Source organism: Acetobacterium bakii, assembly GCF_001263355.1.
Lineage (GTDB): Bacteria > Bacillota > Clostridia > Eubacteriales > Eubacteriaceae > Acetobacterium > Acetobacterium bakii.
Window position 1 is genome coordinate 1 of record NZ_LGYO01000042.1, and the last position, 57,671, is coordinate 57,671.

Sequence of the window (57,671 nt, forward strand, 5' to 3'; positions counted from 1 at the left end):
GCTTTGCCTGCTTGGACATCGAAATCAGACCGTAACTTTTCGCCCGGCCTAGTCCATGGAATCGTTTGAGCTCCGCATTTTTCCCTTCAGAGCTGGCTCTTTTTTTATGCTTCTCTTTAAATTCATTGGTTTTCTGACTTTGGGAGATTTCATAGAATTCTATTGTATTGATCCCGGTATAGAGTGTTTTTCGCACTGCTTTTTTGGCACAATCATCGTGTTTCGGACAGTTCCTATTGGATGCGCTGATCCGAAGAATTACCTGAACGGTGTAAGGTTCAAAATCATTAGCCTGCTTTTTTGTGGGCTTTTTTTATTTCTTATTTAATGCTTACATTCGCAAAAACGGCGAGTGACATCAATATCGACAAAAGATAGATCATTTTTTTCTGTTGACAAACGGGATGAATCCATATATCATAAGTATTGAACAATGTTCAATACTACGTTCAATTATTCACTGAGAGGAAAACTATGGCTAAAAATGTAAAAGAAAAAATTATAGATGCCACAACTGAATTGATTGGAGAATGTCACTCCATTGAAAGCGTAACAGTAAGAGATATAGCCACAAAAGCTGGTGTTGGTGTTGGACTTATAAACTACCACTTTCAAACAAAAGAAAATTTGATTAATCAGTGTGTTCAAAAAATGATCGGAAACACCATTAATAATTTTGATAAATTGTATCAAGCCCTTACTATGGAACCAGTGGACAAACTCCGTTTTCTAACTAAAAAAATGTGCTTGTTTTTAGATAGCAACCGGGGCGTTTCCAGAATATCGATTTTATCTGACTTATCTGCCGGGAATTTCTCAGATAACACGTCGCAAACGATTAATGCCTATCTTCCTGTAATGAGAGAAATATATGGTCAAAAAAAATCTGACCAGGACCTTTATCTACTTATTCACATGCTGATGTCCGCTCTTCAGTCAGCTTTTTTGAGAAGAGATGTTTTTATAGAGAGTGCCGAAATTGATTTTTACGATGTGAAACAGCGGGAATGTTTAATCGACAGACTAATCGATCTCCTTATTAAATAAGAAACAATCACATGCCACTGCCATAAAACTACATTGATCGTTAAATTACAATAGAAGTATTTAGTGAAAGGAGGTAATGAAAATGAAAATACTTGTTATCCTAGGAAGTCTTAGGAAGGCCAATACTTATAACACATTGAAAAAAATCGAAGCGATCCATAAACAAATAGCGGATTGCGAGTATGAGTATCTTTTTTTAAAAGATATGAATTTAGGGTTGTGTAAGGGTTGTTTTACCTGTATTGCTAAAGGGGAGGAACAATGCCCCCTACGAGATGACAGAGACTGGATTGTTCAAAAAATCGAAGCCTCTGATGGTGTGATATTGGCAAGCCCCAATTATGCTGCGAATGTGTCATGGCTGATGAAAAATTATATTGACCGATTTGCATACACCTGTCATAGACCGAGATATTTCAATCAGAAATTCATGATTTTAATAACCAGCGGCAGTTATATGGGGGTTAAAAATGCCATGAAAGCACTGTCAATTATGGCTTCAGGAGGAAATATCATTAGTCGCCTGAGTGTTTTAAATTCACCTGGTATGAATGACAAAAAGAAAAAAAATCAGGAAGTACAAATAAAGAAATCGACTTTAAAGTTTGCAAAATTAATGAATAAAAATAATCAGGGAAGACCGCGGTTTTCTTATCTTATCTGGTTTAGTGCGTTTAAGGCAGCATCTTCAAAAAATCAAAAAGTTTATCCGGCTGATTTTGAATACTATAAAAACAAAGAATATTTTACAGATTATGATCTAAATACTTTTCAAAAGTTATCAATTAAGGTCTTTAGACAATTCTTTGGTATTATGATTAATAAAGGAATTATGTAATCGAATGGATAATTATCCTTGCTGTTGGGACTTAGTCCATTTCCAATGTTATTTTTACCAAATATAAGGGGGAGAGAATGACTTATGACGCGGGGACGTTTTGTTTGTCATATGACCTGGTTGATATTTGGTGATATGATAGTCAAAACGTCCCCATATCACAGGAAATACATTGAGATTATAAAAAAACGACCAAATTGCTAACAGCAATTTGGTCGTTTAAATTTTACAGCTTAAATAAATCCGTACTGAGATATTTTTCGCCACGGTCAGGGAAGATCACCACAATGACACCGGAATCAATTTTTTTTGCCACCTCGGCAGCAGCATACATGGCAGCTCCACTGCTCATGCCCACAAAGATGCCTTCTTTTTTTACAATTTGACGGGCAAAATCAAAGGCGATTTCAGATTCAACCATGATATGTTCATCTATGGCATCGGGTTGATACAGTGCCGGAACGATGGCTTCTTCCATGTTTTTAAGGCCCTGGATATAATGACCAAGCACCGGCTGGGCTTCCACAATTTTCACTTCCGGATTGTGATGGCGAAGGCCCATGCCAACACCCATAATGGTGCCGGAGGTACCTAAAGAAGAAACAACGTGGGTAATTCTCCCCTGGGTTTGCTCCCAGATTTCCTCGGCAGTGGTGGAATAGTGGGCGAGTTTATTATATTTATTACTGAATTGATCAGGATTAAAATAACGTTCCGGATATTCGGCAATTAATTCCCGTACCTTTCGAATTGCACCGTCGGTTCCTTCGGTAGGAGAGGTCAGGGTGACGGTCGCACCATAGGCTTGAATCATTTTACGGCGTTCGATGGAGACGGCTTCGCTCATGACGATTTCCAGCTGATATCCCTTTACGGCAGCGATCATGGCCAAACCAATCCCGGTATTGCCGCTGGTCGGTTCGATGATGATCTTATCTTTGGTTAAAGAACCGTCGGCCTCAGCCTGTTCCACCATTTTAAGGGCAATACGATCCTTAATGCTTCCGGTAGGGTTAAAGCCTTCGAACTTCGCGAGGATTTCAACATTAGGGTTGGGATTTAAATGATTAATCCGAACCATTGGGGTTTGGCCGATGGTTTCTAAAATATTGTTATGGATGTATGTCTTCAATTGAGTAATCCTTTCTGTAATAGTAATAGTGAATACCTATATTATAATACAAAAATATAGTGAAGAACAATCATTTATAAAAAATGGCAGCGCAGAAGGTAACCTTCCCGATATTCCGCTATTTTATATAGAGACCTATGCCTTAAGTGCAGCCAGGCACACTTAACTCAATAGAAAAGGTGTGATGCGTGTCGATATCCCGATTATTAGGATTTTCCTAGACACACATAATCACTTCACTAATGGATTACGATTCGATTTTCTATTATCCCCTGGTTGTTAGAATTTTGAAAATAAGCAAAAAGCGATGTCTCAATATCTTGTATAACCTCCAGGGAATAATCTCCTAATCCATAATCAGCCATGGAACTTTGAATTTCTGCGATTTTAGATGGGTCATACTTTTCTCCAATTAAATCCAATCGCATTCGTTGTTCTTCTTCAAAAACAGAGGCTTTCATTACGATAGTTGAATCTGTATCGACTTCATTGTTAATGAAATTCTCAACATTACTCGTTAAAGCAGTCTGGTTATATGTTGCCGTTCCAACATATCCGGCTGAAACCAATAAAGGTAGACTAATGAGAATGACCCCAATGATAATTCCCCGTTTAACGATTTTGTTGAACCGTTCTTTGACCACCTCCGCTTGTTTGAGTTGGAGCAATTTACAAAACGCAAAGGTTGCAACCAAAATAAAAAATGCGTTAATGGCAAATAGATATGCTGCCGGAAAAATATAATTTGGATTTCCGTTGGCGATACCGTAACCCACGGTGCAGATTGGCGGCATTAACGCTGTTGCAATGGCTACTCCAGGGATTACATTGGTTTTCGTCTTCCTTGAAATTCCAATGATTCCTGCCGCGCCACCAAAAAAAGCAATCAGCATATCGAAAAAAGATGGTCCCGTTCTGGCCAGCAATTCACTGGTTGGAGAAGTGATCGGGCTCAGAGAAAAAAACAGTGTTGCTCCAACTAATGCAATCATAATTTGAATGCTAAAGTTTAAAGCTCCCTTTTTTAGAAGTTTACCGTCATAGGTAGCAATACTGTAACCCATGGCAACAATGGGACTCATTAAGGGTGATATCAACATGGCTCCTATAATAACAGCAGTTGAATTGGTGATTAAACCGATAGAGGCAATAATAATCGCACAAAAAAGTATAATCAGCGGCGCACCTTTTAACCGAACCCCGGATATGATTTCTGCATGAAGGGCATTGGCATCTTCCTGATCTGTCTTAATGTTGAAAATATTGTCTCTGATATAGCCGCTCATAAATGCCTCCACTATTTTAATAGTAAGTTGTTTCTCAATTTATACCCCAGGATCAACAAAAAAAACTTTTATGGATCGATTAATAATATTAAGTTGAACCTGGCACCGTTGGAGAGTATTGTTAATAATCTGAAATTTTTCTTTTAAAAAACATAAAATGCTTGACTGTAGAGGTATGGTATCGTTTATGATAAAGATAGCGACTCTGAAATTAAACAACAAGTCAGGAGGGATGATCAATGACGTATCTAATCCAATTTTTAAAAGAAAAAAAAGTCATGCTGTTTTTAATTATTCTGGCAACGGTGATCCAGTCCTTCAGTATGCTGGCGGTGCCTTATTTTGCGGCAAAAATTATTGACGATGGGATTCTCAAAAAAGATTTGATGGCCATTGTGATATTGGGTTTGCAGATGCTGGCTGCGGTGGGATTGTCCGCCCTGATTTCTTTATGGGCCAGCTACCTGAGCGCCGATTTAGCCGCACTTTCTGGAAAATACCTGCGCGATCGGATTTTTGACAAAACCCAAATCCTGTCAATCCGGGATTTTAATCGCTTTGGTACGGCATCGATGATTACCCGGGCAACCAGTGATATTACGGTAGTCCAGCAGACGGTGATTATGTTTGCCCAAATGATTTTGCCGGCACCGATTATTGCGGTGACAGCCATTATTATGACCATTGCCGTGAGTCCCTCCCTGGTAATGATTCCTATCAGTGCTATGATCGTTTTTATGCTGGCTATTTATGTGATCTTTATAAAAGCCAGCCCCATTTCCAAAACCATCCAAAAACGGCTGGACATCATTAATCGAATCATGGGAGAAGCCATTACCGGGGTTCGGGTGATCCGGGCCTTTGATAATTCGGACTTCGAAAGAAAACGGACCAATGAGGCCTTTGTAAATTATGCCGATAACGTAATTCGTCTGAATAAGCTCTTTGCAGTGTTCAGTCCGCTGATCTGGTCGGTTGTGGGGATTAGTATGGCAGCGGTGTTATGGTTTGGCAGTTTTCTCGTGCTCAATGGCGAAATTCAGGTTGGCGGCATTACCGCCGTTTCAGAATATACAATTTTATTATTGATCTCACTAATCATGTCTTCTATGGTGATGGTGATGTTACCGAAAATGAAGGCCTGTCTGGATCGAACCCAGGAGGTACTGGATACAGTTCCGGAAATCGAGGATCAAAAACAGCCACAGGCCCTGCGAAACCCGGCTAATCCGAAAAAGCTGGTATTTAATCAGGTCAGCTTCTCCTATCGGGGTGCTGAGGAATCGGTCTTGCAGGGCATTAACTTTTCCTGTGAGCAGGGTAAAACCACCGCGATCATCGGTGGAACCGGATCGGGCAAGAGTACCATTGCCAGTCTGATGCTACGTCTCTATGACGTGGACAGCGGAATGATCACCCTGGAGGGGGCGGATATCCGCCAGATGACTCAGCATGAGCTCCGAGAAGGGATCAGCTATGTGCCCCAGAAGGCAGTTCTTTTCAGTGGCACCATTGCCGACAACCTGCGGATGGGAAACAGTGAAGCAACCCCTGCGGAATTGGAACATGCAGCCCAAATAGCCCAGGCCCATGACTTTGTTGCTGAGATGAAAGAAGGCTATCAAAGTCCGGTGGCCCAGGGCGGCACCAATTTTTCCGGTGGCCAGAAGCAACGGCTGTGCATTGCCCGGGCACTGGTAAAAAAAGCACCGGTTTATATTTTTGACGACAGCTTTTCAGCACTGGATTTTAAAACCGATGCATTGCTGCGAAAAGCATTAAAAAAAGAGATGGCAGCTGCGGCGATGGTGATTGTGGCCCAACGAGTCAGCACCATTATGGATGCGGATCAGATCATCGTGTTGGACGCCGGCCGGATGGCAGGCATCGGCAGGCATGGCGAACTGATTAAAACCTGTCCGGTTTATCAGGAAATCGTCGCGTCTCAGCTCAGTGAAACGGAGGCTGACAGTTTATGAAAAAGCAGCGAAAAAAACTGCAGAAAGAAAAGCAACCAGCTTTTAATACCGAAGACCTGACTGAAATGGAAGATATACCCAAAAATTCAAAGGCTTCTGCTAAGCGATTAATGGGGCTGTTGCTAAAACAAAAAGGGGCCTTGCTGATCATTCTGCTGGCGGCAATAGTAAGCAACGGGCTTTATGCCTTTACCCCCATCATCATGGGGAAAGCTCTGGATCAACTGATTCAGGCCATCAGCACCAATGGCGTTAGTGGCAGTTTTGAAAATTTGATCGGCATCCTGGGATTGCCGGTGCTATTGTTAGCGATGGCGTATCTGATTGGGGCGCTAATCTCCTTTCTCCAGGAATATACCATGGCCAGTGTGGGTGAAAAACTGGCATTATCGTTGCGGGAGAAAATAAGCGAAAAAATCACCAGGCTGCCCCTGCATTATTACGATGCCAATGAGACCGGAGAGGTTTTAAGCCGAACCACCAATGATCCGGATAAGATTGCCGAAGTTCTAAAAACCGGGGCGTTGCAATTTACTAATGCCCTCTGTAACCTTGTGTTCAGTATTGTCATTATGTTTGTCCTAAGCCCTGTTATGGCAACAATCATCATTGCAACCATGTCGCTGAGCGTTTTTGCCACAAAATGGATTTCCGGAAAAACCCTGGCGGTTTTCTATGAAAATCAGAAGGTTTTAGGGGAACTCAATGGAAAAATCGAAGAGTATTATACCGGAAACCTGATTATCAAAAGCTTTAACCAACAGGATCAGGTCATTCAAACCGAACGGGAGCTGAGCGATCGGCAGTATCAAGCCAACAAAAAATCACAATTTGTGATCTATGCCATCTATCCGGCAATTCGCTTTCTGACCCAGCTGAGTTTTGTGGTGACGGCCATTGTGGGGGGGATCTTTGCCATTAATGGCACCATGACCATTGGGACAGTGCAAGCCTTTTTGCAGTATGTTAATCAGATTGCCGATCCCATTACCCAGTCCTCTTATTTTATTAATTCCATGCAGGCCGCCTTGGCTTCGGCGGAACGAGTTTTTGAATTTTTGGATGAACCCGAAGAGGTACCGGAAACCAGCACGCCAAAGCAGATTACTCAGCCGGAAGGGGCTGTGGCATTTGAACATGTTCGTTTCGGCTATCATCCCGATAAACTGTTAATGGAGGATGTCAGTTTTACCGTAAGACCCAACGAGATGGTGGCCATTGTCGGGCCGACCGGTGCCGGCAAGACCACCCTGGTTAATCTGCTGATGCGATTCTACGAGCTTGATGGCGGCACCATAAAGGTCGATGGGGTTGATATTAAAGATTTGTCCAAAAGCGGACTGAGGCGGATGGTGGGAATGGTGCTTCAGGATACCTGGCTTTTTAAAGGCACCATTGCCGAGAATATTGCTTACGGAAAGATGGATGCCACCCAGACCGAAATCATCCAGGTAGCCAAAGCCGCTCGATGCGACCATTTTATAAGAACCTTGTCAGAGGGCTATGATACGGTGATCTCCAATGAAGAAGGAAATATTTCCCAGGGGCAGATGCAGCTATTAACCATTGCCCGAGCGATGCTGGCCAATCCGGCGCTGATGATTCTGGATGAAGCGACCTCCAGCGTTGACACCAAAACCGAATTGCAAGTGCAGAAAGCCATGCTTTCGAGTATGAAGGGAAAAACAAGCTTTGTCATTGCCCACCGGCTTTCCACCATCAAGTCGGCGGACCTGATTCTGGTGATGAAAAACGGTACCATCGTTGAAAAGGGAACCCATGAAGAATTGCTGGCAGCTGATACGTTTTATGCCGATTTGTATAACAGCCAATTTAATAATCTGGCGGGGTAAAAGAACACCCAGCGGAAGGCGAAACAGGAGGTTGATTTTTGATCAAATAAGGCGTAAGATGAAACTAAGAGAGTGAAATAGAAAGGAAAACAGGGTGAAGCGATTATGCGGGTATGTGTACTAAATGGGTTTGATTCAGAAGAAATGACAGTGGCCCAGGAAAGAAAATTGGAACAGGAATTAGAAGTTTTAAATCAAAAAGGCGACACGGTTGATTATTTTAAACTGCGGGATCGAAAAATAGCCTATTGTCTCGGGTGCTGGGATTGTTGGCTGAAAACGCCGGGGGAATGCCGTATCAAAGATGAGCAAGAGGACATTTTAAAAAGTTTTGTCAAGACCGATCATCTTGTTTTTGTATCCAATGTGCGCCTCGGATTTGTAACTGCAACCCTGAAAAAAACCATGGATCGGCTCATTCCCAATTTTTTACCCTATATCAGAGTCTACCAGAATGAATTTCATCATTACCCGCGGTATGAAAAGACCCCAATTCTTCACACCCGACTGATTGTTGACCATACGGTGGAAAGGGATGAGATCGACTTGATTGAAGATTATTTTAAACGGGTAGCCCTGAACTTTGGAAGTGATCTGAAAAGTTTCAAAATAATTGATGGGAAAGGTGAAGAGGATTATGAATTTGCTGATATGTAATGGATCGCCCAGAGGGGAAATGAGTAATTCCGCAACCATTGCCAAATGGTTTTTGAAGGATCAGGATAAAGTAATTCTGCTGATGAAGGGACCCAAACATCAAGAATATCTGGACATCCTGGCCGCCTATGATCACATTGTTTTTATCTATCCCCTCTATGTGGATGCCATGCCAGGGATTGTGAAGGCTTTTTTTGAACGAGTGGCCATAGCGGATGGATTGATGGCTGGAAAGAAGGTCTCCTTCATTATTCATTCCGGTTTTCCTGAATCGGTGCATCTTGAGGTGCTGGAGCGCTATCATCGGATTCTTTCCAAAAAGCTGGGGTTTGTTCTGGCAGATACCATTGTTATTCCCGGGAGTGAAGGGTTTCGCTTGATGCCGCCGAAGCAGAATCGAAAAAAACAGCAGGATGTGATGAAGCTAATGGATCAGTTCAGGATTGATCAGCCTTTTGATGATCACTTGGTAAGACGGCTTGCCGGGAAGCGTCAGAGCAATAAAATGCGAAATTTTATCTTTTCATTATTGGAGAAAACGGGTATCACCAATCTTTATTGGAACAGTAATTTGAAGCGGAATAATGCCTATAACAAACGGTTCGATAAGCCTTATACGGAGTTATAACGCTTTTACAGCAGCTGACAAGGCTTGGTGACCCAAAAACGACCAAAATTGAAAACAACAATTTTGGTCGTTTTTTTAGATTTTTAATCTTTCATTCGTGGTAATAAAATGATACAATATTTCCAATGAAGTCGATTGCACTGTCTATCTAGACTGTTCTCAATTAATCACTCGTCATTGATCCATCTTGTCATATCATGGTTTATGAATGGAGGTAAATATGGAAAATCGCATCACTGGTTCAGTCATTACTGAGGGTGATACATTATATTTTAAAATCACAGGTACAGGCGAACCTTTTGTATACATTGCAGGTGGTGGAGGAGACGGTGATCTTTTTTTGCCATTAGCAGATAAAATTTCTAATAAATATAAAGTCATCACATATGATCGACGTGCCAATGGGCGAAGCACGATGAACTTCCCGGATGAATTTGATATTGCTCAACAAGCTCGCGATGTTGTAGCTGTTCTAAACGCATGTGGTGAAACTTCTGCTTACTTTTTTGGTAACAGCAGTGGAGCTGTCATTGCGTTAGAGCTTGTTGCCACGTTCCCGGAAGTTGTAAAAACAGCAATTATTCATGAAGCTCCTTTAGCCAGACTCGCTCCCGAAACTGAAAAATGGCAAGCTTTCTTTCAATCCTGTTATGCACGAAGCAAAAAGCTGGGTGGTTCTTCGATGGCGGCTGTAAAATTTATGTTTGGAATTGAGATTCCTCCATTTGATATGATCAAAGCCGAATTAAAGGCTCGAAAATATCTTAAAAACGAACCGAAACAGCCTCATGAAATACGAATTCCATCAAAGCAAGCGACCGATTATCTTATCAAACATGAACTTCTTCCAGTCACCAATTACCAACCACAGCTGGAAAAACTCAAAGAAAACAAAACAAAAATAGTGATAGCCATCGGAACTTATGCGATAGAACACCATACCTGGCTTTCAAAAATAGGCGAAAGACTACAATCCCAAATCGGATGTAAGCTAGCTGTCTTTCCCGGCCATCATGCCTCATTCATGAGCGAACTGGAGGCGTGGTCTGTAGCCATTATTAAAGTGATATAATAAATGTGACCGGTAACCTGCCCCTAACTTATTCCTGGAACGCTATCATCGTATTCTTGCCAGAAAGCTAGTGAAAAATTGTATGAACGTTATATTCTATATTCCGATAAAGTAGAAAGAGCAATCCAGGCGATTGTTAAAAATCATAAAAAAGCCGCTGAAACGTCTGTCATTTCAGCGGCTTTTTGATAGGCAGTATTAAATTAGATCTTCACCTTTCATGGCATTCAAAAATTCAAGATTTTTAAAAATCAACAATTATTGTCGCGACATCTGTTTTATCCGGACCGGAGAATTTAACAGTTAACATGGATACTCCATTTTTCATCCAGACTCTGTCAATTTGCGGTTTGCCTTCGATGCTCTGAGTCGAGGACAATTCGTATCCATTACCCCCAAGTTTAGCTTTGATTTCCTCATAGGTCATCCCTTCAGAAATGCTTTGTGCCTGTTCGTCGGTAATTCGTTTATCATCCGGCAGTGTGATGAGGTAAGCTTCCAAACCCTCAACGCTCTTATTAAAAACAATTTTTGAGGTTCCATCTTGTGAAAAAACAGAGCTCAGACCAATCATGACGCCATTTCCGTTTGTGTCGGTATACTGGAATACATCGGTCATGGGTTCCTTGGCCGTTACACCCAAGGCTGTATCCACCTCCGCTTTTGTCTGGCCGAGTTGAACTTTGTCATAGAAAGCATAAATTTCTTTCAAGGCAGCAGTGCTATCAGCCGCTTTGGTACCACCACCCGTGTCTTTTGTGCCTTGTTGACTACAGCCAGCCATAAAGACTGACGCGGAAACCAGTACAGCCATCAGAAAAATGAGTAGTTTGATTTTTGACTTTGTCATAAAGAAACACCTTCTATTTCTTTCATTTCATTTATACCCACTGAGGCTGTTGAAAAACAATGTCGATTAGATTACCTTATTTTGCTTTATCTATCATGGGAAGATCATCATAATAATTATGATTGTATCTTATTTTTAATTCCTGAATATTATTATTGATTAATTTTTCTTCGATGGCTTTCTTTTTTTTATTATTATCCATAATATTGATGGTTTCCACCACACCATTGGTAATGGTTTCAAAACGATTATAAGGAAATGCCACCGCCAGCTCATCATCCTTCCAGCCCGCGTTATGGCGGGTACCGATGCACATCATCGATACGTTGATATCATTAGTCAGGTAGGGAGTAGCTGTCGCTTCTGAACAAATAGCCTGATTTCCGGTCATTTTAAAACTCGACTGCAAACCATAGTAATAAGAATACCCCTGAATGACACGCATAATATTATAGGGATTCGTCACCATCATCACCACATCAGGCTTCTGATTATAGTCTTCAAGCGGTTTAACCATAATGCCGTAAGCATGGTGATCACAAATACAGATCCCATCCTGCACACTTTTAGCAGTGCTCATATCGCGATATAATCCCAATTTCTGAGCATGCTGTCCGCTCTTATTAAAATCATCAGCTGCTTTCAGTCCGGTGGCACGAGCCCCACCCATACAGGTCAGATCATCACCGGTTGCTTTAAAACCGGTTCCCGCCATGGCCGCTTTTACCATGACACAATAATGCATTCTTTTTTTTACCGGTTCAACATCAGCCGCCTCATAGTCAGATTTAGTAAAGAGAAACTTAATTCCCACGATTCTTTTATTTAGAGTCAATGCACAGTTCATTTTTATAACCGATTGTTTTAAATTTTGTGTATTCATCTGGTTGCCATCCTTTATTATAATTTTTTATATATGAAATTCCCGATTCCTTGAATAATTTGCGCCATAATACAGAGAATAATTACGGCTGTATACAAGATCACATTATTGAAGCTCTGGTAACCATAATTCAAAGCCACTGCACCTAGGCCACCGGCACCAACTGCTCCGGCGATGGTGGTGGCGGCGAGATAGGAAATAGTTGTGAGTGTCATACCCGCCACGAGAGACGGAATCGCTTCTTTAACCATGACTCTGAACACGATTTGCATATTGGAAGCGCCAAAGGAACGGGCGGCTTCAATCAGCTGTTTATCCACCTGGGCGAAGGCATTTTCAAAAATTCGGGCGATAAAAGGGGTTGCTGCAATGGTTAGAGGTAATATGGCAGCTTTTTCACCGATGGTTGTGCCGACCACAGCACGGGTAAGCGGAGATATCGCTACAATTAATATGATAATCGGAAAGGAACGGACCATGTTTACAAAAAAGTCCAACACCTTATAAAGACGTTTGTGCGGGTCCAGGCCATCCGGTCTGACTATGATTAAGATAATCGACAAAGCAAAGCCAAATATAAATGCCAAAACCATGGTGGCGGTAAGCATCCGCAGTGTGGAAAATATGGAAGGGCCGATAATTCCGTTAAAGTATTTCCACCATTCGGCACAGAATTCTCCATTAAACACGTTTGTCCTCCTCTAACTCATTTGAAGTATTGATTTCGTCTTCAATATTTTTCCAAACAACATGGTGACAATCCATATAGTTTGTTATTTTAGCAAAAGATTCGACCGGGATATTAATGATCAGCGAACCCAAAACACTGTTCCGATAGCGCTCCGTTTCGCCTCCCAAAATCATAAAGTCAGCATCCAATTCTCGGGACATTTGTGTCACGATGGTTTTTTCAGCGGTTTCGCGAGACAATAGCACTTTGAGGTTGACGCCACTCTTTGGAAAGATTAAATCTTTGTTGCCAATGAGGTTACTTAACGCTCTGGATTGATTGAGGAAAACAGTTTCCACCGGCCCGCTTTCGACAATCAGTCCATTTTCCATAATCGATATCTCTTCACAGGCACTCCGAAGTACCGACATCTGGTGGGTGACGACTACGATGGTTATCCCAAGCTGGTTATTGATTTCGTTAAGAAGGGTAATAATGGATTTGGCCGTATTCGGATCAAGTGCAGATGTGGCTTCATCACAAAGTAAAATCTTGGGATCCATCGACAGCGCTCGGGCAATGGCCACCCGTTGCTTTTGCCCACCTGAGAGTTCATTGGGTCGGGCATATAGTTTATCTGGAATTCCCACCATTTCCACCAGTTCTTTTATTCTTTTATCAATATGCTTTTTTTTATAGTTCCAACATTTCATGGGGAGTGCAATATTTTCATAAACCGATAATCGGTTTAATAAAGAAAATTGCTGAAAAATCATCCCGATTTCCCGTTTAAATTCCCGTGCTTCTTTATCAGATAAGGAATTAACTTCAATTCCGTCCACCGTTAATGATCCGCTATCATAGCTTTCCAGCCCATTGATGCACCTTAACAGGGTGGATTTTCCAGCGCCGCTTCGTCCGATTAGGCCATATACCTGTCCCGCTTGGATTGTTAGATTGATATCACTGAGCACATTAAGGGAATCATAGCTTTTTTTGAGATTCGTTGCTTTTATCATTGTCATAACCTTTCACTTCTGACAAAAATATGCAAAAGGCCGCCAAAAATGGCTTCCTTTCGCATACTGAGATCAGGTCTTACTTATTCATTTGTTTTCGGGTATTGTGTCAATGAGCCGGCAAATATTTCTTCGAATTTGGCTCTCATTTCGTCGGAAGTAATAATTGTCATTGCATCTTTTATCCAGGGCTCATCTACCGATTTGGAATCGATGGTTAATCCAACCGGACAATCCTTGGATGTTTTGTCTTCAGCGATGTATGATTTGGGGTCAATTCCGACAGCTCTGATTCTGGTTGCTGATGTTACAACGGCATCCGCATCATTAATACTTCTGGCTGTTGTCGTGATTTCTGCAGGCAGAAGTTGAATACTTTTAGGATTTTCTGCAATGTCCAACGTCGAATAAAATTCACCTGTTTTGGGATTCAGAGTGATCAAACCAGATTCCTCCAGCATAATTAGACTGCATTCCATATTGCTGGGATCATTTGGGATGACAATGGTTGCCTCATCCGGAAGATCCGCAACACTCTTGTACTTGGCTGAATACATGGCCATTGGGTAATAGAAAATATAGGGTTTGACCATAACCAGATCGGTGTTGTTTTCTTTATTGAAAGTATCGATCCAATGAATGTGATTATGGATAAAGCCATCAATAGAACCATCAGAAGTCGCGGTAGCCGGCATATTGTTGGCGTCAAACATCACCACTTCGACTTGGTACCCCTTTTTTATCAACTCATCTTTTAATGCAGTGGTATAAGGCTCGATGGTTGACATGGTTCCAAGTTTAATAACTTTATCTTCTTTGGTCGCACTGGCTTGCTGGGTACATCCCGTCACCGATAGCATTGCTATTAAGGTGAGGGACACACATAAAAGTCTAAATATTTTTGTTTTCAAATTAAGTCCTCCTCTTTCATTCGTGTAAATTTTAACATAAAATAAGTAATATTTTGCTGGAAATAACAAAGAGGAATATCAAAACTTCTGATATTCCTCTTTGTTATTTTAGAGAAGAAGGGCTTTTATCAAAGAAATTATCGATGAATCATTTAATCGATGCCATTTAAAACTCGATCAAGCTCTTCGGCAATCACCTGATAACCGATGCTGCTGGGGTGAAACTGATCGGCTGCCAGATAGGTTTCAAGATGATCCTTAAATTGGTCATAGGTGGGGATATAGGCCGTTTTCAAACCGGCAGCGGCGATCAGCCCCGTTTTATAATTCCATTCCAAAAGATTTTGAGAATTTTGCACATCGAGTTCGGAATAAGGATTATTTAAACCGATCAGAGCGATTTGGGCCTCGGGATTAAGATTGCGAATGCGGTTAAGGGTCGCGTCAAGATTTTTCTGATAGGTGTTAAAGGTTTCCTGAAAGGCCATATCCAAAGACAGGACATCCTCACTTTGGATGCCTGTTAAATCATTACCGCCAATGGAGATAATAATTAAGTCGGCAGCGGCAATAAAGGCTTCATTTTCAGGGGCTTCCACCAGTGCTGCCAGGTCGGCACTGGTGGCGCCGGAGACCGACAGATTAGTGACTTCGATGGTTTCTTCGGAATCGATCAGCGCCGCATAGCGTTTGCCGATGCCCATATCCGGTTCATCACCGACGCCGTAGCCGATGGAATCCCCCAGCACCAATATATTTTTAGCAGCGCTGGACGGTTCAGTTTGAATATTCTCCGGGGGGGCAGGAATTTCTTCCTGACTTTTTTCGCCGCCATTGGTGATGGCAATCGCGGTGATCAGGCCCGTCACAAAAACAAGAATGAGGGCGCTGGATAACAGCAAAATGAGGGGCCATATTTTTTTTATCATTGTTGCCTCCTTTTATACCAGAACATCTTTGCGATTAAAAACCATAAACCCGATCATCAGTGACAGCAACCCCCATAAGCCAAGGGTGATGATTGAAAAATTCAAGCTCATCCCGCCGATGGGCTGATAGGAACCGGTTAAATAACGGGTGAGATCCAGATTAGTGACAAAGAAAAACTTGACGATGGCCCAATCCGACAGAAAAAACTGCAGAAATTGGCCGCCAATCAGGGCTGCCATTAAGACCCCAATGGCCGTGGCGGTATTTTCAACGAGAATGGAAATAAGTAAGGTAATCGCGGCAATCACAATCGACACGTACCAGGTCAACGAATAAATTAATAAGCTGTACTGAAAGCGCGTGACCAGAATCACGGAATCGGCGTTTAATTGTCCATCGATTAAGCTAAAACCGGTGGCGACGGGTTCATTAAAGCCCCATTGCCGAAAGAACAGATAGGATATCAGAACGGATAGAATACCGATAATTAAGACCACCAGGGTGGTCATCAGAATCAGTGCAATCAGCTTGCTCAGCAGAATTTTCCACCGCGGGACCGCCCGGGTTAACAGGACCTTAATGGTCCCGGTTGAAAATTCGCCGGAGACCAGATCGGCAGCGAGGATCACAATGATCAGGGGAATCAGCAGCGAAATGCCCTGTTCCACAAAATCGACGCTGAACTTGACCGCGCTGGGGGTAATCGGATTAATATCGTTTTCGATAAAATAACGCAATTGCCTGATTTCAATTTCCGTGGAGGCAATGCCGCTGTCAGGAATATAGGGGCTATCGAGGCGATTTTCCAAATCGTTCAGGCGTTGGGTGGCCAGGCTTTTCCAATCGTAGGTCCCAGCCCCGGAAAAATTTTCAAAGCGGTCAATATTTTTTTCATAGGTATATTGTTGTCCATAGGAAAGCAGGGTGATAAAAATGATCAGTAAGCCGATAATCAAAATTAATTTTTTCTTTAACAGAAGTTTCGTGACTTCATTGCGAATGAGTATTAGCATCATCTTATCCTTTCTACTGGATAGTTCGCTGGTTGGTTACGCTGAGGAAGAGATCTTCCAGGGTTTTGTTTTTGGCATAGACGGTGTGGAGTTCAAGGCCTGCTGTGATAAAAGTTGCATTGATTTGGGGTAGGACTTTCAGGTCGATGGCGGCAATCAGTTCGTTGTGCTCATTGAGCAGGGATGCCAGGTTAAAATTCTCACTGAGGATCTTTTGCCCCTTGATGGGATCATTTAAAACCCAAACGATTTCGCCGGTTGACAACATGTCAGTAACCGTGCCGTCTTGAACAATCATGCCATTATTGATAATACAGACCCGATCACACATCAACTGGACTTCACTGATTAAGTGCGATGAAATGAGGACCGAAATACCCGTGTCTTTCGCCAGGGATTTGACAATTTCCCGAAACTCATGAATGCCCTGGGGATCGAGGCCGTTGGTGGGTTCATCAAGTATCAGTAAATCGGGTTTGTGAATCAGGGCTTGGGCTAAACCGATGCGCTGCTTCATGCCCATGGAATAAATGCGTACCTTATCATGAATGCGATTTTCCATGCCGACCAGAGTGACTGCCTGATCTATCGCTGCCTGGGTGACATGCTTTGACATCGAACCTAATAGTTCCAGGTTTTTATAACCGCTCATATAATCGTATAAATCAGGGCCTTCAATGATGCAGCCGACATGAGCCATAGCCTTGACGTAATCATCACGAATCGAATGTCCGCAGATTGAAATGGTGCCGGCGCTGGGCCGTGATAAACCCACCAGCATTCTCAAAGTCGTCGATTTGCCGGCGCCATTAGGTCCTAAAAAACCTAAAACTTCACCTTTTCTAAGCTGAAAGCTGATATCTTTGATAATTTCTTTTTTCTTAATGCTTTTGGAGATGTGTGAGACGTTTAAAACCAGAGTATCCATAAAACCCTCTCTTTATAGATGATGGGAATGTTTCTACTAACCTATATGCCCTGAAGAAGGAGTGTCAAACAAGAATTTTTTGGAGGGGGTCGTGGGGACGTTTCGTTTGTCATATGACCGGTTGATATTTGGTGATGAGACAGCCGAAACGTCCCCATGTCATAGTGATGAGACAGCCGAAACGTCCCCATGTCATACCATGTCATAATAGGTGGATGGAATAAACAGTTTGAAAAAGAACTTTTCAGTTTAATTGCATTTAGAACTATAATTCCCATTAAACGTGGTATATAATAAGATATATTTAAGGAAGAGGTGAATGTAATGAATCGACTGGCAAAATCCTGGATCGGGTTGATCCTGTTAATGAGCACCCTGGTAATAAACGGTTTGGGCGCTTTCGGTTTTTTCAATGGGCTGTCCCAAAGGGAATTATCTGACCGGTATATGACCTTAATCACACCGGCACCATCCACATTCAGCATCTGGAGTTTAATTTATATCCTGTTAATCAGTGCTGCTGTGATGATGATCGTTAAAAACAAAGATCCCTACTATGGTGAGGCCATCGATGGAATCAGTTATCTTTTCTGGCTATCAAGTATTCTCAATATGCTCTGGATTATCTGCTTTTCCTATACCTGGATCGGTGTATCCGCACTTGTGATCCTGGCTTTCGCGATTACTCTGAGTTTATTGATCTTACAACTGGGAAAAATCCAAACCGGGAAGCAGTGGCTTTTACCGGCAGCGTTTGGAATGTATACCGGGTGGCTATTGATTGCCACGGTGGTGAATATCGCCTCCTGGCTGGTTAGTATCAACTGGCAGGGCTTTGGCGTTCCGGCTGAGTATTGGGGGATTATTATCTTAATCGTTGCCGTGGTGGTGTCGGCGGTGATCACCCTGATCACTAAAAATGCTATCCTTCCGGTTCCCGTGGCCTGGGGATATTTTGGGATTTATCAATCGCTAATGGCAACCGAAGGCTTTCAGGGCGCCTATCCATCTCTGTCCATTGCCGCCCTGGCGGGGATTGTATTGCTGGTCGTGATGGCTGGGATACAGTTCTATTTCAATGGTTATAAACTGATGCCCGTGGTAAAAGCGGAGGAGGCGTGACCCCGACAACGAGTTATTAACTGTTAGAGCAGATAAGGTCGGATTTCCAGAGCGAAAAAATCGTTGCGGAATTCGGCCTTTTTAGAATAAATACAAAGGAGATGAAATGAAAAACAACAAGGGGATTCAAAGCACAGTTCTAGTCATGGTTTTCTTATTGGTAATCGGCAGTTTAACCGGCTGCGTGAATTCAAAGGACAGTACCACCGCTAAACCGACTGTGTCAGAGGACTATTTTGGCGCCATTAATTATGAGCTGCTCCAGGAAAAAACCATTCCGGCAACAGAAGGTGAATGGACCTATTTCTATGAATTGGACGAAAAAACATCAAGTCAGCTCCAGGAGATTGTCACCGATTTGTCAAACAGCGGGGAAACCTATGCCAAGGGCAGCAGCGAGCAGAAGATAAGCGATTTATACGCCTGTGCCACCGATCTCGACAATCGCAACGCCCAGGGTTTGACCGCCGTTAAACCCTATCTTGAGCAGATTGAATCGGCCCGGAATCTGGATGAATATCTGGATGGATTGATCACCTTATCATCCATCGGACAGTCCAGCCTGATTTACTACGGTTATTATCAGGATGATATGAATTCGGACAAGATGATGATTGGCTTTGCGTCCATGGACGATTTGATTGGCAAAGAATACATGGAAAACGAATCGATGCAGGAATACTGTGATGCCTATAAGATATACATCCAGGATATGCTGGTTCTCAGCGGCGAGGAAAAAGGAGCTGCCGGGACAAATGCCGAAGCAATTTATGCTTTTGCCAGTGAGGTGGCCTCACTGGCATTGGCGCCCGACGAATTATATAACCCGGACAGCTACTATAATGCTTATAGTTATGATGAACTGCTGGCCCTTTACTCGAATATCGACATGAAGAAATATTTGGAGGCCCAGGGACTGTCCGGCGAGGATCACTATATTGTTGAGGAAGTGGATGCGGCCAAACAGATCAATGCGATGTTTACCGAAGAAAACCTGCCAGTGCTTAAAGAGTATACAAAATTTGTGCTCTTAAATGATCTGGCCGCGTATGCACCGGTTGATTATCGGGATCTTAAACTCGAAATGGCCATGAAACTGGATGGTTCTACCGAGAAAAAAACCGATGAACGGCTAGCCTTTGATGATGTTCAAACGTTTCTGGAATGGGATTTCGGAAAGATCTATGTGGAAAAATACTTTGATGAAAAAACCAAGCAGGATGTTAAAACCATGGTGGCAACGATCGTTGACCAATACAAAGAAATCATCGCCGCCCAGGAGTGGATGAGCTCGGAAACCAAACAGCAAGCCATTCTGAAGCTGGACACTATGGATTTAAAAATTGGCTATCCGGACCAGTGGAGTACCATCGGCGATTATCTCCAGGTACAGCCGCTGAAAGAAAGTGGCAGCTATTTGTCCAATGTGATTGGACTTCAGCAGGCGGCCAGTCAATTTGAATATGATGAGTATAAAAAAGGCGTTAACCGGGAGCAATGGTATATGACACCTCAGGCCATCAATGCCTATTACAATCCCGCCAATAATGAAATCGTCTTTCCGGCGGCCATCTTACAGGCCCCTTATTTTGATCAGAATCAAAGCAATGCCAAAAACCTTGGCGGCATTGGCGCCGTCATTGCCCATGAAATCAGTCATGCCTTTGATAAAAACGGATCGTTATATGATGAGAAGGGCAATTACAATATCTGGTGGACGGCCTCAGAATATGAAAAATATGATGCACTGTCACAGAAAATCATTGATTATTACGGGAACTATACCATTTCCACTGGCGATCCGGTTAATGGCACCCTGACCTTGTCAGAGAACATTGCCGATCTGGGGGCGTTAACCGCGGTCACGGCGGTGGCCGAAAAACAGGGCGAATCTCTGGCCGATGTTTATTCGAACTGGGCCACGATCTGGGCCGAACTCTCGACCCCGGATCTGGAAAAGAGTTATTTGGTGAACGATGTCCATGCCCCGTCGCCGGTGCGGGTCAATGCCGTACTCAGTTCCATGGATGCATTTTATGACATCTATGAGATTAAAGAAGGCAATAAAATGTATGTCGCTCCGGATGACCGGGTGGCGATCTGGCAGACTAAACCCATCCAGTAACCAACCACAGATCACACTGTTTATAGCATCAACTCAGAAATTGCGGAGGTAAATTATTTAAAAAAATTAATAATAAGTTTAAAAGCCATCCAGCGGCGTCAATGTGAACCGCTGGATGGCTTTTACTATTAGGTGATTATTTCACGCAAACGGTAACGCCATGAATGGTGACGTCTGTTTTTTCAAAACGATGATTTACTATAGGGTAGGGGCACGTCGACCGACCAGCAGTCCCACGACCCGGCCATTGTTTTTAATGGGTGCCACGTCAAATATAACAGGTTCATTCGTGACTTTACTGATAGTCACTTCAGAAATGGAAGATTCTCCCTTGAAGCCAGCTTCATACCAGAATTCGCCCCAGGCATCAAACTCACCGTCGCCTTTGACGTACCTTGCATGACCTTCAAGGCTCATTACCGCAATATCCTGATAACCCATCCGGTCCACATCTCCGGCAACCGTATCCACCTGGGTTTGCCAGTCCATGGTGGCAACTGGGGATCGTGAAGCCATCTCATTGAGTAAGATAGAAGCTTCGTTATCAGTTTCTTCAGTGGCTTGTTTGATGGGCTTTAGTTTGAAGGCACTGATCATCTGTTTAAGCATTTCGGCCTGGCTGGAAAGTTCTTCGCCGGATGCGGCGCTTTCTTCGGCGGTGGCGGCATTGGTTTGAACAACAATTGAGACCTGCTCGATACCCTTGGTAATCTGAGCGATCTCTGAAGCCTGATCATTGGATGCCCGGGCAATGTGGCCGACCAGACCAGTAACTTTTTCAATTTCATTCAAAATTTCAACCAGGCTTTCGGCGGTTTCATCGGCAATCCTGGTGCCAATGGCAGCCTTTTCGATGGATCCTTCAATCAGACCGGTGGTTTCCTTAGCCGCTTCAGCACTGCGGGCCGCCAGGTTTCGTACTTCTTCGGCAACAACGGCAAAACCTTTGCCATGCTGTCCGGCTCGGGCAGCCTCCACGGCGGCGTTTAGGGCCAGAATATTGGTCTGGAAGGCAATGTCATCGATAACTTTGATAATCTTAGAAATGTTTTGGGATGCTTCGTTGATTTCAACCATGGCCGATACCATTTTTGACATTTGCGAATTACCCACTTCGGCATTGGTCCGCACCTCAAGAGCCCGTTCGTTGGCTTCGTTGGCATTTTTAGCATTTCGTTTGGTTTCCGCGGCCACCTCTTCAATGGAAGCGGTGAGTTCCTGGATGGAACTGGCCTGTTCAGTGGTCCCCTGGGCTAAGGCCTGGCCGCCGTCAGAGATTTGGATGGCGCCTGCATTAACCTGTTCGGCGGCACCATTAATGTCTTTCATAACCTCGCTTAAATTGGTGGTAATACTATTAAGGACCAGCTTGGCCGCATTATAATCCCCATGATAATAGGTGTCGATTTCCTTAGTCAGATCCCCTTCACCAATGAGTTTAAGTAAGGTGGTAATGTCAGCCACATAATTTTTCAGGAAGTTGAAGGTGCGGTTCATATTTTCTTTGATTTGGCCATGATGTCCTTTAAAATCGCCTTCCATAATAAAGGAAAGATTACCTTTTGACAGTTCATCCAAAGCTGCAGATGTGGCCTGAATCGGCGCGATAGTGGCATCCAGTGTCTGGTTGAACCCGGAAATAACACGAGCATATTCGCCCCTGAACTTGGATGGGTTACCCCGATGTTCCAGATCGCCTTCAACAGCCAACCGGGTCATTTCATCGGCTTCACTGACCAGTGAATGAATGTTTTCAATCATTTGAATCATACTGGGAACAAATTCATCCTCATCACTACGTTTTCCGCTCGTCATCAGCTCGTCATAGTCACTCATAACACCATTGGAAACATTATTGACAATGGCATGAATATAATTGAGCTTCTCTTGGATTTCATTAACCGATGTGGCCAGATCTCCAAAAATACCTAAATAGGTACCTTCCATTTTGGTTGAAAAATCATTGATATAAAGCCGATGGAGTACTTCACCGGTTTCTGTTAATGCTCCCAGACCGTCAATGCATGCGTTGATATTACTTTTAAGATCGTTGAAATCACCTTTATATTCAGTTGTGATTTTTGGTGGAAGTACACCGTTACCGATACGTTCAATGGCCTTATTGGCTACTTTGAGAGGTTTAACAAAGGTATTAATGACGGTATTTAACGATATAATCAGATCTTTGTAAGCTCCGGTATACTCGTTGGTGTTACCACGATAGTTAAGTTGACCTTCTAAAGCGGCATTGCCAATTTTTATGATGGCATCATGAACTCTGTTCATTTCCTTCATTACTGCAATCATAGAATAGCTGATCACATCATCTTCGGATCGGGGTGTGATTTCAACTTTAAAATCACCCTGGGCCATCCGCTGAGCAGCCTCATTCATGCCCATATTGTTTTGAATCATAGTTTCAAATGACAGCATTAAATCGCCAATTTCGTCATTGGTGGTTATTTCAATGTCCACATCAACTTTTCCTACAGCGACCTGATCGGCCACTTCTTTGAGCTTGATGATGGGTTTGACAAACTTTTGTGCCATAACATAAGCAGCGACACCTCCAATTAAGATAATAAACAATGAAATCAATAGGATCTGATTTCTCAGATTGGTAATTCGAGCCAGAACATCGTTTTCAGAAATGGCGCCAACATGGGTAGCTCCTGCGGCGGAGTATGCTTGTGCATCGGCATTGGCCTGGTCTGTTACCGCTGATGCGCCGAGATTGAAGGCAATAATCCCCAGCGATAACACCGCCAATACAATCAGAGCAACAGTAAACAGCAGCAGTTTTGTGGATATTCTGGATTTGTGGTGAGTTTTAGTCTGAATAAGTCCAGCCGGATGGGCAGTTATTTTTTGTGCTGCATCTGTAACAAGACCGGTTTCCGGAGCCAACATTGGTTTTCGATTATCATTCATAATAACCCCTTTCAAATATAATCCTTTGGTTTTCCCTGATAACAAATTTCTATGTAATTTGAACCTGCTATTCAGGCTAACTTAATAAAGTATAAATGCTTGCATGCGTCAAAAGTAGATGCATGTTGTATCATTATATTCCTTTTTACTGAAAATATCTACTACATACTGCAATATTATACTGTTAAAGAACTATATTTTACTATGACATGTCAAATTTTATTAATTTCAGATATAAACATTCTGCAAAACTTTATCAGTTTTCAAAAGATCCGCTGAAATATGTTTTAAAACAGTATGAAGTAAAGATGACATTGGCTGGATTTTTAGAAATGCAAGGCTTGAAAGAGGATGAAAGCTGATACGTTTCCAGCGGCGTTCATTAACGACACTGGAAAGCTTTTGGCTACTAAAGGAAAGGTGCTTAACTGTCAAGAGCTACTTTGCCAAGAAGGGGAAAGGGGTCGACTTTCGTGATGGATGTACTGATCACGGTATCGTGACCGGCGCCGTCATGGGCATAAACCTGGACATTATAGTCGCCAAGTTCGGTATTGTGATCACTGTAAGGAATAAAACAGCTGGCCACATTGCCTTCAACCGTTCCTTCATGCCAGATTAAATCATCCTGTCCGCCATTTTCGGTCCAGACTGGAAAGCTAACCTGATCGATGCCGCTTAGGTTGTCTGAAACCAGAGCAGTGACCTTAATTCCTTTACCTTGATCGTCGGTCGCCAATACATCAGATACTGCCGGAGGCGTTGTATCCGATGTGGCATCAACGTAATCGCCTATGTAGATATAACCCTGGAAACCGCCCACCGAGGTAGCATCTTCAGCACCAATGGTATAGGTGTAATTTTGGAAGAAGATGCCGCTATAGGTTGACTCGGAAAGGGTGACCGTATCACCGTTGATCGCTTCAACAATCGCCACATGTCCGTTTGAACCGCCGCCCCAACAGATAACTGCACCAAGTTTTGGCGTGGATCCTGAGGGATAATAACCGCTGTTTTGATTATAGGCCCACCAGGAGTTAGCATTGCCCATGCATAAATTTGGTGTAGTTCCCAGAATTTCATAAGCTCGCCCAAAGGCATAGGCGGTACAGTTTGGCAAACCATAGCCACCCTGGGAATAGGGGTTTTGGGCAAAGAAATTGGGATTATCCGGACTTGGGGCAGTGGTTCGAGCCGAAAATAAATTGGGTGCGGGAACTGCGGACTTGGCTTGTGCCGTCTCAACCGCCTGGGCGATTTGGGCGATATCAACCTCTGCTTCTGCTGCCATAGCAGCGCCCGGTATCGTACTCAGGCATAAAAAAAAGGCAAGACTCGCACATGCGCTTTGTATTAATTTTTTCTTCATTTGACCTCCGATGTCAATAGATGATGGTGTCACTGGGTTCACTGTGACCTAAATGCATCATAGATTGTTGCAATTTGTTTACAAATTGGCAATAGGTATAATACAATACGTTAGGCGAATTTGCAAGTTTGGTATTTAACCCACTTAAGAAATAGATCCATGACATTGCAGCCGAGTGTTGTCGAAGAGTGAAAAAACCGCATCAATAAAAGGAAAAGAACAGCTAAAATCATGGTGACTGTAAAATAAAGGTGGAATTGATCAGACATAATCATTAATTTGTGTTTAAGTTAATATGAATCAGCTTGTCAATAAGTAAAACTCAGAGCGGTTAACTGGTTATGTTTGCGTTTTCATTTTTCAATCCAAACAATGCCCTCACAAAACATTGTTTGAAAATAAAATATTGTTTCAGGAAAGTTGCTTTTTACAATATTTGATAGAAGTTAAAGTGTGTCGGCTTCAATAAAAACCTTCCTGTTGATTGCTCGTTCTTATTACTGATCTGTGCTTAAGATTGAGAAATGTTTGCATGTTTTGATTATAATTGTTAAAAAATGCAATCATATGTATAATATTGCGAATAAAGAAACATTTGATTACTAGTTTCGCTAGGCATTTTGGGCGGAACCGGGGCAAATGAGCCACATGAGAAAAGCACCACGAAACTGCCAGAAGTGATCTTGACTAAAAATAATAAACGAAAAACGTAAAATGACAAAAATTATATGAGGAAGAATTTAAGATGTAATAAAATGAGCTCCTATCAAAATTAAATCAGTTTAATATTTCATTGACAGAAAAAATTGTATATAATATAATATTTACAATTTAACCGGTAAAGTTTGTGATGCATCTCAGGAATTTATCGGGTGAAAAACGTTATTGTTAGGAGAAAATTTTGGATAAGAAAAAAATTAAAATTGCGATTCTGTCGATATCATCACTATTGATGATATCGATGACAGCTTCAGCCGTTCTGGCGGATATTCAACGCTATTTTGTGGGTGTTGATTCGTCGCTGATTCAGATGGTATTGACCATTCCCTCATTAATGGCGTTGGTATTTGCCTTTGCATCCGGGCCGCTGTCCCTGCGAATGCCAAAAAAAAGCTTGGTAATTTTTGGCCTGGTCTGCGGATTAGCCGGCGGGATGGTTGCCCTGCTTTTCGGCTCCATCAGTATTTATGTGCTATTGGGCTCCAGTCTGTTGTTGGGGGTTGCCCAGGGCATTAATTCGACCATGTCCATGGCCTTGATTGCCGATTATTTTGTAGCCAATGAAAGCGGCGCCCTAATGGGCCTGCAGTCGGCTTTTGTCAATGGGGGAAGCATGGTGCTCCTCTTTACTTCGGGAATGCTGGCCGGGATTCAATGGCAGATGTCCTATCTGGTTTACCTGGTTTTTATTCCGGTGATCGTGATTGTTATGAAAAATCTGCCCAATGATCATCCCCAGGCCCATGTTGATGAAAAACACACCGAAAAAAGTGCGAAATTAAATGCCCGGGTCTATTTCACAGCGCTGACGATGTTCCTGTTTGGCGTCTTCCTTTTCGTCTATCAGACCAATGTCGCCATGTATGTTGCTTCGAGAGGATTTGGCGATGCGTCAACCAGTGGGCTGATCAACACCTCCATGTCGGCAGCCGGGATGCTCACCGGGATTCTGTTCGGACGGATGCAGCGCGTGCTAAAGAAGCTGGTTATTCCCGTTTCGTTACTGGTAGGCAGTCTGGGGATGCTGTCGATCTTTGTGATCGGCTCGCTGCCATCGCTGTTTGTCGGAGCCATGTGTTGCGGCTTCTGTCTGGCGACCATTAACCCGGCGGGAACATTTGTGGCCGCCAATGCTGTCCATTCATCCATTAGTTCCCTGGCGATTGCCGTTGTCACAGCATCCACCAGTGTGGGAATCTTTGTATCACCGATCCTTTCCAATGCGGTGGCTAACGCTGCCGGGGGCAATATTTCAGTCAAGTTTCTGCTCGCTTCCATAGGATTATTGGGAACTGGCGCCCTGTCCTGGATTGGCAACATGGTTCTGGATAAAAAGCAGGAAATGCTCAATCGCAATACAGAAATCGAAACCTCTCAAATTAATTATTAATTCAGTTCAATTTTACTTGATTTGCAAATTTATCCGAGATCCCAAAATTTACGACGATGAATTCATCACTTTCAAAAATAGAGCCCTTTTTCGGCCACTGAGGCGCATCTTTTGCCAACACATATGCTTTTTCCCGCATATCATAATTATCAGCCTTGAAGTCGTAGCCCAGATCTTTAAAAAACTTGTGAGCTTCGGAAACGTTGTTTTCAAAATTCCAGCCGACCGCCCAGTCTAAAAAGCTATCCCCATTGGTTTCAACAAATTTGTAGGCATATTTGCCTTCGGGGACAATGCCGGTCAGGTTTTCATAAAGAATGCCCGCCAGACTGGTTTTTTCGGCCGAGGTATACTGGTTAATATTATCCGACAGCTTATAATCACCCAAGAAAACAACCGGTTTTACCAAATCGTAGTTTGACCGTATTTCCATGGCAACCTGGTTAACCACATTGACTTCTTCCTGGTACCGCATATAATCAACATAGAACCACTTGTTGATATCATTTAACTGCCAGATAAGTATTATGCACAGCACAACAATCGCTGCTTTTTTTACGGCTGCTCTGAATTTGCCTTCTTCAACAAACTGCAGCAAAAGCATAAAAACAAAAGCGGTAAAAACACTAAAAACCGTACAAGCCCGGTATGGCGTTTCAATTCCCTGGATGATGGTCAATGAAAACACGCTCAAAACGCTTCCAAAATATAAAGCCGCAATTGTCATCGACCGATGCTTGAAACCCTGCCAAAACATCAAAATAAATGTTGCGACCACGGCGAACACGAAAAGGGTAATTGGCAGATAGACCAGCGCATTGTAAAAAAAACTCAAGGTCACACCATCAATCAGCTTGGGCAGGTTTGCCATGATGCCATGATCCCAATGAATTTCCTTAGACGCATTGGTACTTGTACCAAGATGAAGGATAATCTTTAAGGTCATATCGATAAGAAAACGAAAAACGATGCCGAAGATTAACGGGATCACATAGTATAGACCCCGTAAAAATACATCTTTAAAGTTCTGGCTATCATCACTGTATAAAAACCGCAATATCAATATGGCAAAAATTCCATACAAATAGACAACTGCCAAGGATTCATACAACGATAACGTCAAGGCTATTAAAAAGGCGGTAGCCAGAAAAGCACCCGGCTGGTGCCGCCTTTTGGTATCGCTTGACAAAATAAATAATATGAAGGATATCAGCGCATAGCCTAGACAGACTTCGAAATTGGAACCCATATAAATAAATATTTCGGTAATCAACGGATATGAAACAAAAAAGCATGCGAAAAACAGATACACTATTAATTTTAATTTATTGTCGGAAACCTTCTTGAATAATGAACACCACAATACCGCTGCCAAAACCAGGCACAGTACGGCAAGGTAGTCAAGTACGAAGGGCCTGAAGTTATAAATGCCCGTTATTTTATCGAGCAATACCTGAAAAAACCGTCCCTCTGTCAGCAGCTCGTTCTGCCGGTAATAATAATTCATCGCCGTGTCATCGACACTGATACTGGGATGTGTTAAGGTAAAGCCGAAACTCATGATGGTTACAATCAATAATGGAATCATAAACCATCTTTTGTTCAGAAAATATTTTACGTTTTCTTTTAATTCTTTTATGCTAATCATTGAGGTCTCCATTATATTTATTTTTGCATATTACTATCAAAACTTTGTCAGCCGAAAAATTCAGCTGAACCATTAACCCAACACAATCAGCGGCTCTCAAAAATAGAAGTTGACAGAAAAATCCACCCAACATCTAATACCGACTAACTAAAATTAGATAAGAAAGGTTCCTTTCACTATAATATACCAAAAAAGTTTCTCTGAAAAGACCCAGATTACATTTTACAAGCTTTTAACACACTTAAACAGGAATGCGAGGAACCTACGGTGTACGCCTGCTCAGTTGTGCTTTGGTAGCCCAGGCTGATAATACCGCGAAGGAATATTTTGATTGTCATAATCTAGGGAGATCATGAGGACGTTTCGTTTGTCATATGACCGGCTGCTATTTGGTGATATGACAGTCAAAAAACGTCCCCCTGTCATTAATTATGATCATTGAATAAAGCCCCCGACGGATTTTACTGTCGAGGGCTTTGTGTTGTCGTTTTATAAGAGTGAATTTAAAGTGAGTGATATAAATTATTTACTCAAAAGCATTAAATGCCGCCAAGCGGACATCTGGAATAAGTTAGAAAAATATGATTATAAATAGCGAGCAAAATCGGAATAGGATTCCTTGATTTTGGTGTCGCCAAAGTCATTCATGGCTAAACTATAGTTGGATAAAAACAGCTCTTCAAATGCGGAAAGCTTATGCATACTTTCATCCAGGCTGCCGAAACCCTGGGTATCAATGGTTTCTGGAATCTCTTTATCCTTTGTTTTCGTAATCGGATTAAAATCCATATTAGTCGCGTAAACGTGGTTTTTAATGTTAATGTCGGACCACAGTTTTTTAAAAAAATTCAGGGAGGTTTTTTGAGATTGTTCGAAGATTGCTTTGAACTGTAAGCAAGTGAGTTTTTGACTAAGCATTATTATTTTTTTGCCGATGGCCAACATTGGGTAACAGTCATTTATTGTATATTGATTCATTTTTTTCTCCTAAATTTTATTATTTTCTGCCATACTTCTTTGGCAAGAAGGGTTGATTTCTGTTTTTATGGTGTCTGAATCGATTTGTTGAACTAATAATAACAGATGAATGTGAACATTAGGTTAACAAAAGATTAAGATTTTCTGAACTTTCAAAGCGACCCGCATTTAAAATGAATTAATCAATAAAGCGATTCAATTAGCTTTACTGATATTTATTTGTTATAATATAAAAGCTGCTTAAGAGGCAGTGATGAACATAACGGCTTTTATAATTCTAAAATAAGAATAAGCAAGGAATAACATAAAAAAATGAAAACAGCAGACAGTAAAAAAAAGATTACCATCGCTTTGATGGTGGCGATGTTTCTGGCGGCAGTGGAAGGGACAGTCATCACCACGGCGGCCTCCACCATTGCAAAAGATTTAAATGGGTTTGAAAATATCAGTCTGGTTTTTTCAGCCTATTTATTAACCTCGGCAATTTCGACGCCAATCTACGGCAAACTGGCTGATCTCTATGGCCGGAAAAATATGATTTCCATTGGGATCATCATCTTTCTGGTTGGGAGCACCCTCTGCGGATTTTCCCGGAGCATGGATATGCTGATCGGCTTTCGAGCCATTCAGGGTTTGGGTGCCGGAGCGATTTTTACGCTGACCTATACCATTGTGGGCGATATCTTCAGCTTGGCAGAACGCCCCAAAATACAGGGCAGTTTGGGGACAGTCTGGGGGATTGCCGGTTTGTTGGGACCGCTGCTGGGTGGTGCCTTCATTGATCTGCTTTCCTGGCATTGGATATTCTTTATCAATATTCCCTTTGGTATCTTATCCATTTTCCTCATTCAGCGTAATCTCAAAGAATCCTTTGAGAAGAAAAAAAACATCATCGATTATGCCGGTATTGTAACCTTATCGGGAGCCATGCTGGTATTTTTCAATATTTTTCTATCAGCCGAAAGCATGAATTACAGCCGCATTTTCATCGGTGCATCGGTTGCCGGAACCCTATTATTGCTGGTGGCCTTTTATTTCATTGAAAAAAAGGCCGTAGAGCCCATTGTGCCACTGGAAATTCTGACGAAATTCAATCAAATGGTGAATGGCATCAGCTTTTTACTGGCCGCTGTTTTAATCGGCATCGATGTCTATATGCCCATTTACATCCAGAACGTATTGGGCTACAGTCCCACTGTTTCCGGTTTGGCCCTAGTATCCCTGACCATCACCTGGTTGATTTCCGCCGTGGTATTGGGCAAGATGATCATCACACGCGGGGGGAAAACGGTGACCATCATCGCCAATGCCATTCTACTCCTGGGGATTCTGCTGCTTCCCACCCTGGGAATGCAAACCCCATTACTTTTAGTAATCCTCTTTGTCGGGGTGATCGGTTTTGGAATGGGGGGAGCTATGACTGTTCTGACCATCCTCATCCAGGAATCGGTGGGCTACAGTCAGCGGGGCGCCGCAACCGCGACCAACTCACTGCTTAAGACTTTGGGTCAAACCATTGGGATCAGCATCTTCGGATCGGTATTTAATCTGTTCATTGTTCGGTATTTTAATAATAATGGCTTATCAGGTGTCAATCCCAATGATTTGTATGGATCTTCCGCCCAGGCCATGGTCTTCACCGGGGAACAGGTCAGCCAGTCTTTGAATGCCTCATTGCATGTGCTGTTTATCATCCTTGCAGTACTGGTTTTTATAGCGCTTTCGCTTTCGGTCATGATGCCCAAAACCAGTCAACCGGTGAAGAAAGAATCTGAAACTGAGGATGAAGCAATCGATAAAATGATCAAAGAAGTGGTTTGATTCATCTTTTGACGTCAGAAACTATGGCTATACCAAACTCAATGTCTTTATTCGCGAAGGATTTCTCAAAATTCACATCGAAGAACGGGACGGATCATTCTTTGTAAAAAAAGCTAAGCTTAGTGCAGGCGACTACGCGGTATTTGAGCTTGAGCATACGGCGAAAGCCATTGCGACGGCATGGGGTGAAATCTTTATGGAACTCGGCAGACAGGGCTATAAGATGGATGCTTCGCGGCCAATTTTGGAAAGATATGCAAATAAAATGGTTAAAAACCGTAAGTGTGAAATCTGTGTGCCGGTAGGCTGATCAAAATATTTTAGAGAAAGAGGAAAAAGCTAATGATGAAAGTTGTTGAATTCCATCGAAGAGGCATAAAATGAAAAGCATACTATTGGTCATCGACTATCAGAAGGATTTCGTGGATGGGGCTCTGGGATTTCAGCAGGCGGCGGTTCTGGAAGCAGCCATTGCCCGAAAAATCGGAGCGTATCGAAAAAGAGGGGATGAGGTCGCGTTTACCTTTGACACCCATAAAGAGGATTATCTGACTACCCGGGAGGGCAGCAACCTTCCCATACCTCACTGCATCAAAGGCACTGAAGGCTGGGATCTGTATGGTAAAATTGCCGACCTGTGCCTTGAAACCGATAAACGCTTTGAAAAGGTCACCTTCGGGTCCATGGAACTGGCAGATTATCTGCGCATGAATCAGTATGACCGCATCGAGCTGGTGGGTGTTGTCTCTAACATCTGCGTCCTTTCCAATGCCGTGCTGGCAAAGGCTGCCTTGCCGGAAGCCGATATCGTTGTTGACGCTTCAGGTGTGGCCAGCAACGATGATCGGCTAAACCGGGCAGCTTTGGATGTCATGGAAAGCCTTCACATTAAAATCACAAACAGGTAACAATTTTTATAAATAAATTGGTATGACAAGGGGACGTTTTTGTTTGTCATGCCATCAAAAGTGTAGTATATTGAAAAAATAACAGGAGGTAAACTCAGTTGTGGCAAGAAAGTGCAACCGGAATTTACCATGTGATGCTAAAAGGTCTGGATGGACGCAATATATTTTTGGATGATTCGGATCGATCAATTTTTATGGAAAAGCTGAATAAAGCCAGAGAAACTGGCGGGTTTCAATTGTTCGCCTATTGTCTCATGGATAACCATGTTCATTTGCTGCTCAAAGAAGGGGAAGAGCTGGGTACCAGCATCAAGCGGATTAAGATCGGATATGTTCAGTTGCACAACCATAAATACGGACGAAACGGCCATCTTTTTCAGAATCGTTTCAACAGTGAATCAGTAGAGGATGAGCAGTATCTGATGACGGTAATTCGCTACATTCACCGAAATCCCTTAAAAGCCGGAATGGTTACCCGATTAAATAAATACAATCTGAGAAAGAAAACCAGGATGAATGTCTGGAGATCCCATTAAAAACCAGAATGTGAAAAGATACAGCCGAAATTTGCGCAGGGGACTTCTCATCACACGCTTCTCAAGAACAGAAATAAAGGCAATGTATATTTCAAAGGCACTACTGACAGAGCACTGTGAGATTATGCGATATTCTAAAGAAGAAATGATCGATGCGCTTAAACCGGTATTATCGGTGATAAGCAAGTGTGAGACCGGACAACGAAAACACCAAATGGATGCGCCACAATACAAGCGCTTTCGGAAGATAATTGATGCAATGACTATTGCTAAATCGTTAATTATAGATGAAATTAGTAAAAGGGATGGTTTATATGGCAACAATGGTTAAAATCAAAATAAAAGATAATGTTGAATTGCGGGAAAAACTTGACCGGATTTATGAAGATACGTCACAGCTTGAATTGGCTCATTGGGCGTTGAATCTGACAAAGCATATTTTCTCACTTATTGACTACGATTATGAAAGTGAATCAATTATTGTTGATGGCTTTACTGCTAACGAAATGTGGCAACAGGGTAAAGCAAGGATGCATGATGTCAGGCAGGCAGGATTTAAGGTTCACCAGTTAGCGAAAGCATCTAGTGATGTCATTTTTCAAGCGGCCCTTCGGGTTGCAGGTCAAGCAATAGGAACCGGTCATATGCGAGAACATGCAATGGTTGCTTCCGATTATGCGATTAAAGTGGTTAATCTAAAATTCCCAGATAATATCTCCGCTGTTAAAACTGAGCGCGAGTGGCAGATCAGAACAATGTTATCAGCTGATTTGAGGAAAGCGAAGATTTGACAGGGTACAAGTATTAAGCATATGATTGTGGGGATAAGTCGGGGGAACGTTTCGTTGGTCAGTACCTACGGTGCGCGGTTTAACTTAACATGCTCAGGTGCGCTTTGGTAGCCCAGGCTAATGATGCCGCAAATGACCAGCATAAAAGAAGACAACATAAACACCGGAATCAACGAGAGTTGTTCGATTAAAACACCGGACAATGCGGTACCGATTAGAATTCCACCAATCAGCAGCGGTGTGATCATGCCGTTGATTCTTCCGATATAATCTTCCTGAACATTTTTAATCAATGGCACACTGATCGCGACTTGAACAAAAGCGATAATTAAACCGGATAAAAAATATAGGGCCGCTGTAACAACCACAACTGTGGATAGGGCTTCAGCTGCTGTGACAGCTGCAAATGCGATCATGCCAAAAAACAATATGATGCTGGTTCTGTATTTGCTGACAATTGACATGGATATAATTGCACCCGTAAGAAGCCCGACACCAGACAGCGAATAAAACCATTGGAGACTTTCACTTTCGATACCCAATCTATCCGTCAGGATAAAAATGGTCAGCGGTTGAATCAGACCTTGGGCAAAGCCGAACAAGCCTAACACTGAACAGAGTACCGTCAATCCTTTATCATTACTGATATAGACCAGGCCCTCTTTCATTTGGCATAATAGGCTTGGCTTTATATAATCAGCGTTTCTGGAGCTTGCCGGCAATAGAAATTGTATCAGCGAGGCACATAAAAACAGAATGGCGATGATTGTAAGCGAGAATGTAATACCGATGCCTTTATAAAGCAATGTGCCAATTATAGGTCCAATTATAAGGTAGAGTGATTGCAGCCCTTGAGACAGTGAAATCGCAGGTGTTATAAGCTTTTCATCAATGTTTCGTTTGAACATAATGACCGAAGAAGGGACTGAAAACTGGCTTACCATTGAAGAGACCAGCGTTGCGGCAAATACTGTTTGCCATAAACCCTGATTGATTAACAAAAGAATAACGACTACCGAGAGACTGCTTAAGAAGTCCCCGGCAATCATGGTTCTCTTTGGATTCCACTTATCTGCGAGGGTACCGCCCACATAGGAAAACACAAATATTGGCAGATATTCAAAAATTGTAATCAATGATATGGCAATGGGATTGGCATTTGTTTTTTCAATGACAAAGAATAGCACCGCCATATTTCGGATCCAGATGCATAGCTGTTGTATCGCGTCGGTAGTCATAATAATTCTAAATACTTTGTTTTGAAATAATTCTTTCATTTAGAACTTCCTTTCTTTATTGAGTGTATATTATTGGGGTTTCTGTTATAATTGTTTTTTAGGGAGTTGAAAATCATGAAGAGAAAGGACCCACAAAGAGGGTCTTTACGGAGGGCATTGTGTCAAGAAACCGACTACCAGCCAATGAAGCTAAAGCATTAATTTTATCCCATGCTCGCTCGTTATTCATAGACAAGGGCTATGACAGAGCCACAATGGACGACCTTTGTGAATTAACATCCATGAGCAAAGGTAATATCTATCATCACTTTAAAAACAAAGAGGATATTTACCTTCAGCTTCTCACCCTACACATTGAACAACTGACCCACAGCTGGCATAGTCCAGAAGTACAATCGATGTCTCCAACGGAGCAGTTGATAGCACTTGCTGATCACTACGGACGAGATTGTGAAAACCCCTTACTCAGTTCAGCCATAGAATTCGCCAATACCCTCACAAATGACTCCGATGTTTTACCGGTGATAATGGAGCTGTTTGAGGTAATATCGAATGCTGTTAAAGAGATCGTGAAGAGCGGAGTTGATCAACAAAGCTTTAAAGGCACAGATGTTGAATCAATGAGTTTTGCCGTCATGTCGATGTTATCAGGCGCCACCCAGCTTTGCTTAACCATGCCTCATTTAAGCGGTGACGAATATGCTGCCTTGCATGTCAATGCGATCAAACTGCTTTTATCCGGGATCGCCACCGAATGAGCGATGCTATGCATCATACTATAAAGTAATAGTGATCCGTAAAAGCCTTCAAATATTTGAGGGCTTTTATTTATCAACCGAGCATGCATGCTGGATCACAGACATGCTTTTCCATGGAAACCTCCTTTCATCGGGAAAGATAATAGCCTTACCGACTAAGTAGTCGGTAAGGCTATTATATATCAACTCAACCATAAGTCAAGAAAAAACTGATAGTATGATCAACAACAAAAAACAACTAAATGTCTCTATGACATGTCATTTTTATAATATCAGCGATTCAATTAGCGTTACTGAAATTTGTTTGTTATAATATGAAAAGTTGATTTAAAACGCCGTGATGAATAAAACATCATAGCTTTTTATAATTTTAAAATCAGGTTTTATAAATTTTACATTAAAAAACTGGAGGTTTTATCATGATTGTAGGTATTCCCAAGGAAATTAAAAATAATGAGTATCGTGTATCTGTAACACCAGCAGGTGTTCATGCCCTGGTTAAGAATGGCCATCAGGTTCTAGTAGAAACAAATGCTGGTCTTGAAAGTGGTATTGAAGATAGTGAATATATCGCTGAAGGAGCCTTAATCCTTCAACAGGCTAAAGCAGTATTTGCTCAATCAGACATCATTGTAAAGGTCAAAGAACCCATCGAGTCAGAATATGCACTGATGAAAGAAGGACAGACCTTATTTACGTATCTGCATCTTGCTCCAAACCTGCCTTTAACCGATATATTAGTTAAGAAAAAAATTACCGGTATTGCCTATGAAACTGTCCAGTTAGCGGACCGGTCGCTGCCGTTGCTGATACCAATGAGTGAAGTAGCTGGTAGAATGTCTGTCCAGGTGGGTGCCACCATGCTGCAGCGCGATCATGGCGGTGTGGGTATGTTATTAGGCGGTGTTACTGGTGTATTACCAGCAGAGGTAATGATAATCGGAGCCGGTACTGTTGGTATGAACGCTGCGAAAATGGCAGTGGGTCTGGGTGCCCATGTTACCGTTATTGATATCAGCAAGCCACGATTAACCTATGTGGATGACGTCTTTAATGGTCGGGTTTCCACCTTGGTCAGTAATCCGTACAATATGGCTGAACTGACTAAGAAATCAGATCTTCTTATCAGCGGGGTGTTGGTTGTCGGAGAAAAAGCACCTAAACTTGTCACTGAAGACATGGTAAAAGCCATGAAAAAAGGATCGGTTATTGTTGATGTCGCCATTGACCAGGGCGGATCGGTAGAAACCATTGATCACTCCACAACCCATGATAATCCCTGTTTTGAAAAGCATGGCGTGATCCACTATTCTGTTGCCAACATGCCGGGTGCTGTGCCGCGAACATCCACCTATGCTCTGACAGGATCCACCTTGCCATATTTACTTGACATTGTTAACAAAGGAGCAGAAGCTGCAATGAAAGAAAATCCCGCATTATTATTAGGATTAAATACTTACCAGGGACATGTTACCTGTAAGGGCGTGGCTGAAGGCCTAAATAAAGAATATATACCCGCAGAAGACTTGCTGTAGGTTTAAAATATATTTTAAACGCAACCCGACAAGACCCAAAGAAAAGTTAAAAACGAGGAGAAATAGATGACTGGAAGCGTTTTAAGCCTCCAGTCCATCAGTTCCACTTGAAGTCAATTTTAAGTATCCTGGACCGGATTATGCACCAAAATTATTTTGACTTTTTAACCCGTGTTTTCAAGAAATTTTCATAAGTTTTCAAGTAATCTTCAGGAGTAATCTTTTGACAGAGTTCTCCAACCAGATCATATGGAATTTTTTTAACATTCTTGAAGCGAATACAGCTTTTTCCCATATCCAGTTTAGTGTTGACATGTTTGGGATATTCTTCCTGAAACCATTTCAGAATCTCGGGAAATGCTTCAATTCCCATGTGGTAGAATGCGATATAATTTTTTTGCGAAGCAAGACCCATAAACGGAACCGGTTCTTTCGGATTCACATGATATCCTGGCGGATACAGTGAAAATGGAATCACAAAAACAATCATACCGTCCATAACTTCTTCAAAACCCGGTGGCAGATTATCCCGAATCGTTTTTAGCAGGCGCTCAATGGCCTGCGCTCTGTCTTCCGGTAACTTGCTGATATACTCCTCTGGTGTCGCTGCATTAATTAGCATTTTAGATCATCACCTTTCCATCAATTAACTATATTTAGTATTGCTTAAACCAAACATGGATGACAATGGCAATGACTAATACAAAGGGTATGATTCGATGTATTTTCAGCCACGGGCCTTTTTTGTTTTTACTTATAAATGCACCATAAGTTCCTAAGCTGACAGTGGCAGTCAGTAAGAGGGCTGCTATTATTCCAGTGAGTCTGATCCGATTCACTGAATACACAACAAAAAAGTGAATCAGCATCGCAATAAAAGTGATTGCGGCTATCAATTTGTGATTTTTGACAATGCTCCGCATTATCTTTTTGTAAAAATCAGCAAATTTCTTCTGATCGGCCCCCAGCTTACTGATATAATTTTTATTGATCCGTTTTAGAAAATAGTTTAAAAAAGCCAAACAAAAACCTGCCACTGTGATCCAACCTAAAATCTTTATTAAATAGTAAATCTCCATTATAATCCCTTCTTTATTCCACGATGATTGTGCCTTCCATATACGGATGTGGACCACAAATGTAAGGATAGGTGCCCGGGGTATCAAAAGAGGTTGTGTATATCGCTCCTTCACCCATATCAGGACTCTCAAAAGTGTCGAATTTTACGGTATGAATGACAGCATCATTGTTTTGCCATTCAACAGTGTCACCTGCTTTGACCGTCAGAACAGCAGGAACAAATTCAAAATTTTCAATTATGATTAAGTTCGCTGTTTGGGGTTGTGTATCGGTTGGTGTATCGGTCGTTGTCCCATTGGAGTCGGTTGGTGTATCGGTCGTCGTACCGTTAGAAGATGTTCCGCACGCACTGAATACTACCACAAGAAAAACCAGAATAAAAACCAGCAAAAATTTTTTTTTCATAAAAATACGCTCCTTTTAAACTCCTTTTAACAATTCGCCATTATTCCACTATATAACCTGTTCGATAATGTACCCCAAAAAATTTGATTTACTCAGATATTACTGATTTCATAGCTGCCCTAGTAGCGGTTGTCAATCATTGATAGTGCCCGGCTGAGTTTCAAATTAAATTTATATGACTTTTAAAATCATTTTGGTTTATAATTAAATCCAGAAATGATGGTTCAAGTCAATTAGAAGATTAAATGGTTAGTCAATACCGCCTATTCAATAAGTTGATTATACGAGGAGGAAAGAGCATGTCTTTAATGACCAAATTAGTTTCGAAAATATTGAATCTCCCCCCGGCTGGGAACAAAAGAGCCGATTGTGACAGGTACCAGAATGCAGGTTGCCGATCAAGAGGTGTTTCACAATAAATCGCATCTTTCAACCATCAGGCTTTCTGTTGCCCCATAACTTATGGTGCTGTATATATAATCGATCAGCGAAAAATTGGCCTATTCCAGTCCATGTTCAGCCAGAATGGCCTTTATTTCTGCAAATGGAAAATGATTGGCTGCTCGCCTGGATTCAACGGGATCTGTCCGGATATCGATGTGGGGGCTAGCATTGTCACCTTGTGCAGGCCCACCATCAACGTAAAGATCGACGGTGTGCCCAAAATAGGCAATAGACTCTTCAATGGTTTTAGCCGCAGACAGGGCTTTCGTATTGGACGAACTGATGGCCAAAATGGTGCCACAGCATTCATAGAGATCCCGGATCGGGCTGTCCTGAAAATAAACAACAATGGCATTGGATGAAGCAGTCGCTGCGTCAAGAGGTGTTATCGCTTTCTTTTGAACATACATGCTAACCGGTGATGGTGAAAAAATATCGATAATCTGCCGTTGCCGTTCATCAATCACTGCATATTCCGGTATTTTCGACTTATCCATCACAATGGTAATGGGTTTATCGGCGGGGCTGTGACGGATGGCTCTTAAACGCGCCAAGGCGGCGGGGTTAAATGCATCGCATACCAGCACATAAATGGTCAGGGTTGGCATCACCACAATTTTACCATCCAGGATGGCCTGAGCGGCTTTTTTATAGGCCTCCGGACTGGTTTTTATGATTTGATAGTGCGGTTCTTGTTTGCTGGTTTCAATAACCATTTCTTTCTTGTTTGACATGAAAATTCCTCCTATAGTTAATCGGTAGCATCAATGATCAGTTGCAATCATTATATAATGATTAAAAAGGATTCACAACTCATTTCTTGAAACATCCGGGCCTGATACCAACTAATTCAAGGTCATGCTTTGCAATTAATCCTGTTATTGATGGCAATAAAATGTTACAATATTTCCATAAAACCCGGCGAATACAAAGCGAAATTAGGAAATCGAAAGATTGGTCAATACCTACCCAAACTAATAATTTACAATACAAATAATGGATGGAGGAACTTTTTTGAGCGAAAATAATATCGCGTTGTTGATCGATGTCGACAATGTTAGTGCAAAATATGTAAAAAGCATCTTTGATGAGCTGAATGCTTTCGGAACTGTGTCAATCAGAAGAATTTACGGTAACTGGAAAAGAACTTATGGGTGGAATGAAGATATGCTGCTGGAATACTCAATCCAGCCAATTCAGCAATTTGATTATACCAAAGGAAAAAATGCGACGGATATGGCCATGGTCATTGATGCCATGGACATTCTCTATACCCATAAAATCGACGTCTTTTGCATCGTAACCAGCGATAGTGATTTTACCAAACTGGCGATGCGATTAAGAGAATCACAGGCGTATGTGATTGGAATGGGGGAATCAAAAACACCGCTCGCACTTACCAAAGCCTGCAATAAATTCTTCCATCTCGATTTGATCGCCTCTGATGAGCCCAAGATCGTCGAAATTGCAGAGCCTGTGCCGAATGAAAAAAATCCGGAAATAAAAGACACCATCGAATCAAATGTCACCCCGATCAGTCAGATTCAGGAATCAATCCTCAATATGATTGCTGAATCTGATTGTCTGACGCTGGGTGAAGTCGGTTCCTCTCTGGGTAAACTATTTACTGATTTTGATGTCAGAAATTATGGTTATACGAAGCTCAGTGTTTTTATCCGGGAAGAATTTCCGAAAATCCGTCTCGAAGAAAAGGACGGGTCTTTCTTTGTCAAGATGAAAAATGATGTTGATATCACTACGGTTAAAAACGAAATAATTGAGATTATAAAAAGCAACCGTGGTGCTATTGGAAACCTGTCAATCATATATAACGCTTTAAAAGCCAAGCATAGTCATTTCAATTTGAAAGATTATGGATACAGTCGGTTTTCAAGCCTATTAAGAAGCATTGACGAAATATCCGTGGATGGCAACAAAGTCAAATTGAAAAGAAAAACCAAACAGAAAATTTAGCGATTGGCGGGACCTGACCCTTAACTTATGCTGTTGAAAATGTTTAAAGGAAGGAAAAATCAATGCACAATATTCTTTTGGCGGAAGATGATTTGAGTCTTATTGAAGGTCTTGAGTTCTCACTGAATAAAAATGGATTTCAGATTGATGTTGCCAGAACTGTACAGGAAGCGCTTTCCCAATTGCTAAAACAAAATTATGACCTGTTACTGCTGGATCTTACTCTGCCGGATGGAACAGGGTTTGATATCTGCAGGAAGGCAAGACAGCATTCAACGGTTCCTATTATATTTTTAACGGCATCTGATGAGGAGGTCAACATTGTGATGGCCCTAGATATGGGCGGCGATGACTACATCACCAAGCCGTTTAAGCTCAACGAACTCATTTCCAGAATCAATGCGCTTTTGCGACGGGCTGGAATCACGCATGATTCACACAATGAGCTAAAATCCAATAGTATAGTTATTAAGCTGGATGAAAACCGGGTGATTAAGGAAAATAGCTCTGTTGAACTCACCGGAGCCGAATATCGGCTTCTGTGTTTATTGATGCAGAACCCGAACATGACGTTAACAAGATCGCTTATATTGGACAGACTTTGGGACGAACACGGGAATTTCGTTGATGATAATACCTTGTCGGTCTATGTCGGCCGATTACGGAGCAAAATCGAAGATGATCCGCAAAAACCATTGAACATTGTAACGGTGAGAGGTGTGGGTTATAAATGGAACGACCAAAAGTGAGGTCAGACAATGTTGATGCTAAGTGATAAAAATGTGAGATTTCAGGCAGCAGTAATGGCTTTAATTCTTTTGCTGCTTATTATTGTCAGTCAGATTTCGGTGCTGTGGATGACAGCAGACTACAAAAGCAATATGATTGCACACGATGCTGCAATAGCAGGGAACCTTCTTGCCAACGGAGTGGATGAACAGCAGATAAAGATGGCCATCACCACTCAAAAAACAGATGTAGAGCTGAGGCTGGGAACAGCCTTGTTAAAGAATTCCGGTTATGAGGAAAATACGAATAATTTCCTGTTGCCTGAGATTGAGGCATTCCAACAGAAATATGTCTCCATCGCATTGGCTCTTTCGTTCTGTTTTTCCATGGTTTTATTAGCGTCATTTTCTTTTTTCCTATGGAAACAGGATCAGCAGCTTAATCTTGCCGCCAAAAAAATTCAATGTTTCATTGATGGGGACGTAACCATCCGTCTGGACGACAGCAGTGAAGACCGCCTCTCCCAGTTTTTTGCAAAGGTCAATACCATGGCAACGGCCCTGACTGCCCATATGGAAAAGGAAAAAAGCAATCGGCTTTTTCTGAAAGAAACGATTTCCGATATATCGCATCAGTTGAAAACACCTCTGGCGGCCTTGCAAATGTACATTGAAATTATTCTGGATGAAAAACCTGGCAATGAGGTTGTCGAAGATTTTACGCAAAAAAGTCAGCGAGAGCTGTTACGGATGAAAAACCTGATTCAGAATCTGTTGAAACTTGCAAAGCTTGATGCCGGAACCATTGACCTAGAAAAAAAACTGCATGGCTTAAACGAATTTCTTGAAAAATGCCGGTCCACTTTTACGACCCGTGCAGAGCTTGAAAATAAAAAGATCAGTCTGGTCTGCGATCGGTCCATCAGATTGTGTATTGATGAAATTTGGTTCAGTGAGGCCCTGGTAAATATCATTAAGAATGCCCTTGATCACACAAAAGCGACGGATTCCATTACAATATCCGGTGAGGAAAATAGATTGTCCATTGAAATCACCATCAAAGACAACGGTTCTGGCATACATCCGGAGGATATTTATCATATTTTTGAGCGGTTTTATCGAAGCCGTTACTCGAAAGATCGTCAGGGGATTGGTATTGGTCTGGCACTTTCAAAATCCATTATTGAAAAACACGGTGGCTCGATCACGGTTCACAGTGAATTGGGCGAAGGAACCGTATTTCATTTGATTTTTCCAAAGCTTACAGTTTTGTAAGAAAAGATTCACTTATCAGTCATGTGAGCATGCTATCATTCCAATATAGAAAGATGAGGTGTGAACATTGAGTATTTTATCAACGCATAATTTATGCAAAACCTATGGTCTGGGAGAGACCAAGGTAGAAGCATTGAAACAGGTGTCTATTTTGGTATCAAAAGGTGAGTTTGTATCAGTCATCGGCCCATCCGGCTCAGGGAAAAGCACCCTGCTCAATATGATCGGAGCGCTGGATCAGCCAACATCGGGAACGGTAACGATCGATGGCCGGGAGGTCCGCAGTATGAAAGAAGAAGAACTATCGGTATTTCGCCGGCGCAATATTGGTTTTATTTTTCAGTCATTTAATCTAATTCCTGAATTAAATGTTGAAGAAAATATGGTGCTTCCTATATTGCTGGACTATCAAAAGCCCGATCAGCATTACATTAACGAATTACTGGGAATCTTGGGTCTGACGGAAAGAAAACATCATCTGCCTAGCCAGCTTTCAGGGGGGCAGCAACAACGTGTGGCTATCGGCAGAGCACTTGCTACAAAACCAGCGATTATCCTTGCCGATGAGCCCACTGGAAACCTTGACAGCAAAAATAGTCAGGATGTGATGAATCTGTTAAAGCTGTCGGTAGACCAGTATCACCAGACGGTCATTATGATTACCCATAATCACAGTTATGCGTCCTTTGCGGATCGCGTCTTTCAGGTAAACGATGGCATGGTCAGAGAACTTGGAGCGAGCAAACGATGAAAAACTATCTTGATTTAGCACCGAAATATTTGTCCGGACATAAAAATAAAACCCGATTGACGGTGCTCAGTGTGGTAATGGCAGTGGCACTTGTGGTTGGAATATTCTCCATGTTGGATGCCCTTGTGACATTCGAGAAAGCCCAGGTACTTAAAAGCGAAGGCAATTATCATGTTCTCATCCGAAATCCGACTCAGAATGAGATCGATACCATTGCCAGCAGGATCGACGTTGAGAATTCTGGCATACTGAAAGACCTGGGTGGGGGTACAATAAACGAAGTGACTTGCGCCCTGGGATATATGGATGGGGCTTTTGCCGGCAATTTGAATATTGTGCTTGCCGAAGGCGAGGCGCCCAAAAACGATCATGAAATTATGCTTGAAAAATGGTATCTGGACCAGCTTGCCTTGCATATTGGAGACACGGTAAACATCGCTTTGTCTGACGGGATCGCCGCTGATTATGTGATTAGCGGCGTCATTAACGATTGGGGTGCCACTAAGGCTGCTTCCATACCATTTGTATTTATGTCAAAGGAGACGGCTGAAGGCCTGTCAGCAGTAACAAGTCAGTATTTTGTATTGTTTAAAGAGGGGGTTAATATTCAACATACTGAAAGCGTAATTGCAGCCGGTTTAAATATTACCGAGGACCGGGTTGGCTACAATGAAGGTCTTCTGGCACTGATGCTTCAAACAAAAAACAACCGTGTATTAACGTTTTATCTCATTGGCGCGGTACTTTTCGGTCTGGTCCTGGTTACCGGGATTGTGATGATCTACAATACCTTTAATATTTCTGTGCTGGACCGGGTTCGACAATTTGGGTTATTAAGGTGTATTGGTGCTTCAAAAAAACAAATCAAACGGATTGTGAGAAGAGAAAGCCTGATCCTTTCGCTTAAGGCCATCCCTTTTGGGGTATTGGCGGGAATGCTCATCGCCTTTGTCTGTTCCGGGATCCTTAAAATTTACAACCCTCATCTTTTTGGTGATATTTCAATTTTCAGTTTCAGTGCAATTGGTATTGGCGCAGGGGTGCTGATTGGGTTACTGACTGTTTTTATTGCCTCCATGCTGCCTGCTAAGAAGGCGTCAAAGGTGTCGCCGGTCAATGCGGTTACCGGAAGTGAATCAGTAAAAATATCAGGAAGGCAGAAACAAGGGATTCTCACCAGACTGTTTTCGGTTGAAATTGCCATGGGAATAAACAATGCCGTTAGTAAAAAGCGGACCCTAATCCTTATGACCAGCTCGATCGCCATCAGTATTATCCTGTTTTTAGGATTCAGCGTTCTGGTCAATCCCACTTTTATGGGGATGAAAACCGACAAACCATATACCCCAGATCTGACACTGACCTCTGATCTGGGAATGACTTCTGAATTATCGGAAAAATTATCACAGCTTGAAGGGGTTGAAGTTCTGGGGCATCCAACTGAGTATTTGATTGATCTTCAACTGAGTGACAAAAATGACGAACAGACAGTCAGTAAAGTCGGTGCAGTGATTGATGAGACCATCACGCTTCACGATAAACGTCAGATGAATGCTGAGGCCGACAACGCTTTTATGACCATCGCCGTTTTTATATATGGGTTTGTGGCAGTGATTGCATTAATCAGTATTTTAAATATGCTTAATACCATGAATACAAGTATTGCAGCCCGGTCCAAATATCTGGCGATGCTGCGGGCCGTAGGGATGTCGGATAAACAGCTTAATAAAATGGTATTGGCTCAATCGATTACTTATAGTCTAACCGGGTGTATCCTTGGGTGTGTATTAGGAGTATTGCTGCAAAAAATACTGCTTGATTTTCTTTTAGCTGACTGGTCTTTTCCTTTATATCAGGTAGTAGGGATCACCGTAATTTGTATTATGACGGGGACTTTAGCAGTGATGCGGCCTTTGAAAAAAATCAGAAAAACAATTATTTCAGAAATGATTACCTCTTTGTAAAAACAAAAACTCATTATACTTATGGTCCTCGTTATGTCATGGAAAGCCTTCACATTAACTTCGCAAACCGGTAATGAGGGAGCCAACTTTTAATAGTAATAAAGGAGCTCGCAAACATGAAAAAAATATTTCCACGAAGCCGGGATACCGAAACCGTCTATCTTAAGAATGTGATCAGTGCCTGAAACTAATATAAAAAGTCGATTAATAATTACACGAATCGATTCATTGTTGCCCTCACAACATTCTTACCATTTCGGGTTTCATGCGACCATTTGGAAAAAAAGTAACCGAATGAACATCTCGGTTCATTATAAAGACCTGGCAATAGCTTAGCCCTTCTTAATTTGTAATAATCTTGGAGTTCTAAATTAAAAGTGAAAAGAAAGTGGGCTAAAGATGGAATCTAACGTTTTTTATCAATTTAATACAAAGGTCTATGATGTACTGGATAAGACTTACTTTAGAAAGGCCGCTTCCAGTCCGCGAAATGCGGTCATTTCTCTATTAGGGGATGAACCGCTGAACGTTTTGGATATGTGTACCGGAACCGGGTCGAGTGCGATTGCCATCGCCAGAAAAAAGATCAATTCCAGCGTTACCGGCATTGATCTTTCCCCGGCCATGTTGCAGATGGCCACCGCTAAACTGGAAAAAGAGGGTCTGTCCAATGTCACGTTCATTGAGATGGATGCGGCTAGGCTTTACTTTGCCAATGAGGAATTTGATGTGGTGCTGATTTCACTGGTATTGCATGAGATCAGCCCTGAACTGGCGGGGCAACTGATGTCCGAAGCCAGAAGAGTGCTGAAAGCCAACGGAAAACTGATTGTCCTGGAATGGGAGGAACCGGTTAGCCGGTTTAAAAAAATCGCTTTTTATCCTATAAAAAAAATGGAAGCCAAAGGATTTGAAGATTTTCTGAAAGAGGTTAAGAATGATTAGAGAAATCGAACAAAAAGATTTAAAAGAAGCTGTCAAATTGGTTAATACCGTTTTTAATGAGTTTGTAGCCGGCGATTATTCGCCGGAAGGGCAAAAGACCTTCAGTGATTATTTAGAAATTAAATTAGGAGAACTATCCCAGGATCTGGATAGCGGTCATAAAAAGATGTGGGGATTTTATGAAAATGAAAAGATTATTGGCGTGATCGGGACCCGGGATCGTTTTCACATTTCACTTATGTTTGTCGCTAAGGACCATCAAAAGAGAAAGATTGCAACAAAACTTTTTACAGCAGTTGTGGATTCCCTAAAAGTAGCCGAAAACGGCAAGAGCTTTACGATGAGCGTCAATTCTTCGCCCTATGCTGTAAAGATTTACGAGCGTCTTGGTTTCAGCGTAACTGACAACGAACAGATTAAAAATGGGATCCGCTTTACGCCGATGGAAATGATTGCAAAATAGTAATGCGCACGGTGGCTGAAGGTTGACCGAGCCTGGCATCGTTTTTTAAAGGAGGGCATATGGAAGAGGTCATTATTTCGCTTAACATGGTATCCAAACATTTTGGCCGGCGGGTCATTTTAGATCATATCAGTCTGAATATAAAAAGAGGAGCGTCCATTGCTCTGCTGGGACCAAATGGCAGCGGAAAAAGCACCTTGCTGCGAATGATCGGCGGCTTAACAACGGTTACTTCGGGCAAGATTGAGTATGCATCACCGCTAACATTCAATTATGTTCCGGAGCACTTCCCAAAGATCGATCTGACTGCCCGTGAATTCATTGACTCTATGGGATTGATCGAGGGGCTGACCGCCGAAGCCGTCGCGGCAAGAAGCCGGGAATTATTTCATGGCTTTTGTATGGAAGATATGATTGATGTGCCGATTAAACATTTATCAAAGGGGACGATTCAAAAAGTTGCGGTCATTCAGGCTTTGCTGCAATCGCCCGATGTGTTACTGTTGGACGAGCCCTTATCAGGCCAGGACCGTCAATCGCAAAAGGCCTTCATCAAGCTGAGCCAAACATTAAACCATCAGGGGGTTACAGTGATCATGTCTTGTCATGAACAGCATCTAGTCAATCAGTTATCCCATTCAGCCTATGAAATAATCGATAAAGCTTTATTTCCCGTAACCCTCGCCAAGGTGCCGGAAATTGCCTATGATGTCATGGTTTTCGATGCCGCCCCCGGCATCAACGTTGATTTAAGTATCATCGACGAGATTGAACAATGGAATGATTTTGAAAATCGTTTCGAACTAATTGTCAGCAGAGAAAACAGTGACGCGGTTTTAAAGCAACTGTTAACGGATGGTTTTAAGCTCCGGTCGATGGGAGCAAAAGAAGCATGAAAAATTTATTGCGTTATCATTTTAAAGTATTTTTAAAATCAAACAAGCTGCTGGTGCCATTTTTAATTTACCTGTTTTACCTGTTCACGGCCTATGGTATTATACCGTATTCAATCGTCTCAAGTTTTTCGGAATCAGCCTGGGTGGTATTCTTTATTATGACCTATGTCGGATTTAGCTATACTGAGGTGGAGAATCCGGTTACTGAACAATTGGTGTTGTTGAAAGTCAAGAATGACAATTTGTATTATCTGAGTCGCATCGTCGTTCTTCTGATCGTCGGGATAATCATGAGTGTCATTGGTATGTTGTATCCGGTGATCAGTAATATTTATAACAGTTCGCAATTATTCACCAGAGAATTACTGCTTTCAGATATTATGTTTGGTTTGGCTTTGCATTGCATGATGGGTTTCTTAGGGGCGATGACCGGTGCGCTTTTTCATCCGCGGATTATCAAAAACAGAAAAATAGCCATCCTGATGGTCTTCTTTGCCGCCGTATTAGCCGTCGCAAAAGGAGCCTTAATTGAGGAGGTCCCCTTCATCGGCTTCATAACCTGGATCTTCCCACCGGTTTATGATATTCTTGTGACCTTTACAAACAATGAATATTTCAGTCTACAGACGATAGCCATTCCGTTTTTATGGGGGCTGCTTTATGGTACCGCATTAATGTTTGTTCAAATATATGTTTTAAAGAAGAACAAATTCTGAAGTTATTCAATGGCATTAATGGGAATCATGTGGGGAGCATTATTGAGTACTACCGGAACCACTAGCCCAATGTATTTTAAGTACCGATCTAAAGCATTTCGTCTTATGATAAAAATATTCCAAAGATAATTATATCGATATAATCGTACAAACGGAGGAAATTTATGAAAACGCCCATTCTGGAAACACAGAGATTAATACTCAGACCCTTTTCACCTGATGATGCAGAAGACGTGTTCCACGGCTGGGAAAATGATCCCGATGTGGCACGGTACATGTTCTGGACCAGCCATAATGATATCAATATAACAAAAGCTTGGCTGTCCTTTGAAACAGAGAAAATCCTTGCTGATGACTGGTTCAGATGGGGTTTGGCGGAAAAAGAAACAGAACGTCTAATCGGCACCGGTCTGATATATTATGAGGAAGAATTTAAAATGTTTGAAGTTGGCTATAATTTAGGCAAGTCGTTTTGGGGAAAAGGATTTGCCACTGAAGCCACGAGCGAAATTTTAAGATTTGCAAGAGAGACCCTAAAGTTAAAAGAAATTGTGGGGAGATATGCAACAGAAAATCCGAGGTCGGAGCATGTCCTGAAGAAGCTGGGATTTGAATATTTTAAAGACTGCAACTATCCCTGCAATAACGGAGCGATTATGCTAAAGGGAAAAGTCCTTCGGTTAATATTCTAAAGGGGGGAGACTTTAGGAGACATTTTGCTTGCCTACCGAGATCATTGAGACAGGTTCAGCATCAGTATTTGGTGAGACCGCCTAGGGGAGTCGTGAAAACGTTTCGTTTATTATGTTCTAGGAAGAAAAGCAAAGGAGTGTATGACAGACAAAACTTTCATTTGTCACACCATATTAAATGAAGCATCTCCGAAATTGAAAGATTACGGAGGTTTTTTTATGCTTTTAATCTTTTATTAGCAGCAATAAAATGATACAATGACTCCATTCAATGCGACTGTGCTGTATATGGGCAAAAATAGCGCATTGTGAGGTGAGTTATGCTAAAATATGAAGAAAAGCTTCATTTCGATGAGCACTACAGCAAGTTACAGTCAAATCGTTTTTTATTGGTAAGCCTGGGACTTGCGCGGGGAATCCTGGGGTATGTTTTTTTATATTTACTGATTAAACATATTTTTTTGTATCTTCCGGATTTACAGCCTTGGGACAGTGCAAACGCATGGTTTACTCTCTGTGGCATAAGGTTTGTAAAAGCCGATTCAGCCTACTTCCTGTGCGGGCTTATCGTAAGCTGTTACGGAACCCTGAGACTGTCAAAAATAACAGCGCAGAATCACAGTGCCAGAAGTAAAAACGGTATTAGGCCTCAAAAATTGCTAAGCGATGGATGCTACGCCAAAGTGCGCCATCCCATGTACGGCACATTTATTATCCTGCAGGCAGGTTTTATGTTATCCCTCCGTTCTTTTGTAGGAATGATCCTGGCACTGCTGATTATCGTTTTTCAATACATGAATGCCATAATCGAAGAGCAAAAGCAGCTTAAACCACTTTTCGGTAAAGAATATGATTGGTATAGCAAAAACGTCACCAACATAATTTTAACCAAAACAGAGTTCTTTGTTTTGGTATCAACAGCAATATTAAGTGCTATTGGGTTCGCATTTTAAGCGAATAGCTGAAGTTACCGATCAGTAACTAATGATGCTAGACCTCACTTAACTAAGGCGGTCATCCAATTCCTATTTTGGACTGAAAATATTCACAGAGCGGTCGATTCGAGGAATCACTGGCTTATCAGATTGACGCCTCGGCTTTGGCAGCTTTTGACAGGTCCTTTGAAAAGAAGGAAAAATGCGAAACGGACTTTCAGAAAGAATTCCAGATTCTGCTGAGTTTAATCTATAAGGCAGATTGAGGCAGGGTTTAACAGCCGGAAATTGGCCGGCATTCCGATCAAATAATGGGGAGGTAAAGGATGGATTCTCTCAATAATTACATTCAGGAATACACACAGCAGCTGGAAAAAGGTCGTATTCAAAAAGCTTACAAAGGCATAATTGCCTTTATGTCTGAACTCCGGACCGAGCTGGGGAATAAGTATCCCGATTTCACCTCCAGTGCCTTGTACGTCGGATACATGGATATGACCTACTTTGGATTCACGCCGCCGGCTTTCAATGACAAAAAACTCAAGCTGGCCATTGTCTTTGTGCATGAAACATGCCGCTTTGAATTATGGCTGGCCGGAAAGAATCGGCAGATCCAGGCCGAATATCATGAACTATTGGGGCAAAAAGAGCTGGGGGCCTATGTGCTTTCACCGATTCAGCCCGGGGTTGATGCAATCATCGCTGAATCGATTGTTGAACAACCTGATTTTGATCATTTTAAAGAACTGAAGCAGCAGATCGAAGCTCATATCATCCGGTTTAGTGAGGATCTGAATGAAATACTGGCTGATTAATTCAGGTAGTTAGCGATGACGGGAAAAATTTCAGCTTAGCAATAATTGAAAGAAACTTAAAAAAATGGTAATGGTTTGCAATTATTAACTTGAATATAACAAATATTTTCTGTGTTATACTATAATAAGAATTTGAATAGCAAGAGGATAATAATATGGGAAACGTAGTATTAATACAACTGGCAACTGAGTGCTGTCTTTGAACGTAGTGGTACAATTGATTGGTGGAATCAAATCCATCCTAAGATGAGGAAACAGGCACTTTTAACAAGCGGGCCTTTCATCTGATGCTGAATGAAAAAAAAGAAGCCGAGAAGCCGTTAATCCTGGTAAGTGTGGTCGTAGATGATTTAAAAAGAATCCAAACCATGGTGGGTCATGACACTACCAATCGATTCCTTGAAATGATTGGGATGTTGATGAAAGACAGCTTCCAGGCTAACCCCTTCGGCGATAGAAAAATGAATCGAAAGAGCCGGCGTGCGGCACAATTCAGCTTTTATCACACCCGGAGCAATGTGATGACGTTTTTAACAGAAGCTCCTCTTGACATCATCCAGGATCAATTGGACCATCTCGCCCGGCAGCTTAAAACCCCCATCCAGTTTTCAAAATATACCATTGCCACTAAAGCTCATATTGATGTGATTTTCACAGATTATTACAAAGATCAGGAGACCTGCGATGAGGTATATGATATGATAAATTATATGGCCTCACACAATGAGGCCACCACAGATACAGCGATTTATGTATTAAATGAGGATATCATTAATCGCAAGCTCCGGTATTCAACCATTGAAAACATGCTGCGGAATGCCATTGAGCAGGACGGTTTTGAAATGGTATACCAGCCCATTTTTCATGCGAAAAACAAGCTGTTTCTTTCATCAGAAGCCCTGGTCCGTTTAACGGATACCGCCACGGTTGGCTTTGTTTCCCCGGAAGAGTTTATTCCTATTGCCGAAAAAAAAGGGCTGATTATGGAATTGGGGGAAATTGTCTTCGAGAAAGTCTGTGCTTTTACCCGAGAAAAAAAACTCCAGGACATGGGCATTGAGTATATCGAAGTAAATTTATCCGGGATTCAGTGTGTGCATCCAGATCTCCCCAGTCAATTGCAGAATATTATGAAGAAATATCAGATAAATCCGGGTTTTATCAATCTGGAAATAACCGAAACCGCATTTATGGAATCCGGTGAAATGCTCCAGGTGAACATGCTTCAGCTGAGACAGATGGGCTGCAGTTTTTCAATGGATGATTTCGGCACCGGTTACTCCAACCTGTCCCGGATGGCCGAAGTGGTATACGATCTGGTGAAATTGGACAAGAGTTTAATCTGGCCATGTTTCAATGAGAAAACATCCGAGGAAAACAATAAAGCGAATGCAATTTTAGAAAATATCATTAAGCTCCTGCTTCAATTAAACATCACAATCGTCGCAGAAGGAGTGGAGACCAAAGAAATGGCGACCTACCTGGATGACCGCGGCGTCACGCATTTACAGGGCTACTATTATTCTAAACCCATCAGCGAAGATACCTACTTAAATTTTTTAATGGATGCCAAAGAGAGCATCTCGGCCTAATAGGTAGAATGGATGTACCTGATAAAAGAGTTCCGGCAGCTATGGAGACGCATCCGTCAGCCGCGAGAATATTTTAAAATTCATCAAGCATCGCATTGTCATAGACACGGTTGCCGTACTGAACTAGACAGAGACAAGGGGCCGTTTCGTTTGTCATATCATAAGATGCCAGGGTTCAAAGCATGACAAAGGGACATTTCGTTTACCATGTCTTAAAAGCATAAAGTACCAACCCATTCGACAAAATCTAAGAAGTAAATAAGGAGAGTTAAAATTGATATCAAGAACATGGCATGGGATAGTACCCATTGAAATGAAGGATTTATTTGAAAAATATGAATACGAGACCGGTGTAAAGGATACAATGGCAATCAATGGTAATCGAGGAGCATTTTTAAAAATTGTTGAACAAGGAGTATATGTCCATTTTTTCTTGTGTACGAAATGGGATTCAATGGAAAGCATGACCGCCTATGCAGGGAATAATCCTGCAATTGCTGTGACCTACCCTGAAGATGAGAAATATGGTCTTATTTCTGATCCCATCGTGATGATTCAGGAAGTTAGCGATGATGGCGACCCCTTTGTTGGGCTTAACAATTTTTGTAAAACAAATTAGTAGAAAAAATGCAAATAGAACGTTACATCATAGGATCGAGAAGATCTCTTAGGACAAAATAATTGAAGCTCAAATTCGGCGCACCTGGTTTCGACCCGCTTTCTTGGCGGCATACATGGCAACATCGGCCCGGGTGACGATGGTTTCCAGCGAACAATCCCCGCGATAGACGGTGACGCCCAAACTGGCGGTAACCTGTTTCGGTTTTTCAAAATGGAATTCGCAGATCCGCATTCTGATTTTCTCAGCCAGGCGCATGGCACAGGCTTCATCGGTATCCGGCAGAATGAAAAGGAACTCTTCGCCGCCCCATCGGCCCACACTGTCGTTGACTCGGATGGTGCTGCGAAAAATTTCGGCCAGCGTAATGAGAATGGCATCCCCGACCTGGTGGCCAAAATGGTCATTGACCCACTTGAAATGATCGACATCCAGCAAAATCACCGCAAAGGGAAGCGCGGTCCGGTTGGATCGTCTGAATTCATTTTCCAGAATATCATCCAGTTTTGACCGGTTATAGAGCTGGGTCAGCTTGTCGGTTTGCGAAATTTTGATGATTTCGTCCCGCAGTTTTACCTGTTCCGTAATATCCCTGGAAACGCCCAGCAGCTCCTTGAACTGGCCATTTTCATCATAAATGCCGGAGAGGACAGTATCGGTCCAGAAAATGCTGCCATCTTTTCGGTATTGTTTCTGCTCATAACGCACCGAGTCGAATCGCTCGCCATTTTTAACCATGCGATTGACGATTTCCAGGGCTTTTTCCATAACTTTCAAGGTATCAGGCAGAAAATAGTTGATCTCCAGATAGTGATGCATGACTTCGTCCACGGTATAGCCGGTCATTTTTTCCATGGACGGACTGATATAGGTAAAATTGCCCTGAAGATCGATGGTGGAAATAATGTCGCTTGCGTTTTCAATCAAAAGACGATGCTTTTCTTCGTCTACTCTGAGCTGGTTTTCCATTTGTTTCAGTACGGCAACATCACATTTTTCGACAGAAAGATTGGCCTTTTTCAAGGCAAGCGAAGATTCCCGGATTTTCTGGAGCTCTTCCTGCAGTTCCATAAAATCCCGATTATCAGCGAATCCTTGTGGGATACTCCTGCTTTCATCATGAATAAGCGCTTTCAAATAGGCGATCAGCGCATTCGCATCTTCACTTGGCATATCGGTCTCCTTCGTTCATTTGTTGCTTTAATTATAGCATATATAAAATTGCAAATGCAGACTATTTCCACCCATCTACCGGTGCTATAATAATAGTAAGTTAATGTTGCATTCCTTTGGGGGTCTGGCACTTAACAAACGAAACATCCCCGGGTCATGAAATGAAAGCATGTAAATAAGACAGTCATGAGGTGAAATAATATGAGAAAATATTCAAGAGATGAATTTTCAGACGCATTGCAAATAGTAACGTCTACCATTAATAAATGTGAAAAAATACAGCCAAAATTTGCGGTGGGAACTTCTCAATATACTCTGCTCAAAAACAGAATAAAGGCGATGTATATCTCAAAGGCACTAATTACAGAGGACTATGAGATTAAGCAATATTCTGAAGAAGAATTGATCGATGCGCTTAAACCGGTATCATCTTTGATAAGTAAGTGTGAGACGGGTCAAAGAAAACACAAAGTGGAAGCGCCACAATACAAGCGCTTTCAGAAGATGATCGATGCAATGGATATCGCTAAATCGTTAATTACAGATGAACTTAGTAGGAGGGATGATTTTTATGGCAACGATAGCTAAAATCAAAATAAAAGATAGTGTTGAATTGCGGGAAAAACTTGACCAGATTTATGAAGATACGTCACAGCTTGAATTGGCTCATTGGGCTTTGAATCTGGCAAAGCATATTTTTTCACTAATTGATTACGATTATAAAAGTGTACCAATTATTATTGATGGATTTACTGCTAACGAAAAGTGACAACAGGGTGTGGCAAGGATGCATGATGTTAGGCAGGCAGGTTTTAAAGTTCACCAATTAGCAAAAGAATCTAAAGATGCCATTTTCCAAGCTGCCCTTCGGGTTGCCGGTCAAGCAATAAGAACTGGGCGTATGCGAGAACATGCAATGGTTGCCTCCGATTATGCTATTAAAGTTATTAATCTAAAATTCCCGGATAATATGGCCGCTGTTAAAAATGAACAAGAGTGGCAGATAAGAACGCTGAATTGAGATTCAAATGGTCAGGTGACAGGGCAGGTTATATATCAAACCCTCACGACTGAGCAGACATGGTTGGAATTGGAGTACATTATTTTATTTACAACCCACTACTAAAGCAGAACGGCGCACCTTTGCTTTTCCCCTAAAATTAATCGCATTTGAATTTATGAATTATTATATTTTAATATTCATCCTGGATCGATGGCGATTTGTAGTCTTGTATTTCGAAAATCTTCTTGTGAAAAACAGATGAAGTATCCCGTCATTATAGGCTTTCGACTTCGTGAATAAAATACTCTTAAATATTTTTTCAGAAAATACTGGATTTTACAAATATTATGTGCTATATTTTAATCATAGAAAGTCCAATATTTTAGTTGGAATTAATATTAGAGTTTAATAGCTAACGGCAATATTGTTTTAGATTTGCAATCGATTACTGAACTCTAATAATTAAGAGGAGACTTTTCAATGAATCTGAAAGAAAATGTTATGGCAGTATATCACGGCGAACAGCCGGATTACTATGGAGATTTGATGGCAGCTGTAGAATTCATACCGGATCCTTTATTTATTCAGGATGCTTTACTCCCTCAGGACGGCCAGGAATACATGGATTCCTGGGGAACGATAAGGATCTTCCTGCCGGGTGCACCTGGTCCTCATCCTCACATCACCCGGGACAACGTGGTCATTAAGGATATTGAAAAGTGGGAGGAGCAGCTGGTAGTCCCATCCATTGAGGATCTGGACTGGACGCTAGCTCGGGAAGTGGCATCCAAAATCGACCGGAACGAAAAACTGGCCTGTTTCTTCTATCCCGGCGGCCTCTTTGAGCGCAGTCATTTTCTGCTGGGAATGGAAACCGCCCTGATGAATTATATGGAGTATCCTGATGAAATGAAAGCCCTGCTTCGAGTGATTGCCGACCATAAGATGGCTTACATTCGAAGAGTGGCAGAAGAAACCCAACCGGATATCATCTTCTATCACGACGACTGGGGTACCAAACAAAACCTGTTTCTGCCCCCAAGAGTCTGGCGGGAGCTCATCAAGCCATTGCAGCAGGAAATCGCCGACACCATCCATGAATGCGGCATGATCTACATGCATCACGCTGACTGCATCCTGGAACCCATTGCAGCGGATCTGGTTGAGATCGGCATCGATATCTGGCAGGGCGTTATCGCCCAGAATGATATTGTAAAAATCCAGGAGATCACTGACGGAAAACTGGCTATGATAGGCGGCATTGACGGTCCAAAGATCGATGTGGAAAACATTACCGAAGAAAAAATTCGGGAAGAAGTACGCCGGGCCGTCGACACCTACTGTCCCGGTGGACGTTTCTATCCGTCCATCCCCAACGGCATCTGCTTCCGTGAATGGAACAACGACATCTTCCTGGATGAGTTGAGCAAATACGGCAGAGAATATGCGGAAAAACACCCAATTGCCTAGTTTTAAAATCCGTGGGTAGACAAAACCAAATCAGACTCTCGTAGCAAAAATACCAGTAAGCTTTAAAAAGTTCGAACCGTGAAATTACGGTTTGAACTTTTTTTTCACCAAAATCATGATTGTAAATTACCTAATATCAATGGCTACGGGGATGGACCTTTCGTT

General features: G+C 42.1%; 56 protein-coding genes and 1 pseudogene. 36 read left to right on the top strand and 21 right to left on the bottom strand.

Annotation, left to right across the window (positions count from 1 at the left end; genetic code table 11):
• Nucleotides 1-229, bottom strand: a pseudogene (locus AKG39_RS15175) (IS5/IS1182 family transposase); the annotation flags it as partial.
• Nucleotides 230-474: 245 nt separating this feature from the next.
• On the opposite strand from AKG39_RS15175, the gene AKG39_RS15180 reads away from it, so the two are divergent.
• Nucleotides 475-1,047 carry a TetR/AcrR family transcriptional regulator gene (locus AKG39_RS15180; protein ID WP_050741260.1) on the top strand — a complete coding sequence of 191 codons (573 nt, stop codon included), beginning with the start codon at nucleotides 475-477 and terminating at the stop codon, nucleotides 1,045-1,047.
• 82 nt (nucleotides 1,048-1,129) lie between these two features.
• The gene (locus AKG39_RS15185) at nucleotides 1,130-1,885 is read left to right on the top strand and encodes a flavodoxin family protein (protein WP_050741261.1); all 756 of its coding nucleotides are present in this window, start codon (nucleotides 1,130-1,132) and stop codon (nucleotides 1,883-1,885) included.
• 226 nt (nucleotides 1,886-2,111) lie between these two features.
• On the opposite strand, the gene AKG39_RS15190 is transcribed toward AKG39_RS15185, so the two are convergent.
• Both AKG39_RS15190 and AKG39_RS15195 read right to left on the bottom strand, forming a co-directional pair.
• Nucleotides 2,112-3,005 carry a PLP-dependent cysteine synthase family protein gene (locus AKG39_RS15190; protein WP_050741320.1) on the bottom strand — a complete coding sequence of 298 codons (894 nt, stop codon included), beginning with the start codon at nucleotides 3,003-3,005 and terminating at the stop codon, nucleotides 2,112-2,114.
• A 251-nt stretch (nucleotides 3,006-3,256) separates the two neighbouring features.
• On the bottom strand, nucleotides 3,257-4,303 hold the full coding sequence (locus tag AKG39_RS15195) for a DUF389 domain-containing protein (protein ID WP_050741262.1): 1,047 nt from the start codon (nucleotides 4,301-4,303) through the stop codon (nucleotides 3,257-3,259).
• A 239-nt stretch (nucleotides 4,304-4,542) separates the two neighbouring features.
• Here AKG39_RS15195 and AKG39_RS15200 point away from each other — a divergent pair, with 239 nt between their 5' ends.
• From AKG39_RS15200 to AKG39_RS15220, 5 genes are all read left to right on the top strand, one after another.
• Nucleotides 4,543-6,282 (top strand): ABC transporter ATP-binding protein, encoded by a 1,740-nt coding sequence (locus AKG39_RS15200; RefSeq protein WP_050741263.1) that lies wholly within the window; start codon nucleotides 4,543-4,545, stop codon nucleotides 6,280-6,282.
• Nucleotides 6,279-8,135: an ABC transporter ATP-binding protein gene (locus tag AKG39_RS15205; protein ID WP_050741264.1), complete on the top strand. Its 1,857-nt coding sequence runs from the start codon at nucleotides 6,279-6,281 to the stop codon at nucleotides 8,133-8,135. Before AKG39_RS15200 ends, AKG39_RS15205 begins: the two co-directional genes overlap by 4 nt.
• Nucleotides 8,136-8,240: 105 nt before the next feature.
• Nucleotides 8,241-8,792 carry an NAD(P)H-dependent oxidoreductase gene (locus tag AKG39_RS15210; protein WP_050741265.1) on the top strand — a complete coding sequence of 184 codons (552 nt, stop codon included), beginning with the start codon at nucleotides 8,241-8,243 and terminating at the stop codon, nucleotides 8,790-8,792.
• The gene (locus tag AKG39_RS15215; RefSeq protein WP_050741266.1) at nucleotides 8,773-9,420 is read left to right on the top strand and encodes an NAD(P)H-dependent oxidoreductase; all 648 of its coding nucleotides are present in this window, start codon (nucleotides 8,773-8,775) and stop codon (nucleotides 9,418-9,420) included. Before AKG39_RS15210 ends, AKG39_RS15215 begins: the two co-directional genes overlap by 20 nt.
• A gap of 220 nt (nucleotides 9,421-9,640) precedes the next feature.
• Nucleotides 9,641-10,492: an alpha/beta fold hydrolase gene (locus AKG39_RS15220; RefSeq protein ID WP_050741267.1), complete on the top strand. Its 852-nt coding sequence runs from the start codon at nucleotides 9,641-9,643 to the stop codon at nucleotides 10,490-10,492.
• 244 nt (nucleotides 10,493-10,736) lie between these two features.
• Here AKG39_RS15220 and AKG39_RS15225 read toward each other — a convergent pair whose 3' ends face one another.
• The 8 genes from AKG39_RS15225 to AKG39_RS15260 form a co-directional block, all read right to left on the bottom strand.
• Nucleotides 10,737-11,342, bottom strand: a complete 606-nt coding sequence (locus AKG39_RS15225; protein WP_050741268.1) for a hypothetical protein — start codon at nucleotides 11,340-11,342, stop codon at nucleotides 10,737-10,739.
• 76 nt (nucleotides 11,343-11,418) lie between these two features.
• Nucleotides 11,419-12,225 carry a DUF169 domain-containing protein gene (locus AKG39_RS15230; RefSeq protein ID WP_050741269.1) on the bottom strand — a complete coding sequence of 269 codons (807 nt, stop codon included), beginning with the start codon at nucleotides 12,223-12,225 and terminating at the stop codon, nucleotides 11,419-11,421.
• Between the two features lie 17 nt (nucleotides 12,226-12,242).
• The gene (locus AKG39_RS15235; RefSeq protein ID WP_083439606.1) at nucleotides 12,243-12,833 is read right to left on the bottom strand and encodes a methionine ABC transporter permease; all 591 of its coding nucleotides are present in this window, start codon (nucleotides 12,831-12,833) and stop codon (nucleotides 12,243-12,245) included.
• Nucleotides 12,834-12,906: 73 nt separating this feature from the next.
• Nucleotides 12,907-13,914 carry a methionine ABC transporter ATP-binding protein gene (locus tag AKG39_RS15240; protein ID WP_050741322.1) on the bottom strand — a complete coding sequence of 336 codons (1,008 nt, stop codon included), beginning with the start codon at nucleotides 13,912-13,914 and terminating at the stop codon, nucleotides 12,907-12,909.
• Nucleotides 13,915-13,997: 83 nt separating this feature from the next.
• Entirely contained in the window at nucleotides 13,998-14,825 is an 828-nt protein-coding gene (locus AKG39_RS15245) for a MetQ/NlpA family ABC transporter substrate-binding protein (RefSeq protein WP_050741270.1), read from the bottom strand.
• A 152-nt stretch (nucleotides 14,826-14,977) separates the two neighbouring features.
• Complete coding sequence (locus AKG39_RS15250) at nucleotides 14,978-15,754, bottom strand: GDSL-type esterase/lipase family protein (protein ID WP_050741271.1); 777 nt, start codon at nucleotides 15,752-15,754, stop codon at nucleotides 14,978-14,980.
• 12 nt (nucleotides 15,755-15,766) lie between these two features.
• The gene (locus AKG39_RS15255) at nucleotides 15,767-16,768 is read right to left on the bottom strand and encodes an ABC transporter permease (protein WP_050741272.1); all 1,002 of its coding nucleotides are present in this window, start codon (nucleotides 16,766-16,768) and stop codon (nucleotides 15,767-15,769) included.
• Nucleotides 16,769-16,781: 13 nt separating this feature from the next.
• Nucleotides 16,782-17,696 carry an ABC transporter ATP-binding protein gene (locus tag AKG39_RS15260; protein ID WP_050741273.1) on the bottom strand — a complete coding sequence of 305 codons (915 nt, stop codon included), beginning with the start codon at nucleotides 17,694-17,696 and terminating at the stop codon, nucleotides 16,782-16,784.
• A 324-nt stretch (nucleotides 17,697-18,020) separates the two neighbouring features.
• Here AKG39_RS15260 and AKG39_RS15265 point away from each other — a divergent pair, with 324 nt between their 5' ends.
• Nucleotides 18,021-18,818, top strand: coding sequence for a TspO/MBR family protein (locus tag AKG39_RS15265; RefSeq protein WP_050741274.1), 798 nt, complete (start codon nucleotides 18,021-18,023; stop codon nucleotides 18,816-18,818).
• 106 nt (nucleotides 18,819-18,924) lie between these two features.
• A complete protein-coding gene (locus AKG39_RS15270; RefSeq protein WP_050741275.1) occupies nucleotides 18,925-20,943 on the top strand; it encodes a M13-type metalloendopeptidase in 2,019 nt (672 codons plus the stop codon).
• A gap of 198 nt (nucleotides 20,944-21,141) precedes the next feature.
• Here AKG39_RS15270 and AKG39_RS15275 read toward each other — a convergent pair whose 3' ends face one another.
• Nucleotides 21,142-23,874, bottom strand: a complete 2,733-nt coding sequence (locus tag AKG39_RS15275) for a methyl-accepting chemotaxis protein (protein ID WP_050741276.1) — start codon at nucleotides 23,872-23,874, stop codon at nucleotides 21,142-21,144.
• A 424-nt stretch (nucleotides 23,875-24,298) separates the two neighbouring features.
• Nucleotides 24,299-25,243 carry a CHAP domain-containing protein gene (locus AKG39_RS15280; protein WP_050741277.1) on the bottom strand — a complete coding sequence of 315 codons (945 nt, stop codon included), beginning with the start codon at nucleotides 25,241-25,243 and terminating at the stop codon, nucleotides 24,299-24,301.
• 901 nt (nucleotides 25,244-26,144) lie between these two features.
• Between AKG39_RS15280 and AKG39_RS15285 the strand changes: the two genes are divergently transcribed.
• Nucleotides 26,145-27,353 (top strand): MFS transporter, encoded by a 1,209-nt coding sequence (locus AKG39_RS15285; RefSeq protein ID WP_050741278.1) that lies wholly within the window; start codon nucleotides 26,145-26,147, stop codon nucleotides 27,351-27,353.
• Nucleotide 27,354: 1 nt separating this feature from the next.
• Here the strand turns inward: AKG39_RS15285 and AKG39_RS15290 are convergent, their stop codons facing one another.
• Both AKG39_RS15290 and AKG39_RS15295 read right to left on the bottom strand, forming a co-directional pair.
• The gene (locus tag AKG39_RS15290; RefSeq protein ID WP_050741279.1) at nucleotides 27,355-29,001 is read right to left on the bottom strand and encodes a glucosyltransferase domain-containing protein; all 1,647 of its coding nucleotides are present in this window, start codon (nucleotides 28,999-29,001) and stop codon (nucleotides 27,355-27,357) included.
• Nucleotides 29,002-29,586: 585 nt separating this feature from the next.
• The gene (locus tag AKG39_RS15295) at nucleotides 29,587-29,979 is read right to left on the bottom strand and encodes a hypothetical protein (RefSeq protein WP_050741280.1); all 393 of its coding nucleotides are present in this window, start codon (nucleotides 29,977-29,979) and stop codon (nucleotides 29,587-29,589) included.
• A gap of 312 nt (nucleotides 29,980-30,291) precedes the next feature.
• Between AKG39_RS15295 and AKG39_RS15300 the strand changes: the two genes are divergently transcribed.
• The 6 genes from AKG39_RS15300 to AKG39_RS15320 all read left to right on the top strand — a co-directional run bounded on the left by AKG39_RS15300 (nucleotide 30,292) and on the right by AKG39_RS15320 (nucleotide 34,035).
• Nucleotides 30,292-31,800 carry an MDR family MFS transporter gene (locus tag AKG39_RS15300; protein ID WP_050741281.1) on the top strand — a complete coding sequence of 503 codons (1,509 nt, stop codon included), beginning with the start codon at nucleotides 30,292-30,294 and terminating at the stop codon, nucleotides 31,798-31,800.
• Nucleotides 31,801-31,876: 76 nt separating this feature from the next.
• Nucleotides 31,877-32,110 carry a GyrI-like domain-containing protein gene (locus AKG39_RS19415; protein WP_242852635.1) on the top strand — a complete coding sequence of 78 codons (234 nt, stop codon included), beginning with the start codon at nucleotides 31,877-31,879 and terminating at the stop codon, nucleotides 32,108-32,110.
• Between the two features lie 70 nt (nucleotides 32,111-32,180).
• Nucleotides 32,181-32,708 carry a cysteine hydrolase family protein gene (locus AKG39_RS15305; protein ID WP_050741282.1) on the top strand — a complete coding sequence of 176 codons (528 nt, stop codon included), beginning with the start codon at nucleotides 32,181-32,183 and terminating at the stop codon, nucleotides 32,706-32,708.
• 98 nt (nucleotides 32,709-32,806) lie between these two features.
• Nucleotides 32,807-33,244 carry an REP-associated tyrosine transposase gene (locus AKG39_RS15310; RefSeq protein ID WP_242852630.1) on the top strand — a complete coding sequence of 146 codons (438 nt, stop codon included), beginning with the start codon at nucleotides 32,807-32,809 and terminating at the stop codon, nucleotides 33,242-33,244.
• 124 nt (nucleotides 33,245-33,368) lie between these two features.
• The gene (locus AKG39_RS20545) at nucleotides 33,369-33,575 is read left to right on the top strand and encodes a hypothetical protein (RefSeq protein ID WP_242852631.1); all 207 of its coding nucleotides are present in this window, start codon (nucleotides 33,369-33,371) and stop codon (nucleotides 33,573-33,575) included.
• Entirely contained in the window at nucleotides 33,532-34,035 is a 504-nt protein-coding gene (locus AKG39_RS15320; RefSeq protein ID WP_242852632.1) for a putative immunity protein, read from the top strand. The genes AKG39_RS20545 and AKG39_RS15320 overlap by 44 nt, the downstream gene beginning before the upstream one ends.
• Nucleotides 34,036-34,100: 65 nt before the next feature.
• On the opposite strand, the gene AKG39_RS15325 is transcribed toward AKG39_RS15320, so the two are convergent.
• Nucleotides 34,101-35,312, bottom strand: a complete 1,212-nt coding sequence (locus AKG39_RS15325; RefSeq protein ID WP_050741285.1) for an MFS transporter — start codon at nucleotides 35,310-35,312, stop codon at nucleotides 34,101-34,103.
• A 119-nt stretch (nucleotides 35,313-35,431) separates the two neighbouring features.
• On the opposite strand from AKG39_RS15325, the gene AKG39_RS15330 reads away from it, so the two are divergent.
• Both AKG39_RS15330 and ald read left to right on the top strand, forming a co-directional pair.
• On the top strand, nucleotides 35,432-36,031 hold the full coding sequence (locus AKG39_RS15330; RefSeq protein WP_050741286.1) for a TetR/AcrR family transcriptional regulator: 600 nt from the start codon (nucleotides 35,432-35,434) through the stop codon (nucleotides 36,029-36,031).
• 419 nt (nucleotides 36,032-36,450) lie between these two features.
• Nucleotides 36,451-37,566 carry an alanine dehydrogenase gene (gene ald / locus AKG39_RS15335; protein ID WP_050741287.1) on the top strand — a complete coding sequence of 372 codons (1,116 nt, stop codon included), beginning with the start codon at nucleotides 36,451-36,453 and terminating at the stop codon, nucleotides 37,564-37,566.
• 151 nt (nucleotides 37,567-37,717) lie between these two features.
• On the opposite strand, the gene AKG39_RS15340 is transcribed toward ald, so the two are convergent.
• From AKG39_RS15340 to AKG39_RS15355, 4 genes are all read right to left on the bottom strand, one after another.
• Nucleotides 37,718-38,188: a DUF1801 domain-containing protein gene (locus tag AKG39_RS15340; RefSeq protein ID WP_050741288.1), complete on the bottom strand. Its 471-nt coding sequence runs from the start codon at nucleotides 38,186-38,188 to the stop codon at nucleotides 37,718-37,720.
• 34 nt (nucleotides 38,189-38,222) lie between these two features.
• Nucleotides 38,223-38,645, bottom strand: coding sequence for a hypothetical protein (locus AKG39_RS15345; protein WP_050741289.1), 423 nt, complete (start codon nucleotides 38,643-38,645; stop codon nucleotides 38,223-38,225).
• A 13-nt stretch (nucleotides 38,646-38,658) separates the two neighbouring features.
• Nucleotides 38,659-39,051: a plastocyanin/azurin family copper-binding protein gene (locus AKG39_RS15350; RefSeq protein WP_050741290.1), complete on the bottom strand. Its 393-nt coding sequence runs from the start codon at nucleotides 39,049-39,051 to the stop codon at nucleotides 38,659-38,661.
• Nucleotides 39,052-39,551: 500 nt separating this feature from the next.
• Nucleotides 39,552-40,229 (bottom strand): L-threonylcarbamoyladenylate synthase, encoded by a 678-nt coding sequence (locus tag AKG39_RS15355; protein WP_050741291.1) that lies wholly within the window; start codon nucleotides 40,227-40,229, stop codon nucleotides 39,552-39,554.
• A 280-nt stretch (nucleotides 40,230-40,509) separates the two neighbouring features.
• On the opposite strand from AKG39_RS15355, the gene AKG39_RS15360 reads away from it, so the two are divergent.
• The 14 genes from AKG39_RS15360 (at nucleotide 40,510) to AKG39_RS15425 (ending at nucleotide 53,860) form a co-directional block, all read left to right on the top strand.
• Complete coding sequence (locus AKG39_RS15360) at nucleotides 40,510-41,469, top strand: NYN domain-containing protein (protein WP_201780288.1); 960 nt, start codon at nucleotides 40,510-40,512, stop codon at nucleotides 41,467-41,469.
• A 62-nt stretch (nucleotides 41,470-41,531) separates the two neighbouring features.
• On the top strand, nucleotides 41,532-42,218 hold the full coding sequence (locus AKG39_RS15365) for a response regulator transcription factor (protein ID WP_050741293.1): 687 nt from the start codon (nucleotides 41,532-41,534) through the stop codon (nucleotides 42,216-42,218).
• A gap of 9 nt (nucleotides 42,219-42,227) precedes the next feature.
• Nucleotides 42,228-43,472 (top strand): sensor histidine kinase, encoded by a 1,245-nt coding sequence (locus AKG39_RS15370; protein ID WP_050741294.1) that lies wholly within the window; start codon nucleotides 42,228-42,230, stop codon nucleotides 43,470-43,472.
• A 67-nt stretch (nucleotides 43,473-43,539) separates the two neighbouring features.
• Nucleotides 43,540-44,223 carry an ABC transporter ATP-binding protein gene (locus AKG39_RS15375; RefSeq protein WP_050741295.1) on the top strand — a complete coding sequence of 228 codons (684 nt, stop codon included), beginning with the start codon at nucleotides 43,540-43,542 and terminating at the stop codon, nucleotides 44,221-44,223.
• Nucleotides 44,220-46,187 carry an ABC transporter permease gene (locus tag AKG39_RS15380; protein WP_050741296.1) on the top strand — a complete coding sequence of 656 codons (1,968 nt, stop codon included), beginning with the start codon at nucleotides 44,220-44,222 and terminating at the stop codon, nucleotides 46,185-46,187. The genes AKG39_RS15375 and AKG39_RS15380 overlap by 4 nt, the downstream gene beginning before the upstream one ends.
• 399 nt (nucleotides 46,188-46,586) lie before the next feature.
• A complete protein-coding gene (locus AKG39_RS15385) occupies nucleotides 46,587-47,132 on the top strand; it encodes a class I SAM-dependent methyltransferase (RefSeq protein ID WP_050741297.1) in 546 nt (181 codons plus the stop codon).
• Nucleotides 47,125-47,595: a GNAT family N-acetyltransferase gene (locus AKG39_RS15390; RefSeq protein ID WP_050741298.1), complete on the top strand. Its 471-nt coding sequence runs from the start codon at nucleotides 47,125-47,127 to the stop codon at nucleotides 47,593-47,595. Before AKG39_RS15385 ends, AKG39_RS15390 begins: the two co-directional genes overlap by 8 nt.
• A 59-nt stretch (nucleotides 47,596-47,654) precedes the next feature.
• Nucleotides 47,655-48,491: an ATP-binding cassette domain-containing protein gene (locus tag AKG39_RS15395; protein ID WP_050741299.1), complete on the top strand. Its 837-nt coding sequence runs from the start codon at nucleotides 47,655-47,657 to the stop codon at nucleotides 48,489-48,491.
• Nucleotides 48,488-49,207, top strand: coding sequence for a hypothetical protein (locus tag AKG39_RS15400; RefSeq protein ID WP_050741300.1), 720 nt, complete (start codon nucleotides 48,488-48,490; stop codon nucleotides 49,205-49,207). The genes AKG39_RS15395 and AKG39_RS15400 overlap by 4 nt, the downstream gene beginning before the upstream one ends.
• Nucleotides 49,208-49,371: 164 nt before the next feature.
• Nucleotides 49,372-49,899 carry a GNAT family N-acetyltransferase gene (locus AKG39_RS15405; protein WP_050741301.1) on the top strand — a complete coding sequence of 176 codons (528 nt, stop codon included), beginning with the start codon at nucleotides 49,372-49,374 and terminating at the stop codon, nucleotides 49,897-49,899.
• Between the two features lie 320 nt (nucleotides 49,900-50,219).
• The gene (locus AKG39_RS15410) at nucleotides 50,220-50,852 is read left to right on the top strand and encodes a methyltransferase family protein (RefSeq protein WP_050741302.1); all 633 of its coding nucleotides are present in this window, start codon (nucleotides 50,220-50,222) and stop codon (nucleotides 50,850-50,852) included.
• A gap of 308 nt (nucleotides 50,853-51,160) precedes the next feature.
• Nucleotides 51,161-51,649, top strand: a complete 489-nt coding sequence (locus AKG39_RS15415) for a DUF7000 family protein (RefSeq protein WP_050741303.1) — start codon at nucleotides 51,161-51,163, stop codon at nucleotides 51,647-51,649.
• Between the two features lie 287 nt (nucleotides 51,650-51,936).
• Nucleotides 51,937-53,241, top strand: a complete 1,305-nt coding sequence (locus tag AKG39_RS15420; RefSeq protein WP_050741304.1) for an EAL domain-containing protein — start codon at nucleotides 51,937-51,939, stop codon at nucleotides 53,239-53,241.
• A gap of 274 nt (nucleotides 53,242-53,515) precedes the next feature.
• A complete protein-coding gene (locus tag AKG39_RS15425) occupies nucleotides 53,516-53,860 on the top strand; it encodes a hypothetical protein (protein WP_050741305.1) in 345 nt (114 codons plus the stop codon).
• Nucleotides 53,861-53,929: 69 nt separating this feature from the next.
• Here the strand turns inward: AKG39_RS15425 and AKG39_RS15430 are convergent, their stop codons facing one another.
• Nucleotides 53,930-55,033 carry a sensor domain-containing diguanylate cyclase gene (locus AKG39_RS15430; protein WP_050741306.1) on the bottom strand — a complete coding sequence of 368 codons (1,104 nt, stop codon included), beginning with the start codon at nucleotides 55,031-55,033 and terminating at the stop codon, nucleotides 53,930-53,932.
• Between the two features lie 201 nt (nucleotides 55,034-55,234).
• On the opposite strand from AKG39_RS15430, the gene AKG39_RS15435 reads away from it, so the two are divergent.
• The 4 genes from AKG39_RS15435 to AKG39_RS15445 all read left to right on the top strand — a co-directional run bounded on the left by AKG39_RS15435 (nucleotide 55,235) and on the right by AKG39_RS15445 (nucleotide 57,506).
• Nucleotides 55,235-55,621: a hypothetical protein gene (locus AKG39_RS15435; RefSeq protein WP_050741307.1), complete on the top strand. Its 387-nt coding sequence runs from the start codon at nucleotides 55,235-55,237 to the stop codon at nucleotides 55,619-55,621.
• Nucleotides 55,605-55,802 carry a hypothetical protein gene (locus AKG39_RS20550; RefSeq protein ID WP_242852633.1) on the top strand — a complete coding sequence of 66 codons (198 nt, stop codon included), beginning with the start codon at nucleotides 55,605-55,607 and terminating at the stop codon, nucleotides 55,800-55,802. Before AKG39_RS15435 ends, AKG39_RS20550 begins: the two co-directional genes overlap by 17 nt.
• A gap of 9 nt (nucleotides 55,803-55,811) precedes the next feature.
• A complete protein-coding gene (locus AKG39_RS20555; RefSeq protein WP_341408275.1) occupies nucleotides 55,812-56,054 on the top strand; it encodes a putative immunity protein in 243 nt (80 codons plus the stop codon).
• Nucleotides 56,055-56,516: 462 nt separating this feature from the next.
• A complete protein-coding gene (locus tag AKG39_RS15445) occupies nucleotides 56,517-57,506 on the top strand; it encodes a uroporphyrinogen decarboxylase family protein (protein ID WP_050741308.1) in 990 nt (329 codons plus the stop codon).
• Nucleotides 57,507-57,671: the final 165 nt, after the last annotated feature.

Excerpts from the sequence above, each read along its gene's own strand:
- AKG39_RS15180 (WP_050741260.1), top strand. The coding sequence starts at position 475 with ATGGCTAAAAATGTAAAAGAAAAAATTATAGATGCCACAACTGAATTG.
- AKG39_RS15185 (WP_050741261.1), top strand. The coding sequence starts at position 1,130 with ATGAAAATACTTGTTATCCTAGGAAGTCTTAGGAAGGCCAATACTTAT.
- AKG39_RS15195 (WP_050741262.1), bottom strand. The coding sequence starts at position 4,303 with ATGAGCGGCTATATCAGAGACAATATTTTCAACATTAAGACAGATCAG.
- AKG39_RS15200 (WP_050741263.1), top strand. The coding sequence starts at position 4,543 with ATGACGTATCTAATCCAATTTTTAAAAGAAAAAAAAGTCATGCTGTTT.
- AKG39_RS15205 (WP_050741264.1), top strand. The coding sequence starts at position 6,279 with ATGAAAAAGCAGCGAAAAAAACTGCAGAAAGAAAAGCAACCAGCTTTT.
- AKG39_RS15210 (WP_050741265.1), top strand. The coding sequence starts at position 8,241 with ATGCGGGTATGTGTACTAAATGGGTTTGATTCAGAAGAAATGACAGTG.
- AKG39_RS15215 (WP_050741266.1), top strand. The coding sequence starts at position 8,773 with ATGAATTTGCTGATATGTAATGGATCGCCCAGAGGGGAAATGAGTAAT.
- AKG39_RS15220 (WP_050741267.1), top strand. The coding sequence starts at position 9,641 with ATGGAAAATCGCATCACTGGTTCAGTCATTACTGAGGGTGATACATTA.
- AKG39_RS15225 (WP_050741268.1), bottom strand. The coding sequence starts at position 11,342 with ATGACAAAGTCAAAAATCAAACTACTCATTTTTCTGATGGCTGTACTG.
- AKG39_RS15230 (WP_050741269.1), bottom strand. The coding sequence starts at position 12,225 with ATGAATACACAAAATTTAAAACAATCGGTTATAAAAATGAACTGTGCA.
- AKG39_RS15235 (WP_083439606.1), bottom strand. The coding sequence starts at position 12,833 with ATGCTTACCGCCACCATGGTTTTGGCATTTATATTTGGCTTTGCTTTG.
- AKG39_RS15240 (WP_050741322.1), bottom strand. The coding sequence starts at position 13,914 with ATGATAAAAGCAACGAATCTCAAAAAAAGCTATGATTCCCTTAATGTG.
- AKG39_RS15250 (WP_050741271.1), bottom strand. The coding sequence starts at position 15,754 with ATGATAAAAAAAATATGGCCCCTCATTTTGCTGTTATCCAGCGCCCTC.
- AKG39_RS15255 (WP_050741272.1), bottom strand. The coding sequence starts at position 16,768 with ATGCTAATACTCATTCGCAATGAAGTCACGAAACTTCTGTTAAAGAAA.
- AKG39_RS15260 (WP_050741273.1), bottom strand. The coding sequence starts at position 17,696 with ATGGATACTCTGGTTTTAAACGTCTCACACATCTCCAAAAGCATTAAG.
- AKG39_RS15265 (WP_050741274.1), top strand. The coding sequence starts at position 18,021 with ATGAATCGACTGGCAAAATCCTGGATCGGGTTGATCCTGTTAATGAGC.
- AKG39_RS15270 (WP_050741275.1), top strand. The coding sequence starts at position 18,925 with ATGAAAAACAACAAGGGGATTCAAAGCACAGTTCTAGTCATGGTTTTC.
- AKG39_RS15275 (WP_050741276.1), bottom strand. The coding sequence starts at position 23,874 with ATGAATGATAATCGAAAACCAATGTTGGCTCCGGAAACCGGTCTTGTT.
- AKG39_RS15280 (WP_050741277.1), bottom strand. The coding sequence starts at position 25,243 with ATGAAGAAAAAATTAATACAAAGCGCATGTGCGAGTCTTGCCTTTTTT.
- AKG39_RS15290 (WP_050741279.1), bottom strand. The coding sequence starts at position 29,001 with ATGATTAGCATAAAAGAATTAAAAGAAAACGTAAAATATTTTCTGAAC.
- AKG39_RS15295 (WP_050741280.1), bottom strand. The coding sequence starts at position 29,979 with ATGAATCAATATACAATAAATGACTGTTACCCAATGTTGGCCATCGGC.
- AKG39_RS15300 (WP_050741281.1), top strand. The coding sequence starts at position 30,292 with ATGAAAACAGCAGACAGTAAAAAAAAGATTACCATCGCTTTGATGGTG.
- AKG39_RS15305 (WP_050741282.1), top strand. The coding sequence starts at position 32,181 with ATGAAAAGCATACTATTGGTCATCGACTATCAGAAGGATTTCGTGGAT.
- AKG39_RS20545 (WP_242852631.1), top strand. The coding sequence starts at position 33,369 with ATGCGATATTCTAAAGAAGAAATGATCGATGCGCTTAAACCGGTATTA.
- AKG39_RS15320 (WP_242852632.1), top strand. The coding sequence starts at position 33,532 with ATGAAATTAGTAAAAGGGATGGTTTATATGGCAACAATGGTTAAAATC.
- AKG39_RS15325 (WP_050741285.1), bottom strand. The coding sequence starts at position 35,312 with ATGAAAGAATTATTTCAAAACAAAGTATTTAGAATTATTATGACTACC.
- ald (WP_050741287.1), top strand. The coding sequence starts at position 36,451 with ATGATTGTAGGTATTCCCAAGGAAATTAAAAATAATGAGTATCGTGTA.
- AKG39_RS15340 (WP_050741288.1), bottom strand. The coding sequence starts at position 38,188 with ATGCTAATTAATGCAGCGACACCAGAGGAGTATATCAGCAAGTTACCG.
- AKG39_RS15345 (WP_050741289.1), bottom strand. The coding sequence starts at position 38,645 with ATGGAGATTTACTATTTAATAAAGATTTTAGGTTGGATCACAGTGGCA.
- AKG39_RS15350 (WP_050741290.1), bottom strand. The coding sequence starts at position 39,051 with ATGAAAAAAAAATTTTTGCTGGTTTTTATTCTGGTTTTTCTTGTGGTA.
- AKG39_RS15355 (WP_050741291.1), bottom strand. The coding sequence starts at position 40,229 with ATGTCAAACAAGAAAGAAATGGTTATTGAAACCAGCAAACAAGAACCG.
- AKG39_RS15365 (WP_050741293.1), top strand. The coding sequence starts at position 41,532 with ATGCACAATATTCTTTTGGCGGAAGATGATTTGAGTCTTATTGAAGGT.
- AKG39_RS15370 (WP_050741294.1), top strand. The coding sequence starts at position 42,228 with ATGTTGATGCTAAGTGATAAAAATGTGAGATTTCAGGCAGCAGTAATG.
- AKG39_RS15380 (WP_050741296.1), top strand. The coding sequence starts at position 44,220 with ATGAAAAACTATCTTGATTTAGCACCGAAATATTTGTCCGGACATAAA.
- AKG39_RS15385 (WP_050741297.1), top strand. The coding sequence starts at position 46,587 with ATGGAATCTAACGTTTTTTATCAATTTAATACAAAGGTCTATGATGTA.
- AKG39_RS15390 (WP_050741298.1), top strand. The coding sequence starts at position 47,125 with ATGATTAGAGAAATCGAACAAAAAGATTTAAAAGAAGCTGTCAAATTG.
- AKG39_RS15395 (WP_050741299.1), top strand. The coding sequence starts at position 47,655 with ATGGAAGAGGTCATTATTTCGCTTAACATGGTATCCAAACATTTTGGC.
- AKG39_RS15400 (WP_050741300.1), top strand. The coding sequence starts at position 48,488 with ATGAAAAATTTATTGCGTTATCATTTTAAAGTATTTTTAAAATCAAAC.
- AKG39_RS15405 (WP_050741301.1), top strand. The coding sequence starts at position 49,372 with ATGAAAACGCCCATTCTGGAAACACAGAGATTAATACTCAGACCCTTT.
- AKG39_RS15410 (WP_050741302.1), top strand. The coding sequence starts at position 50,220 with ATGCTAAAATATGAAGAAAAGCTTCATTTCGATGAGCACTACAGCAAG.
- AKG39_RS15415 (WP_050741303.1), top strand. The coding sequence starts at position 51,161 with ATGGATTCTCTCAATAATTACATTCAGGAATACACACAGCAGCTGGAA.
- AKG39_RS15420 (WP_050741304.1), top strand. The coding sequence starts at position 51,937 with ATGCTGAATGAAAAAAAAGAAGCCGAGAAGCCGTTAATCCTGGTAAGT.
- AKG39_RS15430 (WP_050741306.1), bottom strand. The coding sequence starts at position 55,033 with ATGCCAAGTGAAGATGCGAATGCGCTGATCGCCTATTTGAAAGCGCTT.
- AKG39_RS15435 (WP_050741307.1), top strand. The coding sequence starts at position 55,235 with ATGAGAAAATATTCAAGAGATGAATTTTCAGACGCATTGCAAATAGTA.
- AKG39_RS20550 (WP_242852633.1), top strand. The coding sequence starts at position 55,605 with ATGGCAACGATAGCTAAAATCAAAATAAAAGATAGTGTTGAATTGCGG.
- AKG39_RS15445 (WP_050741308.1), top strand. The coding sequence starts at position 56,517 with ATGAATCTGAAAGAAAATGTTATGGCAGTATATCACGGCGAACAGCCG.